Here is a 54574-nt window from a genome sequence, read left to right as displayed (position 1 = left end):
GCTCCAGCTGGGCCTCGGTCAGCGCCGTGCCAAGCGGCGCGACAGCCTCGCCGATCCCCGCTTGGGCCAGGGCGACGACGTCCATATACCCTTCGACTACGATCGCGCGGGCCGACTTCCGTGACGCCGGCGCCGCGCGATCCAGATTGTAGAGGGTGCGCCCCTTGTCGAACAACGGCGTGTCGGGGGAATTCAGGTATTTGGGCTCGCCGTCCCCGATGATGCGGCCGCCAAAGGCGATCACCCGCCCGCGTGGATCGCGGATCGGTATCATCAGCCGGCCGCGAAACCGATCGTAAGGCTCCTTGCCCTCGACCTGGATCAGCAGGCCCGCCTCCACCAGCATCGCGTCGCCATAGCTCTTCAGCGCCGTGCGCAGCCTGTTGCGCGCGTCGGGCGCAAAACCGAAGCCGAATGTTCGCGCCGTTTCCGCAGAGATGCCCCGCTTTTCCAGCACCGCCCGTGCATCCGCCCCGGCGATCCCATGAAGCTGCTCGGTGAAAAAGGCGGCGGCGTCTTCCATCGCCTCATGCAGCCCCTTTTGCCGCTCCGCCTTTTTAGCAGCGCGTGGGTCGGTGGCCGGCATCTCCAGACCAGCGGACTGGGCGAGTTCCTTGACCGCGTCGATGAAGGGCAGCCCGCGCTGATCGGTCATCCAGCGGATGGCATCACCATGCGCGGAGCAGCCGAAACAGTGGTAAAAGCCCTTGTCGTCGTTGACGTAGAACGAGGGCGTCTTCTCGTTGTGAAACGGACAGCAACCGCGAAACTCGCGCCCGGCCTTTTGCAGCTTGGTCGTCTTGCCGATCAGCGCCGACAGCGACGTGCGCGCACGCAGTTCGTCGAGAAAGGCGGGGGAGAGACTCACCCGCGCATTATAACGCCCTTTGCCGGATGACGGCAGCCGCTGGCAAGCGCCAGTTCGTGGCCGCCGTCTCGATCGTCGTCAGTTGGACAGCGCGGCCTTCACCAGACCCGACGCCTTTGACATGTCCAGGCTGGCCGCGTGACGTGCCTTCAACTCGGCCATGACGCGGCCCATGTCCTTCATGCCGGTTGCGCCCAGTTCGGCCTTGATCGACTCGATCGCCGTGCGCGTGTCGTCCTCGCTCATCTGGGCAGGGAGGAAGCGTTCGATTACCGCGACCTCCGCTTCTTCGGCCGCAGCCAGTTCCTCGCGGTCGCCCTGGCGATACATGGCGATCGATTCGCGGCGCTGCTTGACCATTTTCTGCAGGACTTCGACCACCAGCGCGTCGTCGTCGTCCGGCGCGCCGCCGGTACGCGCCTCGATGTCGCGGTTCTTGATTGCGGCCTGGATCAAGGAGATGGCGGCGCGGCTTTCCTTGTCGCCGGCCTTCATGGCGGCGATCTGGGCGGACTTGATGTCGTCTCGAATCATGCGCGTCTTATTGACGAGGGGCGGGGCGGGGTCTAGCGGCCACGGCTTAGCAAACATCGCCAAAACTTTTACCGGAGTGCCTGCCCGACCATGGCCGACGCCACGACCACCCGCGCGCCTGATGGAGCCACCGGCGTTCTCGTTCTCGCGAATGGCGAGGTGGTGTGGGGGCGCGGCTTCGGCAGCGAAGGACAGGCGGTGGGAGAGGTGTGCTTCCACACCGCCATGACCGGCTATCAGGAGATCATGACCGATCCGTCCTTTGCCGGGCAGATCATCACCTTCACCTTTCCCCATATCGGTAACGTCGGCGCCAACCCGGACGATGTGGAGGCCGACGGCCCACACGCGCTGGGCATGATCGTGCGAGAGGACGTGACGCAGCCGTCGAACTTCCGCGCGGTGGAGAATCTCGACGGCTGGATGCGTCGGCACAAGCGCGTCGGCCTGGCCGGCATCGACACGCGCGCGCTCACCCGGCGCATCCGCATCGGCGGCGCGCCCACCGGCGTAATCGCGCACGCGGCGGACGGTCTGTTCAACATCGACTCTCTGCTCGCCATGGCGCGCCGCTGGCCTGGGCTGGAGGGCATGGACCTGGCGCGGGAGGTGTCGACCGAGACGCATTACGGCTGGGAGGGCGGCATCTGGCGGCTCGGCTTCGGCTATGACGCGCATGACGGTGACCAGGATCGGCCACATGTCGTCGCGATCGATTATGGCAGCAAGCGCAACATCTTCCGCAATCTCGCTCTCGCGGGTGCGAAGGTTTCGGTGGTGCCAGCGACCGCCACGTTCGACCAGATCATGGCACTGCAGCCGGACGGCTTTTTCCTGTCCAATGGCCCGGGTGATCCGGCGGCGACCGGCGACTATGCGGTCCCGGTGATCCGGCAGATGCTCGACACGGGTAAGCCGTTGTTCGGCATCTGCCTCGGCCATCAGCTGCTCGCGCTGGCGGTGGGCGCACGGACGACCAAGATGTTTCAGGGGCACCGCGGCGCGAACCATCCGGTCAAGCGGCTGGAGGACGGCGCGGTGGAGATCACCAGCATGAACCATGGCTTCGCCGTAGAGCGCGACAGCCTGCCGCCGACCGCGCGCGAGACGCACGTATCTTTGTTCGACGGCAGCAATGCCGGACTGGCGCTGGACGATCGACCCGCCTTCAGCGTCCAATATCACCCGGAGGCAAGTCCGGGTCCTCAGGACAGTCTTTACCTGTTCGAACGGTTCGTCGGTCAGCTGAAAAGCGCGGCCTGATGGACATCGCCGGCCAGACCTTTGAACAGGCCGCGGCGGCACCTGCACCGTTTCGTACCGATAATTCCGCGATCGTGAACCCGATCAGCGGCTCGCGCATCGAGAGCTAGACATGCCCAAACGCACCGACATCTCCTCCATCCTCGTGATCGGCGCGGGGCCGATTGTCATCGGCCAGGCGTGCGAGTTCGATTATTCAGGCACGCAGGCGATCAAGGCGTTGCGGGAGGAGGGCTATCGCATCGTGCTCGTCAACTCCAACCCGGCGACGATCATGACGGATCCGGAACTGGCCGACGCGACCTATGTGGAGCCGATTACGCCGGAAGTGGTCGCGCGGATCATCGAGAGGGAGCGACCTGACGCGGTGCTGCCGACTATGGGCGGTCAGACGGCGCTGAATACTGCGCTGGCGCTGTTCCGTGACGGCACGCTGGACAAGTTCGGCGTCCAGATGATCGGCGCCGACGCGGAGGCGATCGACAAGGCGGAGGACCGGCTGAAGTTCCGCGACGCCATGGACAAGATCGGCCTGGAGAGCGCGCGCTCCGCGATCGCACATACCGAGAAGGAGGCGCTGGAAGGGCTTGATAAGGTTGGCCTTCCCGCCATCATCCGCCCGAGTTTCACGTTAGGTGGCACGGGCGGTGGCGTCGCGTACAATCGCGAGGAATTCCTGACGATCGTCCGCGCGGGCCTCGATGCGAGCCCCACGACCGAGGTGCTGATCGAGGAATCGCTGCTCGGCTGGAAGGAATATGAGATGGAGGTGGTCCGCGACCGCGCGGACAATGCCATCATCATCTGTTCGATCGAGAACATCGATCCGATGGGTGTCCACACCGGCGACTCCATCACCGTCGCGCCGGCCTTGACGCTGACCGACAAGGAATATCAGATCATGCGGAACGCGAGCATCGCGGTTCTGCGTGAAATCGGCGTCGAAACAGGCGGTTCCAACGTCCAGTTCGCGGTCAATCCGAAGGATGGCCGCCTGGTCGTCATCGAGATGAATCCTCGCGTGTCCCGCTCATCGGCGCTTGCGTCCAAGGCGACCGGCTTCCCGATCGCCAAGGTCGCGGCGAAACTGGCGGTCGGCTACACGCTGGACGAGATTGAAAACGACATCACCGGCGCGACCCCGGCCAGTTTCGAGCCGACGATCGACTATGTCGTGACCAAGATCCCCCGTTTCGCCTTTGAGAAGTTCAAGGGCGCGGAGCCGATCCTGTCGACTGCGATGAAAAGCGTCGGTGAGGTCATGGCGATTGGCCGCAACATCCACGAGTCCGTGCAAAAGGCGCTGAGAGGCCTTGAAACCGGCCTGTCGGGCTTCAACCAGGTCGATCATCTGGTCGGCGCGCCGCGCGCGGATATCGAGGCTGCGCTTGCGATGGCCACGCCGGACCGGTTGCTGGTAGCGGCGCAGGCGCTGCGTGAGGGCTTCACCGTCGCCGAGGTGCACGCGATCGCCAAGTACGATCCCTGGTTCCTCGAGCGGATCGCGGAGATCGTCGCGGCGGAGGCGGCTGTGCTTGAGGACGGGCTGCCGCGCGAGGCTGCCGATCTGCGGCGGCTGAAGGCGATGGGCTTTTCCGACAAGCGGCTCGGCTTCCTGGCGGCACGCTCGGTTCACCTGCCCAAGGGGATGACCCGCGCCAACGCGAGCGGCCGCGGCATCGTTCACGATGCGATGACCGCGCTGACCGGTGGCGTCACCGAGGACGAGGTACGCGCCCTGCGCCACAAGCTGGGCGTGCGTCCCGTATTCAAGCGGATTGACACCTGCGCGGCGGAGTTCGAGGCGCGCACGCCGTATATGTATTCGACATACGAAGCGCCCAGCTTCGGTGAGCCGGAGAACGAGGCGCAGCCATCCGACCGGCGCAAGGTGGTGATCCTGGGCGGCGGCCCGAACCGGATCGGGCAGGGGATCGAGTTCGACTATTGCTGCTGCCACGCGTGCTTCGCGCTGGAGGAGACCGGTTTCGAGACCATCATGGTCAACTGCAATCCGGAAACCGTGTCGACCGACTATGACACGTCGGATCGCCTGTACTTCGAGCCGCTGACGGCGGAGGACGTGCTCGAGATCCTGCATGTCGAGCAGCAGTCGGGTGAACTGGTCGGTGTGATCGTCCAGTTCGGCGGTCAGACGCCGCTGAACCTCGCGCGCGCACTGGAAAAGGCGGGCATTCCGATCCTCGGCACCAGCCCGGATGCGATCGACCTGGCGGAGGATCGCGAGCGCTTCGCCGCGCTGGTGTCGAAGCTGGGCTTGCGTCAGCCGGCCAATGGCCTGGCCCGCAGCCGTGACGAGGCGATCGCGGCGGCTGAACGTATCGGCTACCCGGTGCTGATGCGCCCCTCCTACGTGCTGGGCGGTCGTGCTATGGAGATCGTAGACGGGCGGCCGCAGCTCGAGGAATATATCCAGACTGCCGTGCAAGTGTCTGGCGATGCGCCGGTTCTGATCGACCAATATCTGCGCGATGCCGTCGAGGTCGATGTCGATGCGCTGGCGGATGGCGACGATGTCGTGGTGGCTGGCGTGTTGCAGCACATTGAGGAGGCCGGGGTCCATTCGGGCGACAGCGCGTGTTCCATCCCGCCCTACAGCCTGTCCGCAGAAACGATTGCGGAGATCGAGCGGCAGACGGATGCCCTGGCGCGGGCGCTGGGCGTGCGCGGCCTGATGAACATCCAGTTCGCGGTCAAGGACGGCCACGTCTACCTGATTGAGGTGAACCCGCGTGCATCGCGGACGGTGCCGTTCGTCGCAAAGGCCATCGGCGCACCGATCGCGAAGATCGCGGCGCGGGTCATGGCCGGGGAGAAGCTGCGCGACCTGCCGCAGATCGATCGACGGATCGACTATGTCGCGGTCAAGGAGGCGGTGTTCCCGTTCAACCGCTTTCCGGGCATCGATCCGGTGTTGTCCCCGGAAATGAAGTCCACCGGCGAAGTCATGGGAATCGCCCGGGACTTCACCGCCGCTTTCGCGAAGGCGCAGCTTGGGGCAGGGACCTTGCTCCCCCCGGCGGGCACGGCTTTCGTCAGCGTGAAGGACAGCGACAAGCCGATCATCGTTCCGGCAGTGCGGATGCTGGTGGAGGCCGGCTTTGCCATCGTGGCGACCGGCGGCACGGCCGATCACCTGCAATCGGCAGGATTGCCGATCGAGCGGGTCAATAAGGTGGCTCAGGGTCGCCCCCATATCGGCGATCGGATCAAGGATGGCGACATCGCATTGATCTTCAACACCACCGAAGGGTGGCAGTCGCTGAAGGATTCGAAGCCGATCCGTCAGGCGGCGCTGGCGGGCAAGGTGCCGTATTTCACCACCGCATCTGCCAGTCTGGAGGCTGCACGCGCGATCGTAGGTGCGAATGCGCCGCATGGCGGTGACGAGAGCGCGGACCCGCGTCTTGAAGTACGTCCGTTGCAATCCTATTATTCGCAGTCGCACAACTAATCCCGGCACGAGACGATGATGTGCGGGCGGTTCTTTCGGGATCGCGCGGGGTGATGCTTTATTGGGATGTGAGACGATGGCCACGGTCGAAAAGATGCCGATGCTCCAGGAGGGCTATGAGAAGCTCAACCGGGACCTGAAGCGTCTGAAAGAAGAGCGTCCGCAGATCGTCGATGCGATCGAGGAGGCCCGTGCGCACGGCGATTTGTCGGAAAACGCCGAGTATCATGCCGCCAAGGAGCGTCAGGGCCAGATCGAGGCCTCGATCGCCGACATCGAGGACAAGCTGTCCCGCGCGCAGATCATCGATCCCACGACCCTGTCCGGTGACAAGGTGGTGTTCGGCGCGACCGTGACCCTGCTGGACGAGGACGACAAGCCGATCACGTACCAGATCGTCGGCCAGACCGAGGCGGACGCCAAGACGGGTCGGATCAGCTATAATTCGCCTCTCGGCCGCGCGCTGATCGGGCGGAAGGCCGACGACGAGGTCGAGGTGACGGTGCCGTCAGGCGACCGCTACTATGTCGTGTCGAAGATCGCGTTCATCTGACGCTATGACCCTGCGCGAGGCGCCCGTCACCTGGGCCGTCGCAATTCTGACGCTGGTCGTGTCGGCCGCCATATTGCTGACCGGCTCTCTGGAGCCGGCAGCGGGTGCTGCGGGCTTCATACCGGCACGATGGTCGGCCACTCCGATTGGCCCTGGCGGCAGCTTTGCCTTGCCGGTGCTGCTGACCCCGCTGAGCGCGACTTTAGTTCATGGCGGCTTAGCGCATGTCGCGCTCAACCTGCTCATGCTGTTATTTTGTGGACAGCAGGTCGAACGGGCATTGGGCGGCGTTGGAACAGTGATCCTGTACGTCGCTGGCGCCTATGCAGCAGCGGTGGGGCAGTGGGCGCTGGGCCCTGACTCAACCGTGCCGACAATCGGCGCAAGTGGCGCCATTTCCGCGATCCTGGCCGCCTATGCGCTGCTTTATGGCGCGCGCGGTGCGCGGTCCGTCGGCCCGATCCCGGCCGGAGTTGTCCACGTCATGTGGCTCGCGGTGGCGTGGCTCGGGATACAGGCCTTGGTCGGACTGGCCGGTATGGACGGCTGGCAGATCGCCATCGGCGCCCATATCGGCGGCTTCGTCGCGGGTCTGGCGCTTGCCCGACCGATCCTGCTTTGGCGTTATCGCAAGGCCTGAGACCGTAAGCTTGGGACTGACCCTTAAGCGGCAAGGTCTGGTTCAAGCAGGCGGTGAAGGTGGACGACCACGAACTTCATCTCGGCGTCGTCAACCGTCCGCTGCGCCGCGCCTCGCCACGCCTTCTCGGCGCTGGGATAATCGGGGAAGATGCCGACTACTTCCAACTTCGACGGATCGGTCCAGTCGAGGGTCTGCGGATCGCGGACCCGGCCGCCGAAGACGAGGTGAAGCTTGCTCATATACGAATGTCCCATCAGGATTCGCGAGCGGCCCTACCGCGTCCCGGCGCCGTATTGAAGAGTGTTAGCCCTGTTTGGAGGCGTTTGCCGCTGCGGTCCCCGCGTTCGACACGGCCGTGGCGACACCGTCGAACAGGCCCTTCGCCTGGTCGCGTATACCGTCCCTGGTCAGACCGCGATTGTTGAGTTCCTCCAGCCCGGCAGCCTTTGCAGCGTCGATCGCGGTCCTGGCGCGCTCACCAAGTTGCTTGCCCAATGGCGCCAGCAGTTCCTTCTCACGTGCAGACCGGGGGATCAACGATCCTGCGATTGCCCCAACAGCGAGCCCGCCAACGACGATAGCGAGAGGGTTGCTGCCGATGCCGGCAAGCGCCTTTTCAGCGGTCTCACGGCCGCTTTCCAGAGCGTCGAGCGTACGGTCGCGGGTCGCCTCATATGCATGCGTCGCGGTTTCGCGCACGTCATGCAGCCGCCCGTGATCGTGATCGTGCTGCGTATCTGTGTGGGTCTTTGTATTGGCCATGTCGGCATTCCTTTGATGGCCCGGTATCGGGCGATATGATCAATCAGGAGAGGTCGGAACCATCGTCGCTTGCAGTGAGCGGAACCTGCGGCTGTACTTTGCCCATCGGCACTTTCCGGCGTCGGCGGAACAGGCGCGCCACCTTGTGCCGCGCCAGGAACAGCACGGCGGCGGCGGCGACGCCCGCCGCTGCGCCAGGATTCCGACGTACGGCTTCGGCACCGGTCATGGCGGCCGCGCCACCACGATCCGCCGCATCGCGCATCGCCTGCTGAGCAAGGCGTCGCGGGTTCAGCTTCACCTGCAACGCCGAGACAGTCTGCCCGAGGCGATGCTTGGCGAGCGCGGCCTGCTGCTCAGCGTCGGCAATGCGCTGCGCTGGATCTGTGCCGCTCATGATGACACCTGGGGCGTTGCAGGCGCCAGCTTGCCCTTGCCAATCATGCCGAGGATGCCGGCCACGACCAAAGTCCCGACGACCACGGCCGCGGTGGCGAAGCCCGGCCCGATCAAGGTGGCAAGTGTCATGATCAGCCCGACCAACAGCGCGATCAACGCGGACAAGGCAAGAACTCCAGCGACGGCGAAGAAGATGGCCGCGTTCTTATACGCGTCGATTCTCTCCGCAGCCTTCGCCTTGTACAAGGCGATCTCCGCCTGCGCGAGCAGTCGCGAATCCGCAACGAGGCGGTGGACCAGCGTTGCGACGCCTTCGTCGGCGTCGCCGGCCGGTCCGACATCCTGGCTCAAGGTATCGAGCACGCGGGGCCCTTATGCGCGGTTGTTGCCGGCGGGTGCGCGCTCGGCCTCGATGCCGGACTGCGCGATGCGTGCGACGACGAAGCCCAGCGCAGCGGCAGCACCGATCGCGATGGCGGGGCTCTTGCTGATCATGGTCCGGACGTCGTTGAACAATTCGTCCACATCCTTGTTGCGGATCGTGTCGGCGAACCCGTTCACCGTGCCGGCGGCCTGACGGGCATAATCGCCGTATTGCGCACCCAGCTTGTCGTCGACCTGACCCGCCGCGTCGTTCAGCATCTGCACGATCTGACCGAGGGCATCACCCGCACGGGCTTGGCCATCGGCCGCATAGGCACGCAGGCGGTCGGTCGCCTGGCTGCCAAGCTTGCCGGCGCCCTCCCTCAGCGTGGTCCCGGCACTTGCGGTTCCGCCGGTCGTGCCCGTCGCATCACCAACCGTGTCGGCGCTGAACTCCACGCCGGCGTTCTTCAGCGGCTCGGCCGGCCGAAAGCTGGTGTCCGCCGGGGGCGTCTCGATGTCCGATCCCGTCATCGGCTTTGCGTCATTGTCGGCCATGGTCGAAAACCCTTTTCGTTGCTTGCTCGCTCAACCAGTCACGACAGGCGCGGTTCCCTTCACGCGCATTGCCCCCGCGGTAGGCGCACGGTAGAGGCGCGCATCCGTGCAGAGCGCTGGGAGTAATTACGTGACCGCAATCATCGACGTCCATGGCCGGCAGATCCTCGACAGCCGGGGCAACCCGACGGTGGAGGTCGATGTGCTGCTGGAGGATGGCAGCTTCGGTCGTGCGGCCGTTCCCTCCGGCGCGTCTACCGGCGCCCATGAAGCGGTGGAAAAGCGCGACGGCGACAAGTCGCGCTGGATGGGCAAGGGCGTGGACGAGGCCGTGGATGCGGTGAACGACGAGCTTGCCGACGCGGTGATCGGCATGGACGCGGAGGATCAGGCCGACTTGGATCGCGCGATGATCGATCTGGACGGGACGGAGAACAAGGGCCGGTTGGGCGCGAACGCCATTCTCGGCGTCAGCCTAGCGGCCGCGAAGGCCGCCGCCGACGCGCGCGGCATGCCCCTGTACAAATATGTGGGTGGCGTCGCCGCGCATTTGCTGCCGGTGCCGATGATGAACATCATCAATGGCGGCGAGCATGCCGACAATCCGATCGACTTCCAGGAATTCATGATCGTGCCGGTGGGCGCGGGTAGCATTCTGGAGGCGGTTCGTTGCGGGTCGGAGATTTTCCACACGCTGAAAAAGGCGCTGAGCGAAAAGGGCCTGGCGACCGGCGTGGGCGATGAGGGCGGTTTCGCCCCTAACATCGCCTCCACCACCGACGCGCTCGACTTCATCATGGGCTCGATCGAAAAGGCCGGGTACAAGCCCGGCGAGGACGTGATGCTGGCGCTCGATTGTGCAGCGACCGAGTTCTTCAAGAACGGCAAGTACGACATCTCCGGCGAGAACCGCATCCTGTCCAGCCATGAGATGGCGGAATATCTGGCCGATCTGACGCGCCGCTACCCGATCATCTCGGTGGAGGACGGCATGGCCGAGGACGATTTCGAGGGCTGGAAGGCGCTAACCGACCTGATCGGCGACAAGGTCCAGCTGGTCGGCGACGATCTGTTCGTGACCAACCCGAAGCGTTTGGGGCAGGGGATCAAGGATGGCCTGGCCAATTCGCTGCTGGTCAAGGTCAACCAGATCGGCACGCTGAGCGAGACGCTGGAGGCGGTGTCGATGGCTCAACGCGCCGGTTACACGGCCGTGATGAGCCACCGTTCCGGTGAAACGGAGGACGCCACCATCGCGGATCTGGCGGTCGCCACCAACTGCGGCCAGATCAAGACGGGAAGCCTGGCGCGTTCCGACCGGTTGGCCAAGTACAACCAGCTGATTCGGATCGAAGAGGAACTGGGTGCCGCCGCACGCTATGCTGGCCTCGACGCGTTCAAGGCGCGATAACAAGCCCTTGAACGCGCGCCCGATGGGGACGAGTATGCAACGCGTGAGCCGATCATCCGCCTTTCGCAAGACGATGCGCCGCGCCGCCTGGCCGGCGCTGGGCCTGACGTTGATGGCGTTCTTCGGCGTTTATGCGATACTCGGCCCCAACGGGATGCTGGCTTATGGCGATTACAAGCGCCAACTGGTCCGGCGGGAGCGGGATTATCAGGCGCTGGACCGCAAGCGCGAGGTGCTGAAGAACCGGGTCGCTTTGCTCAATCCGGATCACGCCAATCCCGACATGGTTGACGAAATGACGCGCAAGGAGCTTAATGTCGTCCACCCGGACGAGGTCATCGTGCCGTTGAAGTGAATGCAGCTGAAGGACAGTGTGATGAAAGTCGCGTTGCTTGCGTCGGTGTTAATGGTGATGGCAGGTCCGTCTGTCGCTCAAGATCTTCCGAGCTCGGCCACAGAGACTCCCTCTCCCTCGGCAAAGCCCGTCAAGCAGAAGAAGATCTGTCGGCGAGAGGTCCAGACCGGCTCGCACATGAAGACCAGTGTATGCCGGACAGCTGAAGAGTGGAAGACGATAGACGACGCAACTACCTTCAGTGCTGATGGCCTGCAAAATCACGACAGATATCAACATCGATAAGGTAGATGGGGAGCGAACCGGTCGCTCCCCAACAAAATATATGACTGTCTAGCGTCCCAGGAACGTCAGCAGGTCACGCGTCAGGCGCTCGCTCTCCGTGACGTTCAGGCCGTGCGGGGCGCCATCATATTCGACCAGTTGGCTCTGGCTGATACCGTTTGCCGCCGCCCGGCCCGCTGCGTCGATCGGGACCGTCTTATCCGACGTGCCATGCACCACCAGCGTGGGTACGCGGAACGCCGCCAGATCGGGCCGGAAATCGGTGTACGCAAACGCGTCAAGGCACGCGAGCGTCGGCTTCAGGCCTGCCATCAGCGCCAGGCTGGTCGACCAATTCAGGACATCATCGCTCACCGGGCTGCTGATATAGCCGACGCCATAGAATTGCGGCGCGAAGGTGTGGCGGAAGAATTTCGCGCGATCTTCCCGGATGCCGGCGCGCATCTGCTGGAACGTGGATTCCGGCACACCATGCGGATTGTCGTCCGTTTGCAGCATGTACGGCACGACGGAGGAGATCAGCCCCGCCGCGACCACGCCCTTGCCGTCATGGCGGCTCATGTAACGGGCGACCTCTCCGCCGCCCATGGAGAAGCCGACGATCGTTGCGTCGTTCTCCGCACCGGCCGCTTGCATGACGTCGGCCAGATCGTCGGCCAGCGTGTCGTAATTGTAGCCGTCCCATGGCTGACCCGAACGACCGAATCCGCGGCGATCATAAGCGATGGCGCGGAACCCTGCCTCGGCCAGTGCCATGGCCTGATCGTCCCAGCTGTCCGCGTCCAACGGCCAGCCGTGGAGCAGGATCACGGGACGGCCGCTGCCCCAATCCTTGACGTACAGGTCGGTGCCGTCGCGCGTCTTGACGTAAGGCATGGGTCTTCCTCGCTTTTGAATGCGCGCGATCAACGCCGGGTGTTGAGCGCCGTTCCCGCTCTCATCCATCGCCGCGCCCAGGTTGATCGCCGGAACCTTGACGGCTTGGAGAACTGGCGGTGCCGCCGATCAACTAGGCGCCGCCCCATCAGCCGAGCCGCGGTGTCTTCAGCGTCGTAACCTCCGCCCGGGTTTCCACCTCAGCCGGGTTGCGGATGGAGGGGCGCAGGCGGGCAAGGCTGCACAGCCCAGCGACCAGCGCCAGACCCGCGGCGACGAGTGCCGGCGTGGAACCGGATCCGACGCCGAGCGCCAGCAGCGCCGCGACCAGCGTTGCGCCCGTCGTCTGCCCGACCAGGCGCACCGTGCCGACCAGCCCTCCCGCCGCTGCCGCGCGCCCGACCGCCGCCGATCCGATGATAAGCCGCGCGTTAGGCGGCAGGAACGTCCCGAACCCTGACCCACACAGCGCCATGCGCCAGGCAATATCGAAATAGCCCGGATCTGCCGGCAGTGCCGCAAGAAGCAGCAGGGCGACGATCGAGATCGCCATGCCGATACCGCCCAACAGCCCCGCAGGTACCCGGTCCGATAGCCAACCCGCGAGCGGCGCGACGAGCATGTTGGTCAACGGCCACGGCGCGATGGCGGCACCCACCTCCGCCGCGGAAAACCCGAACTGATGGGTCAATCGAAAGGGCGTCGACAGCAGCAGCGTCATGGACGCGACGAACGCGGCGAACGCACCCACGGCGGACAATGCGATCACCGGGCGCTCCAACAGGTCGACCGGGAGGATCGGGTTGCTGATGGTCTTTTCGCGGCGGATGTAGATCCATCCGACCGCCACGCCGCACAGCACGATCGCCGCCGACACGACCGGGCTGTCGCCGTGCACCGCGCTCTCCGCGCCGCCGATGACCAGCCCGAACATCGCGGCGCACATCACCGCCGCCAGTGTATCGAACCGCGCCTGACCTGCGGGAACGTCGGGCAGCGCGCGCCCGAGCACCAGCGAAGCAACGGCGAACGGGATCGCGCTTGCGAAGACCCACGGCCACGGCGCGATAGCCAGCACCAGCCCACCGATCGTCGGCGCCGCCGCGGCGGAGCTTGCGACGATGACGGAGTTGATGCCGAGTCCCCGGCCCAGTTGGCTGGTCGGATAGGTCGAGCGGATAAGTGCGGACGCGACCGAAAGCGCCCCGGCCGCACCCACCGCCTGTGCCGTGCGCACCACCAACAGAAACGGCAGGCTCTTGGCGAAAAAGCACAACAGCGTCGCGATCGTGAAGATCAGCTGCCCAACCTGATACATCCGCTTCAGCCCGATGCGTTCCCCCAGACCGGCGAAGGGCAGCAGCAGCATGACCAATGTGAGCTGGTAGATGGTGACGATCGAGACGACGGCGCTGGACTCGACTCCCAGGTCGTGCGCGATCGTCGGCAGCGCGACATTGGCCACGCCGCCATCGATGATGACCAGCGCGGTCCCGAAGCACAGGGCTGCGATGGCGAGATAGCGGCGGGGGAGGGGCAGGCCGTCGGTCATCCGGGTGAAAGTCGGAAGTGGGCGAAAGGATGCATTGTTCTCGCGCGCGGCGGACGGCAGAAGCATCGGCAGATATTCGGGGAGTTCCAGTCCATGCGTTTGCACGACCTGCTTCTTGCCGGCGCGGCCCTTGCCGCTCCGGTTGCCCTTGCGGCTCCGCCTGCCGTCGCGCAAACCGCGCGCATGACGAACACGACCGACGATCCGTATGTGTGGCTTGAGGACAAGGATGGCGCGAAGCCGCTCGCCTGGGTGGAGGCGGAGAATGCGCGCACCCTGCCACGGCTGCAGAACGATTCGCGCTACGCTACCTATTACCGCCAGGCGCTGGACATCGCGTCGGCGAAGGATCGCATCCCGATGCCGAACCAGCTTTATGGGCGTATCTACAATTTCTGGCGCGATCAGGCGCACCCGCACGGCATCTTCCGCTGGACGACGGAGGCGGGGTACGCGGCACCTCAGCCGAACTGGACAACCGCGCTGGACATCGATGCGCTCGGCAAGGCGGAGGGCAAGACATGGGTGTTCAAGGGCATCTCTGCCCTCCAGCCGGATGAGCGGCTGTGCCTGATCGCGCTGTCCGAGGGGGGCGAGGATGCCGTCACCTATCGCGAGTTCGACCTGGAAAACGGGCAGTTCGTGCCGAACGGCTTTGTCCTGCCGACCTCCAAGCAGGATGCGACCTGGATCGACCGCGACACGCTGTTGGTGGCGCGCGACTGGGGGCAGGGTACGCTGACCCAGTCCGGCTATCCCTTCGTGGTGAAGATCGTGAAGCGTGGTCAGCCTTTGGCGCAGGCGGTGGAGGTATTTCGCGGTGCGCCGGGCGATCAGGTCAGCACCGGTGCCAACCTGATCACGGACGCTCAGGGCAACCGGCTTGTCTATATCACGCGCGGACGGACGTTCTTCGGCAGCGACAAGCTGATCTGGACGCCGACCGGCGTGAAGCCGACCACCCTGCCGCAGAGGACGAGCATCGCCGGCCTGATGGATGGACAGGTCGTGTTCCAGACGAGCGAGCCATGGGGGGCCATTCCCGAGGGTGCGGTCGCGGCCATGCCACTGGCCGACTTCGTCGCGGGACGTGGCCAACCCACGCTGGTGTTCGCACCCAACAAGCGCCAGTCGGTCGAGCAGGTGGCGGTGACCCGCAACCGGCTGATCGTCGAGACGCTGGACAATGTGCGCGGCCGTGCGCTGGTGTTCAGTCACGGAGCCGGCGGCTGGACCTCGCGACAGGTGGCGCTGCCGGACAATGCGTCGATCGCGGTGGCGAGCAGCACCGATCGATCCGACAAGGCGTTCCTGACCGTCAACGGCTTTCTCGATCCGACGTCTTTGTGGACGCTGGATGCCGCCGACGCGCGCGTCGAAAAGGTACGCTCGCTGCCCCCCAAGTTCGACGCGTCGAATGCGGTGGTCGAACAGTTCGAGGCCACATCGACCGACGGCACGCGTATCCCGTATTTCATCGTCCACCGCCGCGACGTGAAGCTGGACGGCTCCACGCCGACGATCATGACCGCCTATGGCGGCTTCGAACTGTCGCGCACGCCCACCTATCTGGGGTCCACCGGCAAGATCTGGATCGAGCAGGGCGGCAGCTTCGTGCTCGCGAACATCCGGGGCGGAGGCGAGTTCGGGCCGGCGTGGCACGAGGCCGGTCGCAAGACCAAGCGGCAGATCATCTATGACGATTTCGCCGCCGTGGCGCGCGACCTGTCGGCGCGCAAGCTGACCAGCCCGGCGCGGCTTGGCATCTATGGCGGGTCGAACGGCGGCCTGTTGATGGGGGTGGAGTTCAACCAGCATCCCGACCTGTGGCGCGCGGTGTCCATTGGCGTGCCGTTGCTTGACATGATCCGGTACGAACACATCGCGGCGGGAGCATCGTGGGTCGATGAATATGGCTCGGTCACAGTGCCCGAGGAGAAGGCATTTCTGGAGAAGATCTCGCCATACCAGAACCTGAAGCGGGGCGTTGCCTATCCGGAGCCGTATATCTGGACGACGACCAAGGACGACCGGGTCGGGCCGCAACATGCGCGCAAGTTCGCGGCGCGGATGAAGGAATATGGTCTGCCGTATCTGTTCTACGAGGACACCGCCGGCGGTCATTCGGGCGACGCCGACATCGCACAGGGAGCGAAACTCGCCGCGTTGCAGATGACCTATTTCAGCCAGAAATTGATCGACCAGCCGGTCGGCGGAGCGGTGCAGGCAGCGAAGTAGTCCGGGATCAGGAGTGGGCGAGGGCGACGATCAGCCCCCGCCCATCCTGAAGCGGTCCGGATATTGCGCGGACGTTGCTGAGCGCCTCCTGAGAACGGCATCCCGTTCGCCCCTCCAGCGAACGGCGGCGCTGGCGTGAGTTTCGCTTCCGGAACGGAACGGCGTCGGTGCGGGTTGTGCCGCCATCGATAACCGCTGCAAGGGAGCGAAAAGATGGGCAAGGGTATTCTGTTCTGGCTGCTGGGTATTCCGCTGCCGGTCATCATCCTGCTGCTGATCTTCTGGCACTGAGCACTTCGCACTAACCACGGGGGCGGGTCATGCGACCTTGCTGCGTCGCAGCATTGCGGGCTAGGAGGCGCACATGAGTGACGACCAGAGCGCCCGCCCAGCGCCCGCCCCCGAGACCACGCCGATCGTTTTCGAAGCGATCGTGAAGCAGCTTGCCATCGCCGCCACGTACAACCGCGGTGAGGTCACGCTGGCCCCTCACATCCTCTACACCCGGCACGGCGAGCTGTACCTGGACGCCGTGACCCTGGAACGGGACGGCAAGCCGCCGCGCGAGGTCAAGATGGGTACATTCAAGCTCGCCGGCCTTCAGCCGCTACGCCTGACGGCCCGGCGCTTCATACCCAGCGAACTGTTTCAGTCCGCCGACGAGAAATATGTCGGCGTGACGCTGATGGCGATCTGAAGCGCGTTGGGCGCGCGGAGCACCGCTCCGCACGCCCCCTCGAAATCAGCGACAGCGGATTTCCGACTGGTTCTGGTCGATCGACTTGCCGGCCAGCGCGCCGACCGCCCCGCCCAGCAGCGTGCCGACGGTACGGCTGTGCCCGCCATCGATCACATTGCCCAAGATACCGCCCGCCGCGCCGCCGACGATCAGGCCGGTGGTACCGTCGGAGCGGCGGCAGTAATAGCGGCCGTCCTGACCGGCATAGACGCGATCGTTGGTCGCCAGCGCCCGCTCACGATAATTCGGGCCGACCCGGTAGTAGCGCGAGGGATCGTAGTTCGGATCGTACTGGTCGTCGCCGGCATAGGTGTCGGGCGCCTGGCGATAGCCGCCGCGATCGTCATACGCGCCGGGGCGATAGCCGGATGAGCGCGCCGCGCGGTACCGATCCACTTCCTGGCGGTAGAGATCGTATTCGCGGTCGAACCGCGCCTGCGCGTCGTCGAAGCGGCGCTGGTCGGCGGTGGTCTGCGCGGTGACGGGAGCCGTGAGCGCGATCGCGGAGGCGGCAAGTACGCCGGCGGTGATGAGACGGGTCAGCATCGAAAGAGTCCCTCATGTCGGGTCCCGCATGGACCCGCGTGGTTTGCGATACGGCCGGTCGGGAATATGGTTCCTGAACGGGCCTATCGCCCCCCCCCCAGTGCACCGGCGAAGTTGTCGAAGTTGTCGGCAACGCATGATCTTGGAAGCCATCGTCAGCGGGGCAGGGGTGGGGTCGGCGCCGACAGCGCGGCCATCAACAAGCGGTTGTCGTAATGATGCCGGGTACCGATCTGACGACCCTTGAAGAAGATGGGGGTCGTGACGCCGTTCATCGCCCGATCGACCGCGATCACATAAGCCCGGTCACGACCGCGATCGATCGCCATGTCCCAGGCGATCGCGAAATCCTCCGCATCCTCCCGCGCGCGCAGCCGGTATGCGGCCGCCGCACTCATCCCGACTGCCTTCGCCGCCCGTGCGACCACACCCATGACCGACAGCGCCGCGATGAAGCGATGCTGTCGCTCTGGAGTCCAGCCATCGCGCCGACCGCTGGTCGCGACGGGGGTAAAGGGAATGGCGGTAAGTGGATCGTCCCCCGGCGATGATGCAGCGGGCGAGTGCGGTGATGGTTCGGACCGGTGGCTCATCGCGAAGCCTATGACGCTCCGCCGGCGTGTAGGACAGGATGATTTCTGCGAAACCTTTCGCCCGTGATGTTTCCATCTAACAGGTATATTTCAGCAACTTGCGCCTTTGGCCGAAGACATAGAGCGGCAGTCGAAGATGATCGGGATCGAAGCCCGGGAACTCAGGGGTCGACGACCGGTGCATCGACGGCGAACCTTTGCAGGAAGCGGGACGGCAGCGGTTGGCGTGAGATAATCGCGTCCGAGGCCAATCGGGCAATGATCCGGTTGTAACGGCGAATGCGATCCGGATTCCTGATCGTGAGGTGTTTCAAACCCCGATTTCGGTAGCGCCGAAGATCAGTCGTGCAGCCGCAGAGGATTACGCGCGGTGTGACGGGGAAAAGCAGTTCCGTGCGCGGCCCTGCCTCTACGGGTATGGCACCACCGGGTCACCATTATCGGCGGGCTCGTAATAGCATGTCGGATTGTCGCTGGTGATCAGTTCCACGTCCGTCGCGTTATGCAGCACCTGATACCCCAGACGCCCGATGACCGCGCCAACCCTGGGCAGCAGTTGCGACATGGCATCGATGGACTGATGGGGGTCGATGGCGAACTGAACTTGCTCCGCCAGGTCGGGAAAGCCGGGTGGCGGTGGCGGCAGACCGCCGACCGCGCGCAGATTCTCGAAATTTCTTCTGACGAACTTTTCCATCGCCTGTTCGATCGCGTCCCGAAACGCTGGTACGCGAGCGCGCTGAAGGCAGATGAAGGTGAACAAGTCGGCGATCACCTGATTGGCAGGCTGCCGCGATCCCAGCAACGCGGCGATGGCCGGCCGCTCAATTTCCAGCGTCGAAAACAGATTTCGAGAGCATCCGTGTCCATCGAGCCGTCTGGCAACGGCTGCGCGTAATAGAACCGGCGAAAGGCGGCTTCTTCAGGTCGAGAGAAGGTGACGGTTTCCGGCGTATCCTTTCGGCTGATCGCCAGCATGCCGCGGGCATCGGCAAAGCGTCGCAGATGGGCGGCGGGAACGAAGTGATGACGCTTCTTTCCCTTCGCCAACCCTCGTCACCCCAGCGTCACGAAGCTGTCCATCACCCGCTTTCGCCCGGCCTGTTCGAAATCGATCTCCAGCTTGTTGCCCTCGATCTGCGCGATGTCGCCATAGCCGAACTTCTGGTGGAACACGCGCATGCCGACGGACAGGTCGTCGCGCCCCTTGTTGCCGATGCTGACGGAGGGGGCGCGGCTTTCGACGATGCGGGTGGGGGCGGCGGAGAAGGTGCGGCTTTTCCAGTCGCCACCCGGCTTGCCCGAATCCAGCGTACCGGCAGCGCGTTGCCAGCCGGGTCCGCGTCCCGTGCCGCGGCCGACATCCGCGAACGGGTCGGCGCGTTCGGACCAGTTCGCCTGCCACAAGCTGGCGCCGCCGGACATGGTCGTCTCACTGTCGATATGCTCGGCCGGCAGTTCGTTGACGAAGCGACTGGGGATGGAGCTGGTCCACTGGCCATAGATGCGGCGGTTCGCGGCGTGCAGGATCACCGCCAGCCGCCGGGCGCGGGTGATCGCGACATAGGCGAGGCGGCGTTCCTCCTCCAGGCTGCGCGTCCCGCCCTCATCCAATGCGCGTTGCGAGGGGAACAGCCCTTCCTCCCACCCGGCCAGGAACACGGTGTCGAATTCCAGACCCTTGGCGGCATGGATGGTCATGATCGTCACCTGTGGGTCCTGCGCGGCGCCCTCCTTGTCCATGACCAGCGACACGTGTTCCAGGAACGCGCCGAGCGACTCATATTCCTCCATCGCGCGGACGAGTTCGGACAGGTTCTCCAGCCGACCCGCGGCCTCAGCCGACTTTTCGGCCTGCCACATCGCGGTGTAGCCGCTTTCGTCGAGCAGCTGGCGGGCAAGTTCGGGGTGGGGCAGCTCGCGCGCCATGTCGCGCCAGCGGGCGATGTCGCCGACCAGATTGCCCAGCGCCCGGCGGGCCTGCGGCGTCAGTTCGTCCGTGTCGAGGATGCGGGCGGCGGCATGTGTCAGCGGCGCGCCTGTGCGGCGGGCGAGCTGGTGCAGCTTCGCCAGCGCCTTGTCGCCCAGTCCGCGCTTCGGCACGTTGACGATGCGTTCGAAGGCGAGGTCGTCCGCGGGTTGATTGACGACCCGCAGATAGGCGAGCGCGTCGCGGATTTCCGCGCGTTCGTAGAAGCGGAAGCCGCCGACGATCTTGTACGGCATGCCGATCGCGATGAAGCGATCCTCGAATTCACGCGTCTGGTGCGAGGCGCGGACAAGGATCGCGACATCGTCCAGCGACTTGCCCGCGCGGCGGCAGGAGTCGATTTCGTCGCCGACACGGCGCGCCTCCTCTGGCCCGTCCCAGACGCCGACGACGCGCACCTTTTCGCCCACGTCGAGTTCGGTCCACAACTGCTTGCCCAACCGGCCGCTGTTGTTGGCGATGACCCCGCCGGCCGCACCAAGGATATGTGGGGTGGAGCGGTAATTCTGTTCCAGCTTGATGACAGCGGCGCCGGGGAAGTCCTTCTCAAAGCGAAGGATATTTTCCACCTGCGCGCCGCGCCACGAGTAGATCGACTGGTCGTCGTCGCCGACGCACGCGATGTTGCGGCGCGCCTGGGCGAGCAGGCGCAGCCACAGATACTGGACCGAGTTGGTGTCCTGATACTCGTCCACCATGATGTATTTGAAGCGGTTCTGATACTGCTCCAGCACGTCGCGATGCGTGCGCAGCACGGTCAGCGTGTGCAGCAGCAGGTCGCCGAAGTCGCAGGCGTTTACCGCCTTCAGCCGCGCCTGATATTGCTCGTACAGCTCGCCGCCACGCCCGTTGGCGTAGCGCTCGCTCTCGCCGGCATCGATGTCGGCCGGGGTCAGCCCCTTGTTCTTCCATTCGTCGATCAGGCCGGCGAGCGCCCGCGCGGGGAACCGCTTCTCATCCAGGTCGGCGGCTACGATCAGCTGTTTCAACAGGCGCAGCTGGTCGTCGGTGTCGAGGATGGTGAAGTTGGATTGCAGCCCGACCAACTCGGCATGGCGGCGCAGCATCTTCGCCCCGATCGCGTGAAAGGTGCCGAGCCAGGGCATGCCCTCCACCGCGTCGCCGACCAGCCGGCCGACACGCTCCTTCATCTCCCGGGCGGCCTTGTTGGTGAAGGTGACGGCCAGGATTTCCGACGGCCAGGCGCGACGGGTGTAGAGCAGGTGGGCGAGGCGGGCGGTCAGCGCCGCCGTCTTTCCGGTGCCGGCCCCGGCCAGCATCAGAACGGGACCCTCCGTGGTCAACACCGCCTCTCGCTGCGGCGGGTTCAGGCCCTTCAGATAGGGGGGCTCTGCAAGCGGAGTGGGGGCGGTGTCGGTCACACACGAACAGGTAGGGAACAGCGGCCGGACGGGCAACCGTCTGTCGGCGAAAAGGCGGGGCGGTCGGATGGACCGCCCCGTAGTTCGGGGAAGCGCTGAAAAAGCGCCGAGCCGCCGTAACAGGGGGGGAGAGCGGCGGCCCCAGCCGTCTCTAGGCGCAAGATGTAACAGGTGTGTGTCAGTGTCGGGTGGCCGCGAAGAAAAAATGTCAGCCCGGCTGTCCCTCCGGTGCGGCGGGGCGCAGCAGGGTCAGGCGCGCCTTGCCGTGGACCCGTTCCGCATCGACGGTGAAGCCGGCCACTTCGACCACCTCGTCCCGCGCGGTTTCGATGCTGACCCAGGTGGCGGGGCCGGTCCAGCCCAGGCGCGACAGCTTGTCCAGCGCCACCATGCCCGCGCCGGTGCCGTAGGGCGGGTCCATCATGATGAGGTCGAGCGGCGCCCGCGCGGGGCCGAGCGCCATGACCGAGCCCGCCCGCACGTCGGCGCGCGTTCCCAGCTTGGCGAGATTACCCTTAAGCGCGTCGAGCGCGTCACGATCCTGTTCGACGAACAGGCACGTCGCCGCGCCACGCGACAGGGCCTCGATCCCCAGCGCGCCGGAGCCTGCGAACAGATCCGCCACGGCCAGTCCGTCCAAGCTGCCCAGCCGGCTGGCGAGCATGGAGAACAGTGCCTCCCGCGTCCGGTCGGCGGTGGGGCGGGTGGCGTCACCCTTTGGCGCGACCAGCGGGCGGCCGCGCCATTGTCCTGCGATGACCCGCATCGGTCAGCGCGTCCGCGGCTTGTTGCCGCGTGGCGGTTTCGGGCCGCCGCGTCCGCCTGCCGGCGATCCGCCCGATGAGGGGCGTGGTGGGCGCGCGTCGGGCGAGCCGTTTCTTGGCGTGGAGCGATTGCGGGTGCCGGGACGGGCGGCGTCGCGAGGGCGATCCGCGCGGGTGTCAGGTCGGGCCGCGGCGCGCGAGCGGTTATCGCTGGAGTGGGCGTCGCGGGTCGGGAAGGGGCGGCGCGCATCGTCGCGGCTGCCTCTCGGCGTGTCTAGGTCAAGGCCAGCGGACCCTCGGCCGGCGGCGCCGCGACCCGTCGTGCCGCGGGTGCGGTTTTGGCGCTCGCCGGCGTCTGCGCGCGTGTCGCGCTCGTCGCCGAAGCGGCCCGGCCGTCGCCCGTTGGGCTGGGTACGGGCGTCCGTTCGGTCATCGCTGCGCGACGATGTGGCGCGTGCCCTGACGCGGTCGCCGCGTGCGGGCGCGGCCTCTCCCTGGTCGAAGCGGCGATCGGGAGCGGCGCTGCTCGGGCGGCCCGACCCGGCGGGGCGCTGTTGAAACGGCCGGGTGGGTGCGTCGGATCGGGCTGTGTGGTCCGGCCGGTTGACGCCAGCGGCGGCGCGCGGCCGGCGGGGCTCGTCGGGGCGCGGGCGTGATGTCGGACGATCGCCGGCAGCGCGCGCGGTGGCGGACGGTTCGTCCGAGGCGTCTTCAGCGTCACGCCGCGATTGACGGATGGGCACCGGCGCGATCGGCTCAGTCTGGCGATGGCGCTTTCCGGCCAGCGCCTGGCGGAAGGAGACCAGGTCGTTCTGCCGCACCTCCCCGATCTCTCCGGGTTGCAGGTCGCCGAGCAGGAACGGGCCGTAGCGGGTGCGGATCAGCCGCCCGACCTGCAGTCCCAGATGTTCCAGAACCCGCCGCACTTCGCGGTTCTTGCCCTCCGCCAAAGTCATCTCGATCCACACGTTGGCGCCGGTGCGGCGTTCCAGATTGGCGTCGATCGATCCGTAGCGGACGCCCTCTATCTCGATCCCGTCGATCAGCTCCTCCAGCTGGGCCTGCGTGACGGGACCATAAGCGCGGGCGCGATAGGTGCGCTCCACCCCGGTCGCGGGCAGTTCCAGCTGACGCTTCAACTCGCCGTCGGTGGTGAGGAGCAGCAGCCCTTCGGTATTGAGGTCGAGGCGACCGACGGGTACCACGCGCGGCAGGTCGGCGGGCAGGCGGTCGTAGATGGTCGGCCGCCCGGCCGGATCACGTTCCGTCACCAGCAGGCTCACGGGCTTGTGGAACAGGAACAGACGCGCCGCCTCCGGCGCGGCGACCGGTTGGCCGTCCACCGTGACCCCGGTCAGCGAGGGCAGCACGGTGTTGGGCGTGTCCACGACAGTGCCGTTCCGGGCGACGCGCCCCTCCGCGATCATGCGCTCCACTTCCCGGCGGGAAGCGACGCCGGCGCGGGCCAGCAGTTTCGCGATCCGCTCCCCCCGGCGATCGTCGGCGGTGGAGTGGTCCTGTTTGCGTCCGGCTGTCATCACCGCGCCATAGCGGGGAACGAAGCGGGGGCGAAGTGATTTGGAACCGCACACACGATTCGCGGGTGCAAGCGACACGGCAAAGCGCCATGCTGGCGCCGGTCAGGGTTCGGGGAGTAGATTCCACCTCATGCTGTTCGGACGCAAGGCCCGCGCGATCGTTCGCCTGCTGCTCGTCGAGGACGAGCCGCTGATCGCGTTCGACAACGAGCATTTCCTGTCGGAGGCGAAGTACGAGGTCGTCGCGACCGTCGACCGGGTCGCGGATGCGCTGAGCGTGATCGAGGCGGGCGCGCCGATCGACCTGGTGCTGGTCGACATCGCGCTGGCGGATGGATCGGGCGTCGATGTGGCGCGCGCGGCGCATGGGCGCGGCATTGGCGTGCTGTTCGTCACCGGCAACTGCCCGGTGGAGGCGAACGACGTGGCGGATGGCTGCCTGAGCAAACCCTATGCCCAACGCGACCTGCTGCAAGCGATCGCCGCGATCGAGGCGCGACGCGAGGGCAAGCCGGTGAAGAAGCAGCCCAGCGGTTTCCGGTTGTTCGACCGCCCCGCCTGACCCGGACCCGGTGGCGCGTCGACGTCCCGCATCGATGGGTGATGCAAATTCCGCCCGCCCATGCTCTAGGGTGATCGGATGACGGACGACGACATGCATACGGGCACGGATCGGGGCTGGATCGCCGGGGTGCGCCCCTATGTGGAACGCGAGCCGCTCGCCGCCTTCGCGCTCGGCGTCTCGTCGGGTTTTCCCTATGCGATGATAGGCGCGACGCTGACGACGCGACTGGCGCAGGACGGCATCGACAAGAAGACGGTGACGGCGTTCACGCTCGGTTTCCTGGTGTACAACCTGAAGCCGCTGTGGGCGTGGATGGTGGATGGCGTGCGCCTTCCCCTGCTGGGTGGTATGGGGCAGCGGGTGTCGTGGCTGTTGCTGGCCGGGGTGCTGGTGATAGCGGCGGTGTTGAACCTGGCCTTTGTCGATCCGCGCGCCAGCCTGTCCGCGACCGTCGTCGCCGCGCTGCTGGTGGGGTTTGCAGGCGCGACCTACGACATCGTCATCGACGCGTATCGGATCGAGACGCTGAAGCCGTACCAGCTGGGCGTCGGGTCCGGCATGACGCAATATGGCTGGCGCATCGGGTCGGTGCTGGCCGGCAGCCTGGCGCTGGTCGTCGCGGCACGGTCCGGCTGGGCGGCGGGCTATGCGGCGTGCGTGGTGTTCGCGCTGCCGGCGATGCTGACTGGCCTGTTGCTGGGCGAGCCGGAGCGGCATCGGGAGCCGAGTGCCAGGCGCGGCGTGGGCGAGCTGGTCGCCTCCATCGTCGGGCCTTTCGTGGAGTTCTTCCGCCGCGAGGGGGCACTGGTGGTACTGCTCTTCATCCTGATCCACAAGATTGGCGACACGCTGGGTCAGATCGTGCTGCGGCTGCTGCTGAACGACCTGGGTTTCTCCAATGACGAGATCGCGCTCTATGACGTCGGCGTCGGCTTCTGGGCGTATCTGATCGGCATCTTCATCGGTGGCGTGATGTATGCGCGCATGGGATTGAAGCGGTCGGTGCTGCTCAGCCTGGTCCTCATGGCGGTGTCCAACGCGAGCTTCGCACTGCTCGCGGCGTCGGGGCACAGCAATGCGGGGCTGGCCGGCGCGATCGGGTTCGAGAACATCGCGAGCGGCATCGGCGGCGTCACGGTGATCGCCTATTTCGCGGCGCTGTGCGATCTGCGCTTCACCGCCGCGCAATATGCGCTGATCTCCGCCGGGTCGAGCGTGGTGGGGCGCCTGCTGACCGCGACCACCGCCGGCGCGCTGGTGGAGCGGTTCGGATATGTCGACTTCTATTGGCTGACCACGATCGCCGCGCTGCCGGGCGTCGCACTGTTCTGGTGGATGGGGCGCACCGGCCTGGTCGACCGCTCGATCGGCAGCGCCGGGCGCGACGATGGCGTATCCGTAGGCGACGCGGTCAGCTGATCGGGCGTCCCCCATCGGCGAAGCTGGCCGCGACTGCGGCGGCCGTCGCGAGCAAGCCGTCCGCCTGTCGCACCGCCAACAGGTCCTCCAGCAGCAGACGCGCCTGATCGGGCCGCGTCTCGGCGGCGGCGAGGACGTCGAGCAAGGTCGATTCGGCCGCGGTCATGCGCGGGCAGCAGCAGGGCGCGATGGACACAGTGCTGACCGCGTTGCCCGCGATCTCCGCCATCAGCGCGCGCATCAGCACCAGCGGTCGGCGGAAGTGTAGCCCGAACGCGGCAAACATGGCGTGCGCGGCATTGGCATCCGCCAGCCCATGGGCGCCCATGCGGCGGATCGCGAACAGCGCGATCCGTGCATTCGCGCACATCGGCAGCAGGTGCGGCAGCATCGCGGCATGTGCCTGCAAAGCGGGCGGCAACGCCGGTTGAGGCATTGATGGTTCGCCGGAGGGCAGCCGGGACGAGGAGGGCGGCAGGTCGAATTTGGGCGTGCTGGACATGGTGGCGACTCCGTTCGCCATGATCCTCTCTCACCCGCTATTGATAGTCAATCGCAATTGGACGTGTCAGTCGGGCGCTTCACCATTCGCGTCCAGCACGGTGCCAGCGAGGTACAGCGAGCCCGCGATCAGCACGACCTGTGGCGCCGATCCGGCAGCCGAGATGCGGCCCAGCGCGCCCGCGACATCCGGCGCCGTGTCGGCCGGAATACCAAAGGACTGGGCCAGCTTCGCCAAGGCGGCCGGCGCGTGATGATCGTGACCCGGCACCGGCACCGCGAGCAGGCGGGTGGCGGTGGGGGCGAGCAGGCGCAGCACCTCGCCCGCATCCTTGTTGGCGAGCATGCCGATCACCAGCGTCACGGGCCGCCCATGTGCGATCGAGCGGAGCGCACGCGCCACGGGCGCGGCGGCGGAAGGGTTATGCGCGCCGTCCAGCCACGCCTCGCTGCCGGCCGGCAACAGCGCGGTGAGAGGGCCATCGCCCAGCCGCTGCATCCGCGCGGGCCAGGTCGCCCAATCGGCGGCGGCGCGGATCGCCGCCTCCGGCACGTTGACGGCGCCCTGATGCCGCAACATTGCGATCGCGAGCGCCAGATTGCGCGATTGGTGCGTCCCTACCAGCCGGGGCCGGTGCGTGACGATGCTGAAGCCGGAATCGACGTAGCGGATGCTGCCGCGCAGGCTTTCGCTCGACCATGCGGTGCCGCGTGCAAAGACGGGAGCGCCCGCCGCGTCCGCAACCGCCGCGATGCGGGCGCGAACGGGTGCCGGATAGTCCATGGTGACTAGAGGCACGCCGGCCTTGGCGATGCCCGCCTTTTCACCCGCGATGTCGACCAGCCGATCACCCAGGAACTGCTGGTGGTCGTAACCGAGCGCGGCGATGCCGCACACGGCGGGGCGAACCAGGTTGGTCGCGTCGAGCCGGCCGCCCAGCCCGACCTCCACGATCGTCGCGGCGGCGGGGGTGCGGGCGAAGGCGAGAAAGGCGGCGGCGGTCGTCGCTTCGAAAAAGCTCGGCTCTATGCCATCCGCGACGTCCAGCACCTCCGCAAGCAAAGACGCCAGCGCGGCGTCGTCGATCAGGCTGCCGGCCAGTCGAATACGCTCGTTGAAGCGCACCAGATGCGGGCTGGAATAAACGTGCACCGACCGCCCGGTCGCCTCGATCGCGGCGCGCAGGAACGCGCAGGTCGACCCCTTTCCATTAGTGCCGGCGACATGGAACACCGGCGGCATGGCGAGGTGCGGGTCGCCCAGCCGCGACAACAGCCGCGCGATACGGTCCAGGCCCAACACGTCGGCGCCGGGCGACAGGCTGGCGAGGCGGTCTAGCTGCGTCTGGACGGCCGGGTCCGACGAACGGGCATGGTCGGGCATGATCCCTGTCTCCGCGTTCGTCGCCCTGGCGTCAGGCAGCCGCCTTGGACTGGGTCAGATAGCCGATGACGCTCGCAAGCCGTTCGCGCAGGTCGCGGCGATGGACCACCATGTCGAGCATGCCGTGGTCGAGCAGATATTCGGACCGCTGGAACCCCTCGGGCAGCTTTTCGCGAATGGTCTGTTCGATGACGCGCTGGCCTGCGAAGCCGATCAGGGCGTTGGGCTCCGCGATCTGGACATCGCCCAGCATCGCATAGCTGGCGGTGACGCCGCCGGTAGTCGGGTCCGTCATCACGACGATATAGGGCAGGCCGGCATCGTGCAGCATCTCGATCGCGACAGTGGTGCGCGGCATCTGCATCAGGCTGAGAATGCCCTCCTGCATACGCGCGCCGCCGGCGGCGGTGAAGATGACATAGGGCACGCCGTCTGCGATCGCCGCCTCCACGCCGCGCACGAACGCCTCGCCCACGGCCAAGCCCATCGAGCCGCCCATGAAGGCGAAATCCTGCACGCCCATGACGACGCGGTTGCCCAGAATCGATCCGCGGGCATTCGCCAGCGCGTCGCGGTCGGCATGATCCGCACGCGCGCTTTTCAGCCGGTCGGCATAGCGCTTGGAGTCGCGGAACTTGAGCGGGTCCTCGGGCACCTTTGGCGAGGGCAGCTCGTTGCACGATCCCTCGTCCAGCAGCTGCGCGAAGCGCACGCGTGGCCCGATGCGCTCATGATGGTCGCACTTGGGGCAAACGTAGAGGTTCTCCTCCAATTCCTTGGTAAAGACCATCTGTCCGCAGCCCTTGCACTTGTGCCACAGATTCTCCTCGCTCGCCGGCTTCTTGGAGACGAAGGACAGGGCGTTGCGGACGCTGTTGAGCCAGCTCATGCGGGTTCCTTTCGGGCGGACGCGATCGCATCCGCTAGGCTGGTGACATAGGTGCGGACGGCGGCCGGCGCATCGGGGCCGTGCCCTGCGACCAGCTCGACAATGGCGGAGCCGACGACCACGCCATCGGCCACACGCGCGATCGCGGCGGCCTGGTCAGGCGTGCGCACGCCGAAGCCGACCGCGACCGGAATGTCGGTCGCTGCCTTCAGCCGCGCCACCGCGTCCTCGATCGAGGACTGCGCCGCCTGTTGCAGGCCGGTGATGCCCGCGACGGAGACATAATAGATGAACCCCGACGCGCCATTCAGGACCTGGGGCAGACGGGCGGCATCGGTGGTCGGCGTCGCGAGGCGGATGGGATCGATTCCGGCGCTACGCAGCGCGGGGCCGAGCTGATCGTCCTCCTCCGGCGGAATGTCGACGCAGATCACGCCGTCGACTCCGGCGGCTGCGGCCTGTTCGGCGAACCAGCCGCCTCCCCGCCTCAACATGGGATTGGCATAGCCCATCAGTACCAGCGGCACCTGGGGGTGCCGGTCGCGAAAGCCCTTCGCGATCAACAGGATATCGGCGGTTGTTGTGCCGGCGGCGAGGCTGCGGATATTGGCGGCCTGGATCGCCGGGCCGTCCGCCATCGGGTCGGTGAACGGCATGCCCAGTTCGATCACGTCGGCGCCGCCGGCGACCAGTGCGTCGAGGATCGCGGGCGTGTCGCCATCGCCAGCCGTGACGAACGCGACCAGCGCGGCGCGGTCGTTGCCGAAAGCAGCAGACAGCCGGCTCATGCGCGCTTCGCCTGGTTGGAGGCGCCGAGAAAGGCGGCGATCAGCGTGGAGATCCGGAATTCGGTGTGGAAGGTCGGCCAGCGTAGCGATCGGCGTGCGAGACCTCCTCCGGCCAACGACACCGATAGATAGGCGATGGCCCTCAATCCGATGAACTCGGCCGTGCGAAGCAGAACCACCATCAGATCGCCACGCCTAGGGCATGAGCGACCGTGAAGATGTCCTTATCCCCGCGACCGCACAAATTCGCGAGGATCACCTGATCCTGCCGCATTTCCCGTGCCTTGCGGGCCACTGCCGCGATGGCGTGAGAGGGCTCCAGCGCTGGGATGATACCCTCCGTTCGGCAGAGCAACTGGAACGCGTCCAGTGCCTCCGTGTCGGTGACGGCGGTGTATTCGACACGGCCGATGTCGCGCAGCCATGCGTGTTCCGGGCCGATGCCGGGATAATCCAGACCGGCCGAGATCGAATGCGCCTCCGCGATCTGACCGTCCTCGTCCTGGAGCAGATAGGTCTTGTTACCGTGCAGGACGCCCGGAAAGCCACCCGCCAGGCTGGCGGCATGCTTCGCGTCCAGGCCCTCGCCCGCCGCTTCCACGCCGAGCATCGCCACATCGGCGTCGTCGAGGAAGGGGTGGAACAGGCCGATCGCGTTGGACCCGCCGCCGATCGCGGCGACCAGCACGTCGGGCAGGCGCCCCGTGCGCTCCAGCATCTGGGCCCGCGCCTCTCGTCCGATCACGCTTTGAAAATCGCGCACCAGTTCCGGATAGGGGTGCGGGCCGGCGGCGGTGCCGATGATGTAGAAGGTGTCGTGGACGTTCGCGACCCAGTCGCGCAGGCCCTCGTTCATCGCATCCTTCAGCGTCGCGGCGCCTGAAGATACGGCGCGAACTTCGGCACCCAACAGCTTCATGCGAAACACATTCGGCTGCTGCCGCTCAATATCGCGCGCGCCCATGTAGATGACGCAGGGCAGCCCGAACCGGGCGCACACGGTTGCGGTGGCGACACCATGCTGGCCGGCACCGGTTTCCGCGATGATCCGCGTCTTGCCCATGCGGCGGGCGAGCAGGATCTGGCCGATGCAGTTGTTGATCTTGTGCGCGCCGGTGTGGTTCAGCTCGTCCCGCTTGAACCAGACCTGCGGGCCCATGCCCGGCTCCGCCGACGCACGCAGCGCCTCCGTCAAGCGCTCGGCATAATAAAGCGGGCTGGGCCGGCCGACATAATGTTCGAGCAGGTCGTCGAATTCGGCCTGGAAAGCCGGATCGGCCTGTGCGGCCCGATACTCGCGTTCCAGGTCGAGGATCAGCGGCATCAGCGTTTCGGCAACGAAGCGTCCGCCGAACTGACCGAAATGGCCGCGCGCGTCGGGTTGCTGGCGCAGGGTGTTGGGCCGCGCCGTGGGCTGTGCGGGGGAGGTGTCGAGGGAGTTCATGATCGCCGAACCGCCTGAAGGAAGGCGGCGATCTTGTCCACATCCTTGACGCCGGGCGCGCTTTCGACACCGGATGATACGTCGACGATCGGCGCACCGGTGCGGCGGATCGCCTCGCCCACATTGTTCGGGTCGAGGCCACCGGACAGAACCCATGGCAGGGGATGCGAAGAGCCGTCGAGCAGGGCCCAGTCAAAGCGCATGCCCATGCCACCCGGCAGCGCCGCGCCATCCGGCGTCTTGGCATCGTACAGGATGCGATCGGCCGCGCCGACATAGTGCCCCGCGGCGTGCAGGTCGGCGCGCGCCTTCACTGCCACCGCAGCCCAGGTCTCTCGCGCGGAGAGGCGGCGGATATGGGCGGTGCGGTCGGGGGATGTTCGGTGGAGCTGGACCGCGTCGAGACGCCCGGTCGTCACCGCCTGTCCGATCGTGTCGTCATCGGGATCGACGAACACTCCCACCGCGCGCACATGGCTGGGCAACAGCGATGCCAGCGCGGCGGCGCGGTCGAAGGATAGGTGGCGGGGCGAAGGCGGAAAAAAGACGAAACCGACATGGCTGGCACCCCCCGCGATCGCGGCGCCCAGCGCCTCTGGGGTGGAAAGGCCGCAGATCTTGGTTGAGACAGGCATGGCGGGTGCGGTGCCGATGCCGTCGGTCCGGGTCAAGCGCCGAGCCGGTGAGGGAGGCGCGCCGGAGGGTTCAGGACAGCGCCAGACTGCTCAGTTCGCGTGCGCTGATCCCGTATACTTCACATATATGATCGCGCAGCGCCGCCTTCGCCCGGGTCATCGCGGCATAGGCCTGTTCCTCATCCGCCTCGGCCGCCAGGTTGATGGTGAAGGGATCGGGGACCAGCGCCTCCCACGTCTGGTTGTGCGTTGCCGCGGCGGCCCGAACCGCCTCCACCAATTGCCTGCCCGTTTCGATCATCGCAGCGCACAACGATCGGGATGCCGGCTGGTGCCGTGCCGCTCAGCCCAGCGTGGCGGCGATCGCCCGTGCCGCGTCGGCCGGGTCGGAAGCGTCGGTGATCGGCCGCCCGACCACCAGCACCGACGCGCCCGCATCCAGCGCGGCCCGCGGCGTCACCGCGCGTTTCTGGTCGCCCAACGCGGCGTCCGCGGGACGCAGACCGGGTACGACGAAATAGCCATCCGGCCACGCGGCACGGGCGGCGGCGACCTCCGCGCCGGAGCATACGATGCCGTCCACGCCCGCCTGACGCGAGAGCTCGGCCAGGCGCCCGACCTGTCCGGCCGCATCGCCCGCGACCCCGATGGTCGGCAGGTCGTCCGCGTCCAGGCTGGTGAGCAACGTGACGGCGACGATGCGGGTGGAAGCGGGTGCCGCTGCCCGCGCGGCCGCAAGCATCGCGCGGCCACCGGCGGCGTGCACGGTCAGGATCGCGGGGGACAGCGGCGCCAGCGCGGCCACCGCCTTGCCCACGGTGTTGGGAATGTCATGCAGCTTCAGGTCGAGAAATATGGGCAGACCGACATCCGCCATCGCCCTGATGCCGGGCGCGCCGTGTGCGGAGAAGAATTCCAGCCCCAGCTTCAATCCGCCGACATGAGGCGCCACCGCATCGGCAAGCGCGCGCGCGCGGTCGAGGTCGGGCGTGTCGACGGCGACGAAGAGGGGCGATGTCATGCGGGCTCCGGCGGAACGTCGAGATCGGGTGTCAGCGGCGTCCGGTCGGAATGATCCGCGGGCGCGGCCGGTGCAAGCGGCACGGCTGGCACGTGTCTCGCCACCGTAGGAGCCGGCATCGCCAGGGTCAGGCGCACCTGGGCCAATTCCTGCTCCGTCAGGGACAGCCTCTGGCCAAGGCGCCACCGCCGCCACCGGCCAAAGGCGAGCGCCGGCAGCAATCCGCACAGGAACGTCACCAGCAACAGCAGCGGCAGGTTCACGTCTGCGATCAGGCCGGCCCAGAGGTGCACGGGAACCGTGTTCCAGTTGCCGTAGGTGAACAGTGCCGCGGCAAACGCGAGCAGGCACCAGAACAGGATCTTCAGGAACTGCATGCGCCCACCTTCAACCGATTGTCCGCCGGGTTAGCGGCCCGGTGGCTGCTTGAACAGGGGCGGCAGGGCGGTCGCGGTGTGCGTCCAGACGTGGTCGGTTAGCCGATTTCCCGGCGCAGGTCCTCGAACAAGGCGGGGATCGCGGTCAGTCGGTCCCGCTCCTCGTCCAGAATGGCGAGGAACGCCGCACGCTTGATGGCGGACACGCGACCAAGCTTCATCCGGATCGTGTCCGGCAGGGTGGATACGGCGATGTCGATCAACCGGTCGGCGCCGTGCAGCCGCCCCCACAGATAGTCGTTTTCGCGGTAGGCGCGGCTGAAGAACGCGCCGAAGCTGTTGAAGCGGATTCCCTTCAACGTCGCCTCCGCCCCGCCGGTGCGGATCGCGGTCGCGTCGTCGGGCGCGATCCGGTCGACGCGAACGGGGTCGAACTCGTCCAGCCCCTCGCCCTGGAGCAGCGGAAGCGTGGCGATGTCGAAGAACGGGAAGCCCAGATAGGTCATCAGCAGCGAACGGCGTGGGACGCGGTCGATCGCCGCGAGCGCTTCGCTCAGGCGCATATCGGTCTCCGCATCCAGCCGCGACAGGTCGAGCAGTTCGCCCAGCCTGTCGATCCGCTGGCCCACGTCCTTGCCCGCTTGCCCGCGGAGACGATGGGGTGCCGGCTCCCGCGTGTTCTGACGATCGATATAGTCGGCAAGCGCGGCGTAGACGGCGGCGTGCATGGGGCCCAGCGCGTCGGCAGCACCGCCGTCCCCCTCCAGATCGGATATGCGCCGGGCGAGCAGGCGCAGGCGGCGGATGCGGTAGCCCAGGTCGTATCGTCGCAGGAAGTCGACCGTCGCAGCGCCTGCCTTTCGGCCGGTGCCGACATCCAGCCATCCACGCTCCGCCGCGATCCGATCCACCTCCGCGCGCAATTCGCCGGCGCGCGATCCGCCGCCGCGATCACCCGGGGCCCGCAACAGGCGCGCGATCCCCTCGAGCACATGGACGAGCTTGAGCTGGCCATAGGCGGCATGGCCGAAGCCCGATTGGGCGACGGCGCGGTCATGCGCGCGGCGCCGCCATGCGGGCAGGCGGCGGGGGGTGGGCCGATCGAGGAACAGCGTGCGCCCGAACAGCTGTTCGATTTCCACCTCCACATCCGGCCGGATCGCGGCGACGATGCCCCGCATCCGCGCGACCCGGGCGGAGCGGACGCCGATCGCCTCCAGATTGTCGCGTATCGGTTGCTGGCGCGGCAGTTCGCTGATCGCGCCCAGGATGGTCTGGAAGAAGCCGGGTGTCGCGCCGCTGCCGCCCAGGCGGAACTTCATACCCGGTGAGGGGTCGATGAAGACGAAGCGGCGGTCGACCGGCCGGCGGGCGGGGCGATCCTTCAGGGCGTCGATGGCGGGGCCGAACGGCGCGTTCGCCAGCACCGACCCGTCGATCATCGCCGCCTCCTCCGCCTTGCCGACGGCGGTCTGGCGGGGCAGCACCCGGCGGAGGAAGGCACGGCGGCCGGGCCAGCCGACCCCTCGCGCCTGCAGCACCGCATCCAGTTCGCCGACTCGGAACGGTGGGAACGCGCCGGGAAAGCTGGAGGTCGCGCGCGCGGCGAATGCCAGCTCCGCCGGGTGCGCAAGCGTGGTCGCGCTGTGCCCGCCATCGGTGAAGTCGATCACGATGCGATGCTCGGTCTCCACCACCTCGGCCGGGGAGTTCAGCAAAAGCCGTTCGGGATGGCCGGTGAAATCGGTGACGGTCACGAACAGGTCGAGCGGCTGGCTGGGCGGCAAGAGGCGCGGCCCACGCGGGCCCGACGCCATGACGTCAAATGCGTCGAGCAGCAGGGTCAGAAGAGCTTCTCCACTAAAGGGCGGCTCGAACCAGCGGGATCGCACGAAATGCGACAGCTTCGCCCGCACCTCCGCTTGCGTGGCCTCGTCCAGTCCGGACAGGTCGCCACCGCGTCCGGCCGCCATCCAGGCGAGCGGCATCGCCCATGCCTTGGAGAAGCGCGAAGCAGGTGCTGCCTCCGCGGCCACCAGCGCCTCGATATCGGCGGACGCCAGCCACAGGTCGGTCAAGGGGTCGAGCGACTGGCCGGTCGCGATCGCCTGGCCCAGGAAGATGCCGTTGATGCCGCCCGCACTGGCGCCCGCGATGATGTCGGGCAGCACGCGCAGGCGCGCGCCTGAGCGATCCTCCATTTCTTCCAGGAGGTTGCGATACACCGCTTCGGTTGCGCCCTCTGCCGCCTCCCCGGCGTTGAAGGCGCGGCTGGCGCGGGCGAGGTGCCAGACCTCTCGCGTGATGCCGTGCATGTACACGGCCAGGCTGATGCCGCCATAGCAGACCAGCGCCAGCCGCAATTCCGTGTCGCGCATCAGTCGGCGCGGCCCATTCGCGGGTCGCGGATCATCTGGGCGCGATCGTCGCCCAGACCGGCAGGTGATCCGACGCCTTGCGCGCCGCCGCGCTGGCATGGACGCCGCAATCCACGATCCGGAGGTCCTGCGACACCATGATCCGGTCGAGACGTCCGATCGGACGGCGGGCGTGGAAGCTGGGTCCCGTTTCCGCGAAGCGATAGTCCCGCCCGAAATCGCGCAGGCAGCCGGATGCGGCGGTCCAGTCGTTCAGGTCGCCCATCATCACCGTCGGGCGCGTGTCGGCACGTGCCGCGACATGCGCCATCACCGCCGCCGCCTGACGCCGGCGCCACAGGCCCGACAGGTCCAGGTGCATGCCGACGATCCGCATCGCCAGCCCGGCGGCGTCCACATCGGCCATCACCGCACCGCGCGGTTCCAGCGCAGGCAGGTGGATGGGGCAGCAGTCCACTACGCTGGCCGACTTGCGGATCAGGATGGCGTTGCCGTGCCACCCCATGCTGTCCGGACGCATCCGAAAGCCGACCGGCTTCCAGTCGCTGTGATCCTCCAGCAGCCGCAGCGGCAGCACGCCTGCCCGCGCGCCGAAACGGCGATCCGCCTCCTGCAAGGCGATGATATCGGCGTCGATTTCCGCCAGCACGTCCAGGATACGTTCGGGATTGCGCCGGCGATCGGCACCGATCCCCTTGCGCATGTTGTAACTGGCGACCTTTATCATCGAACCGGGGAACGCCCGGACCCGCGCCCTGGTTTCGCGCCAGGACGCTGGGACATCTGGGGAAGGGGAGCATGGTGCCGGTTGCAGGAATCGAACCCGCGACCTTCGGTTTACAAAACCGCTGCTCTACCAGCTGAGCTAAACCGGCACGTTCGCCCCCATGCGTCAGCGGGCGCCGAAGGTCCAGCCCTCCGTTTCGCGAACCGAAGCGAGTCCCTCCGGCTGCCACAAGGCCGTATCCGTCGCGGCGCGGCGCAGCCAGGCCGCGGTCAGCAGTGCGTCGCTTGCATGGTCGGCGATGGCGCCGTGACCGGGGACGGGTGCGCTGCCCAACTGTGCCAAGGCGGCGTTCAGGGCGGCATGATCGCGCATCTTCGACGCGCCGGGAGAGCGGCCGGCAGCCATGGCGGCGATGGTGGTATAGATTTCCAGCACCACCGAACCCGTGGCGGGCAGCGGGTCGAAGGGCCAGACGGACAGGTGCCGCCCCAGCCGATGCAGCACCCGCATGCCGGTCAGGCTGGATTTCCCCACCTGTGCCGCGCCGACCAGATTGAAGTTGCTGTACGGCCGGCATCCGTGTCGCGCCTGGGCAAGTTCCGTCAGCCTGAAGCGGCCCCGCGGTGCCGTGCCGAAACGATCGCCCAGCCGTCCGCCATGGCGGCGGAAGTAGCGGCTGACCACCGGATGATCGACGACGCTGCCGACCGACAGATGCGCGTCGTCCGCGGCCAGCGCGTCGATCATCGCCCACAACGCGCGCGCGTCTGGCGGGCTGTCCGGCCAGCCGGGGAAGAACGCACCCACGTCCGCAAAAGGCAGCGACATGCCAAGGTCCATGCCGACGATCGTGTCGGGCGGCAGGTCATCGGACAGCCAATGCAACAACTCCTGACGCGACCAGCGATGGCCCGGGCGCACCAGCCGGGGCGCGGAGGTGCCGTTGGAACACAGGGCGACCGCGATGCCCGCATGCCGCTCGCCGGCCGCACCCGACCAATCGATCGCTGCGAAATGCGCAAAGCGATCGGCGTCGGGCGGCCGGCTCATCGGGCTGTGTGCAGGCGACGCAATGCTAGGCATGGGAGATGTTCGGCCGACACAGCGTCAGCTCTGCCGGGTTGTGCGGCGCTCATCCCACCAGGCCAGCCGTTCGGCGATGCGCTTCTCGAACCCACGTCCGCTTGGCTCGTAGAAGCGTTGTGGCGGCAGTGCGTCCGGCCAGTAGTCCGCACCGGAAAACGCGTCCTCCGCATCGTGGTCGTAGGCGTAGCCCGCGCCATAGCCCATGTCGCGCATCAACCGGGTCGGGGCACCCAGGATGTGCTTGGGCGGGCTGAGCGATCCGCTTTCCTTGGCCACCGCCCAGGCCGCCTTTTGCGCGGTGTAGACGGCGTTCGATTTGGGTGCGGTGGCGAGGTATACGCACGCCTGCGCGATGGCGAGTTCCCCTTCCGGAGAGCCGAGGAAGTCGTAGGCATCCTTTGCGGCCATGCAGATCTGCAGCGCCTGCGGATCGGCCAGTCCGATATCCTCCACCGCAGCGCGGGCCAGCCTACGCAAGACATAGAGCGGTTCCTCCCCGGCGGTCAGCATGCGGGCGAGGTAATAAAGCGCGGCCTGCGGGTCGGAGCCGCGGATCGACTTGTGCAGCGCGGAAATAACGCCGTAATGCCCCTCCCGGTCCTTGTCATAGACCGCCACCCGGCGTTGCAGCAGCGCGGACAGGCCCGCCGGGTCCAGTGGTTCGGACAGGTTCACCGCGAACAGCGTCTCCGCCTGATTGAGCAGGAAGCGCCCGTCGCCATCGGCCGCCGCGACCAGCGCGTCGCGCGCTTCGGTCGTCAGGGGCAGGGGCCGTTCCTCGATCGCCTCTGCGCGGGTCAGCAACTCGTCCAGTGCGGCGGCGCTGAGACGCTCCAGCACCAGCACCTGAGCACGGCTGAGCAGCGCGGCGTTGAGTTCGAAGGACGGGTTTTCCGTGGTCGCGCCGACCAGCACAACCGTGCCGTTCTCGACGAACGGGAGGAAGCCGTCCTGTTGCGCGCGATTGAAGCGGTGGATCTCGTCCACGAACAACAGGGTGCGGCGGCCGGCGCGGGCATGCGCCTCGGCTTCGGCGAAGACCTTCTTCAGGTCCGCCACGCCGGAGAAGACGGCGGAGATGGCGGCAAACCGCAGCCCGACCGCGTCGGCGAGCAGGCGTGCGATGGTCGTCTTTCCTGTGCCGGGCGGTCCCCACAGGATCAGCGAGGAAAGGCGACCCGCGGCCACCATCCGTCCTATCGCGCCGCTCTGTCCGGTCAGATGCTCCTGGCCGATCACCTGGTCGAGCGCGGCGGGACGCAGCCGGTCGGCCAGCGGTGCTGCGTCGGTCCCGCGGGTTGGCGGCGGAGAGGCGGGGGGAGCATCCGTGTCGGAGAACAGGTCGGCCATGCGCGCCATGTAGGTGGTCGCCGGAACGTCGTCATCTGACGATCGCTAAGATATATCTCAGAAGGTCTTGACGCTATGTCACTGCGATATATCTTGAGCCATCATCAGATATGAGGATTGACGAGATGCGCTTTCATTTTCACGGCATGGGGTCCGATCAGGGCGGCCATCGTCGCTGCGGCCCGCGCGGGCATCGTTTCTCGTTCGGGCCGTTCGGGTTCGACTGGGCGACGGAGGGACATCATCGCGACGGCGGCCGGCGTCGCCGGTTCGAAGGGGGCGAGCTGCGGCTGATCCTGTTGCGGCTGATCGCCGACGACACGCGCCACGGTTACGAGCTGATCCGAGCGATCGGCGAGCTGACCGGCGGCGCCTATGCACCCAGCCCCGGCGTGGTCTATCCGACGTTGACCCTGCTCGACGAGATGGGCCTGATCGCGCAGCAACAGTCGGACGACGCCAAGAAGCGCTTCGCGATCACGGACGCGGGGCAGGAGCATCTGGCGGAGCGGCAGGAAGAGGTCGATGCGCTGATGCGGCGGCTGGGTGAACTGGGCGCGCGCGAAGGGCACGGCGGCGGATCGCCCGTGTGGCGCGCGATGCGGAACCTGGGGCTGGTGATCCGGTCGGCAAAGGCGGCGGGAGACCTGTCCGAAGAGCGGATGCACGAGATTGTCGACATGATCGATGACGTCGCGCGCCGGATCGAGCGGCTGAAATGACGACGATCCACGCGCATGTGCCGACGCAATCGGCCAGCCGGTATCTTCAGCAACTGGCGAAGCATTGGTCGCACAAGATGCCGGTGACGTTCGACGCAGAGCATGCGGATTTCGCGTTTCCGAACGGCACCCGCCTGGTGCTGGACGCGGAGGCGGATCGGCTGCGCTGTTCGCTCGAGGTGCCGGAGGGGGAGGATGCGGAGCGGATGGTCGGCGTGCTGACCAGCCATCTGGACCGGTTTGCCTTTCGCGAGGCGCCGCTGGCGTTCGTCCGCGATTGATGGCTCAGGCGGGTCGGGGGCGCAGCGGATCGTCCGGACCCTGCGCGCCTCGGCGCACCTCGACGATGATGTCGCCAGGCTCCAGCATCGCCGCCTCCGCGTCCCAATAACCGTGCGGCGTCGACCCGCGATAGATGCGCAGGCCCAGGCCCGTGGTGATGGCGGACAGCGGCTTGCCCACTTCGTCGGGGCTCACCTGACGCTCCGTCAGGGCGACGCGCCCATCCGCGTTGGCGAGGTCGGCCAGATAGTCCGCGATGTGCGGCCCGTGGCATGATCCGGCGAGCAGCAGTCCGGCAAAGCTGGCCGGGTTGATGACGGTGTCGGCGCCGGCCTGTCGCGCCAGCGCCTCATTGTCCTCAGACCGGATCACGACGCTGATCGGCACGGTCGGCGCGACCCGGCGCGCGGTGAGCACGATCAGGATCGACGTGTCGTCCCGGCCGGCCGACACCAGGATGGCGCGTGCCTGATCTGCCCGGACCGCCGAGAGTGTCGCGTTGCGGGTGGCGTCATCCTCCATCACCACGGCGCCGGTCGCCTCTGCCGCAGCGACGGCGGCGGCTCTGGGATCGATCACGACCACGGTCTGGGGATCGGCGCCACGGCGCACCAGCTCGCGCAACGCCTCCTCGCCGCTGGTGCCGTATCCCGCGACGATCGTGTGCCGGCACAGCTTGCCCTGGATCACCCGCATCCTCCACCTCTCCCAAACGCCGCGCAACAGGAACTGGTAGGCCGATCCCAGGAAGATCAGCCAGACGAACAACCGGATCGGCGTCACCACGAAGGTGTCGAACAGGCGCGCGCCATCCGTCACCGGCACGATGTCGCCATATCCGACCGTGGTGATGGTGATCATTGTGAAATAGATCACGTCCACCAGGCTGATCTGCCCGTCGACATTGTCGCGCAGCCCGTCGCGTTCGATCCAGTGACCCGCCAGCGCGATGCCGATCAGTCCCACCATCAGCACCACCCGCAGCGCGAGTGCCAGCCACCCCGGTGCGCCGCCGCGCCGCAGGCGGGGCGTCTCCGTCACCCGATGTCGTCTGGGGCCGATCATCGTCAGTCGGCGCGAGGCGCGTTCGCGATATTCTGTTCGGCGGTCGGCATGGAATCCGGAGTGTTCGTCGAGCCGGATGGACCTGCCTCCGGCGTCGGGGCGGGCGGTCGTGCGATCTCCACGTCGACGCGGCGATTGCGGGCGCGGCCGGCGGGGTCGTCGCTGCCGTCGAGTTGTACGTTGGGGGCGGCCGGGCGGCCATCGCCCAGCGCGATCACCGTGATGCGATCGGCGGCGATCCCTTTTTCCACCAGATAGTCGCGCACGGCATTTGCCCGCTTGCGAGAGGTGGTGAGATTGGCAGCCTTGGACCCGTCATTGTCGCTGCTGCCGCGCAGCACGTAGCGCGTGTCCGCAGTCCGGCCCGGTGCCGCGAGCAGCGTGTCGAGCGCGGTGCGGCCCGCATCGTCCAGCGCCGAACCCTTTGCGAACAGCACGGTGGCGCGCTCCGGCGGCGGTGGCGAGGCGGGTTCCGCTGTCGCTTCGGGCGGGCTCTCGGCGATGACCTTGGGCTGCATGATCGACCGCGGTGCTGCGGCATTGTCGAAGCCCGCGTCCGTCGCGGCGGCGTCCGGCTTGGCCGGCACCGGCTTCGGCCGGTCGCAGCCGGCGAGCAGCAGCATGGCGACGATCGGAAGCGTGATGCGGGTCATGCGGGAACATCCTGAAGGAGGCGGGATGGCTCGGATTGGTCCAGTACCGTCCATCCGGTACCGTCCAGCATTTGTCTCGGCGCATAGGCCAGCACCGTTTCGCCGGGCGCGGGCGTCGGGTTGGAGGCGTGGGAGAAAAAGCGCAGGCCACCGTTACGGCGCAGCAGCAGCAGCGGCCCACCATCCTGGGGCAACGCCTCCGCCGCGGCGGCATAGCTGGCCTGATCGTCCACCGTCAGCGCGGCGAACCGCCAGTCCGCTTCCTCACGGGCGGCCACCTCCTCCACGCCCAGCCCGGACCGGAACATCGCCCGCCCGCGCAGCGCGTCGGGCAAACGGCGCGGATCGTCGCCCGCTGCGTCGCCCAGCTGGTACACATTGTCGCGGCCGAGTTCCGGCGCGAACTCGCTGCATACCAGCGCATTGTACGCTTCATTGTCGCTCGCCGCCGCCAGCGCGGCGAATTGCTGCAGGTCCAGCCCTTCCTCCGTCGCCTCTGCCAGGATCTCGCCATGGTAGCTGGGAATGTGGGCCGCGCGCGCGGGGGCGAGCCGTTGCCAGCTGGTGTCCGCCACCGTCACATGCACGTCCAGGCTGCGCAGCGCGCGCGCCAGCGCCAGGCTCCACCGGGTCGCGCCGACGACCAGCAGGCCCTTGCCCCCTGGCGCGGTCAGGCCCAGCCAGCGGGCGACGGGTGCGATCGAAAAGCCATGCGCGATGATCGTCGCCACCACCACAGCGAACGACAGGGCGACAAGCGTCCCGCCATCGCCATAACCGAGATTATCCAGGCGCAGTGCGAACAGCCCGGAAATGGCGACCGCGACGATGCCGCGTGGCGCGATCCAGCCGATGAACAGCCGTTCGCGCCACGGAATCCGGCTAAACGCCAGGCTGAGGAACACAGTGGCGGGACGCACCACGAAGAGCAGGGCGACCAGGAACAATCCGAAGCGCCATTCGAACTGGCGCAGGACCGCGAAATCCAGCGACGCCGACAGCAGCACGAACACGCCCGACACCAGGATGATGGTCATGTTCTCCTTGAACGCGATGAAGTCGCGCAAGGAGGCGAGCCGCATGTTCGCCAGCGCGATCCCCATCACGGTGACCGCGAGCAGCCCCGTTTCCTGCTGGATCGCGTTCGAGCCGACGAACGTGCCGATCACCGTCACCAGCAGCACCGGGGCTTTCAGATATTCGGGAACATGGCCGCGCGGTAGGGCCCAGCCGAGCAGGCGCGCCATGCCGAAGCCGATCAGGCCGGCCACGAGCGCGGCGACGAGCAGGCTGGCCGCGCTCTGCCAGACCGTGGCGCCGGTGCCGGCCTGTCGCAGGACCTCGTACGTCACGACCGCGCAAAGTGCCCCGATCGGATCGTTGACGATCGCCTCCCACTTCAGGATCGCGCGCGGGCGGGCGGCAATGCTGGATTGGCGCAGCAGCGGCAGCACGACGGTCGGGCCGGTGACGACCAGGATTCCCGCGAACAGGATCGCCACCGGCAGCACCAATCCCGCGACGTAATAGCATGCCAGCGTGCCGAGCACCCAGCCGACCGGCACGCCGATCAGCACCAGCCGATGTACCGCGCCCTCCGCGTGGCGCAACTCGCGCAGGTTCAGGCTGAGCCCGCCCTCGAACAGGATCACGGCGACGGCCAGCGACACGGCGGGTTCGAGAAGGTGTCCGAAATCCTCCTCCGGCCGCATCAGCCCGGTGAGCGGTCCGGCGACGAAGCCGGCCGCCAGCATCAGCGCGATGGCGGGAAGGCCCGTTCGCCACGCGATCCATTGTGCTCCGATGCCGATCAGCCCGACCAGGGCGAAGACGATCGCGAGATGGTTCATGCACTTCCCTGGCTACGCCCCTCCGCGCCGAGGGAGTGACAAGAAAGCGCCGCAGGGTGCGATTGTTCCGGTAGCGGCTCGATTTGAGGGACGTGGCGGCACACAAGGGCGCGAGGTAAGGCCAGTTTAGCCGATTGCCCCCGGTACCGTCTCGACATCTAAAGTAGCTTGAAGCCCAGAACTTCGCAAACGTCCGCCGACGTTCTTTGTCCAACCGGATTACTTACGGGGAGCGTGGAGCGGGTGAAGGGAATCGAACCCTCGTCGTGAGCTTGGGAAGCTCCTGCTCTACCATTGAGCTACACCCGCGCAGATGGTTATTGTCGCCATGCCGCTCCAGCGACGTGTCGGATGACAGTGTCGCGGGAACGGGTGGGGCAATGCCATGGTGCGGCGCGTTTCGTCAACCGGGATCAGGCGGCGATCGCCTGTTTCGCTTCCTGAACCTTGTCGGCAACTTCCTTCACGGCTTCCACACCGCAATTGGCCTCAAGATAGGCGATCAACCCGCGTTCCTCGCGGCTGAGATGCCGGGTCGCGCGAGGCAGGCGCAGGGTCTGGCGGAACGTGCCTTGTCCTTCCTTGACCAGGTCGATCAGGGAGGGGTGGACATAGGATTTCCGCGCGATGGCGGGCGTGTTGCCGAGACGTTCGACGACCGGCTCCAGCAGGCGTTTCAGGCTCAGGTCGTTCTGTGCCTGGGCCAGCACGGTGAAGGCGGCGACGCTGGCGGCCCAGGTGCGGAAATGCTTGGCGGTGAAGTCGCCACCCGACGCCTGCTTGATATAGTCGTTGACGTCGGACGAGGTGACGGGATGCGCCTCGCCGTCCGCATCGACCCAGGCGAACAGATGCTGCTCGTCCAGATCCTGGCATTTCTTGACGAAGCTGGCGAGCGAACGGTCGGTGATGCGCAGCGTCCGCTCCTTGCCCGATTTCCCCTTGTAGCGGAGTTTCAGCGTCGATCCGCGCACCTCGCCGTGACGCTTGCGCAGCGTAGTGGCGCCGAAGCTTTCGTTCGCGGTCGCGTATGCTTCGTTGCCGACGCGGATGTGGCCGCCGTCCAGCAGGCGCACCACCGCGGCGACCGCGCGGGCCTTGCTCAGGGATCGCTTCTTCAGATCCTCTTCCACCTGCTTGCGGATGCGGGGCAGGGCGTGGCCGAAATCGGCGCACCGTTCATACTTCGCCGCCTCCTGCTGCTCGCGAAAGCCGGTGTGGTAGCGATATTGCTTGCGACCCTTTTCGTCCCAGCCGACCGCCTGGATGTGGCCGTTCGGTTTCGGGCAGTACCATGCGTCCGAATAGGCGGGTGGCAGGCCGATGGCGTTCAGCCGATCGATCTCTTCGCGATCGGTGATTCGGTCGCCCTTTGCGGTCCAATAACCCCAGCCGCCGCGCACCTTTTTGCGGGTGATGCCGGGTTTGCTGTCGTCGGAATATACGATCCTAGTCGCCATTACGCGGCAATGCGCGGATGGCGTTCTTCGTTCCCGGTAGGGCGCGTGGCGTGGCGGGAATGTTAACCGGGGTTGCTTATCGCACGGCCATGGCCCTGTTCCTTGTCGCCACAGCCGATCCGGCGTTTTCCGGTCCCGCCGAGGCGCAGGCGCTGGCGCAGTTCGCGCGGCATGGTTTCCGGCAGGTCACCACGCACGAGCTGGCCGGTTGGCGATTACTTCATGCCGAGCCGATCGCGGGCGGGCCGGCGACCCTGCTGACGCGCGGCGACGATCTGGTCGCGGTCGCGGGTACGCCGATGATCGACGGGCTGATCGGCACGGAGGCGCTGGAACGCCTGCTGACGATGGACCTGCTGCCGCAGCCCGATTGGCGGCGCATCGGCGGGCAGTTCTTCGCGCTGGTGCGAAAGCGCGGCCGCACCATTCTGTTCGGCGACTTTCTGGGCGCGTACCAGCTTTTCCATGACCGGGCCGAGCGGGTGTTCTCCACCTCGCAACTCGCCACGATCGGTGCCTTGCCGCGTGTCAGCTTCGATCCGCAGGGCGTCTATGAATGGGCGTTCGGGGTGGCCACGATCGGGAACGCCACGGTGTGGAACGAGATTGCCATGCTCGGGCCGGAGCGGTTGGTCGAATTGACGCCGGGCGGAGCCGTGTCGCACCCGTTGGCGAAGCCGCTCGACTGGACGCCGGAGGCGATGCCGCTGGCGGAGCGCGTGAGGCGGTTGCAGGCGCCGCTGATGCGGGTGGCGGAGGCGCAGGTGCGGCATTTCGGAGAGGCGATCAACTGCCCGCTGTCGGGCGGGTTCGATTCGCGCCTGATGCTGGCGACCCTGCGTGCGGCGGGGGGCAGGCCGCAGGTCTATGTCTATGGCTCGCCAAGCCGTCCCGATGTCGCCGTGGCAAAGGCGATCGGCGCGGCCGAGGGGTTCGCGGTCGAATGGATCGACAAACAGGCCGCGCCGGTCACGCCCGACGCCTTTGCGGAGCAGGTCGAACGCGACTTCGACGATCTGGACGGTTTGCCGAACTTCGGCGTGCTGTTCGACAATGGCGGCAACCGGGCGGCGCGGGACAAGCGCCATGCCGGCGGCGCGCTCGCCGTGTCGGGCGGGGCTGGGGAGATCTTTCGCGACTTCTTCATGCTGCCCGATCGCCCAGCCTCCGCCTGGACACTGACGCGCGCTTTCAACAGCCGCTTTCTGACGGCGGACGCGACCGAGCTGTTCGATCCCGTCGCGTACCGCCGTCGCATCGCGGACAAGGTTGCCGCCGCGCTTGGCGTGGGATCACGCGACGTGCCCATGCCGCGGACGTTGATCGAACAGGCCTATCCCCGCGTCCGGATGCGCGCGCTGTTCCGATGGGAGATCAACGGCGAAACGCGGCATGGGCCCTATTCGCTGAATTTCGTGCAGCCCGATATCGTCTCGGAGGCGATGCGCCTGCCGGTTGCCTGCAAGCGGGAAGGGCGATTCCAGGCGATGCTGATCCAGGCGATCGACCCCGCGCTGGCCCGGCACAAGTCGGAATATGGCCATGCCTTCGACGAGGCACCGAAGCTTCGCTGGCGTTTCGATGAGGCGAACAGCCGCTCCCGGCCCCTGTGGCTGCGCGAGCGGGCCTATGCACTGAAGCGGCTGCGCGGGCCGATGAGCGACGAGCATGGCGGGCTGCTGACGCCCGAATATATGGGCCGCGTGATCGACATGGAATTTCCGATCATGAGCCGCTTCTTCAACGTCGCGCATATCCGCGATGCCGGGCTTTGGCGGCGGGTCGCCTGCCTGGAATATATGGCGCAGCGGCTGGGCAGCCGATTGGCGACGTGATCCACGCCCGCTTGCGGTGACAAGCGGGCGTGGCAGGCCTTACGCGACGGTCAGGCCGACATCGACATTGTTGCGGGTCGCGTTGGAGTAGGGGCAGATCTGGTGAGCGGTCTCAACCAGCTTTTCCGCGTCCGCACGATCCACGCCGGGCAGGCTGACCCGAAGGTCGGCGGTGATGCCGAAACCCCCCTCCGAACGCGGGCCGATGCCGACGGTCGCGGTCACCGACGTGTCGTTCGGCACCTTCAGCTTCAGCTGCTGTCCGGCGACCTTCAGTGCGCCGATGAAGCAGGCCGAATAACCGGCGGCGAACAGCTGTTCGGGGTTGGTGCCCTCTCCACCGGCTCCGCCCAGCTCCCTCGGCGTGGAAAGCTGATGGTCGATGCGACCGTCTTCGGAGCGCGACGTGCCGTCGCGACCGCCGGTCGAGGTGGCGGAGGTGGTGTATTTGACGTCGACGGCCATGATGCTGCCTTTCAGTTGAGTTGGCGATAAAAGATATCGCGATAAGCAATAGATAGGTGGTAATGATGGGACTGTCCACCTATTTATTTATCGCGATATACGATTACGGTGATCTGCCGCCGATCCATCGACCTGGAGTGATTATGTCCGCGCCCGCTTCCTCTCCCGTTCGGCCTCTGGACGATCAGCTGTGTTTTTCGCTGTATGCGGCGTCGATGGCGGTGTCCCGCGTTTACAAGCCGATGCTCGATCGGCTCGGCATCACCTATCCGCAATATCTCGTTCTGCACGCCTTATGGGAAGAAGACGGCCGCACCGTGGGCGCCATCGCGGCCCGCCTGTCGCTGGAGCCGAGTACGGTTACGCCGCTGGTCAAGCGGCTGGAGGCCGCGGGGCTGGCGACGCGGCATCGGAACCCCGCCGACGAGCGCCAGGTGCAGGTGCGGCTGACCGCGCGCGGGCTTTCGCTGCGGGAGGAGTGCGGATGCCTGGCGGAGGCGCTGATGGCGCGATCCGGGATGGGGCCGGGTGCGCTCGGCGACCTGAACGTCCGGGTCAAGGCGTTGCGGGACGCGATCGGCGGCGGCGCAACCGCGCCGGACTAGGCCAGCGTGGGTCGGGTTCGGCGTGCGATGCTTCTGGCGGCAGGAACCGTCCCGGACTTGCTGGCCAAATAGGTATCCAGGCCGATCTGGACGGAGATCAGCATCAACACAAAGGGTTGCAGCGCGATGCCGACGAACGCCGCGCCCAGCAGGTAGATCAGGTGCGCCATCTGCAACGCGTTCGCCAGCGATCCGGCCCAAGCGTCCTCTGTCGTCGGATCGCGGAACCGTCGGCGCAGCACCTCCATCCGCACCAGCCCGGTTATGTTCAGGACCAGCCACATCAGCAGGCCGGGATAGCCCTGTTCGCCCAGCATCTGGAAATAGGCGCTGTGCCAGGCGCGCGCCGCGTCGAACGCCACCCGCGTTCCTTGTCCGGTGGCCGGGTCCGCCTTCAGCACCATGGTCAGCCTGTTCTGCTTGAAGGCGTTGAAGCCGCCGCCGAGCGGATGGCTGCGCGAATAGTCGATCGTCCACGCCCAGACCGCGAGCCGGGTGGAGGCCGACTGATCGGAGTCGTAGGTCTTGATGGTGTTCATGCGCTCCGTGTAGGCGGCCGGCAGGAACGGGACCGCGGTCACGGCCAGCCCGACCGCCAGCCCGGCGTACAGCAGCTTGTGCCGCGCGGTCCGCCACATCAGCACCGCCAGCAGGCCGATGCACAGCAGGCCGGTGCGCGCGGACGTGCCGACCGGGATCAGCAGGCAGGCGAAACACAGTGCATAGCTGAACAGCCGGACGCGCCAGTCGGGCGGGAACACGGTGCCGTAATGGGTGAACCACAGGATCACCGGCACGATCGCGATCGCCACCGCGGAAATCGTGCTGCCCTCGTACAGGCCGCTGTTGTTGGTGACCATCAGGTTGAGTTCGCCATAGCCGCCGCCGCTGACCAGGGTCTTGATCCCGCCGACGATGATGATCGTCGCCGCGGACAGGATCATGAACAGCAACAGCGTCTCGATACGCAACCGGGTGCGCAGGGTTAGTGGCAGAAAGGCGGCGAACAGCAGCGCCTTCCAGATATAGTCCCAGATTTCCATCGCATCGATGGGAAAGTCGGCGTTGTAGGTAGTGAACCCACAATAGGCGGCGAGCATCAGCAGCAACCACTGGCGCGGCGCGATGCGCAGGTCGGTCTTGTCATCGAACAACGCCCAAGTCGCGAAAGCGCCCGCGCCCGCGATCATCGAAATGGGGATGCTGTTCAGCAGCCAATAGGTCAGCCTCTGCGGCGACACCTCGTCGATATAAACATAGGCGCAGACCAGCAGGAACGGCCGCGCCGTCGAGAGCGCGAACAGGGCGACCAGAAAGCCGACAAGGAACAGGTCATGCATCGGGCGGCGTCCGCCGGAACCCGCGCCGGATGGCCGGCCCCTCCCGGTCCAGATCCGGCCGGCGCAGCACGCGCCACGCCGCGATCAGCATCAGCCCGTGGGTGAGCAGGATCGTCAGATTGTCGATCATCGCGGAACCGGCCGGGCCATGTCCGACGCCATAGGGCGGCGCGGTTGACGCGGCGTTAAGCCGGGCGTGGCATGGCGAGGGCATGCGGATCCTTCATGTCCTGGACCATGGCCTGCCGCTGCAAAGCGGTTACACCTTTCGCACCCGCGCGATCCTGAAGGCGCAGCAGTCTCTGGGCTGGACGGTGGCGGCGGTCACCGGGCCGAGGCAGCGCGACGGGGTCGGCGGGGAAGTGGAGGTCGATGGCCTGCGCTTCTTCCGGACGCCCATGGCCGAACCGCAAGGGTTGGCGGGGGAGGCGACGGGCCTGTTCGCCTTCGCACGCCGCATCGACGCCGCGGTGCAGGCGTTCCGGCCCGACATCCTGCACGCCCACTCGCCAGTGCTCGACGCGCTGGCCGCGCTCGCCGTGGCGCGTCGTCGCCGCCTGCCGCTGGTCTATGAAATCCGCGCGTTCTGGGAGGATGCGGCGGTCGGCAACGGCACCGGGCGCGAGGGTTCGCTGCGATACCGCGCCACGCGCGCGCTGGAGACCTGGGCCGCGCGGCGCGCGGACGGCGTGGCGGTGATCTGCGACGGGCTGCGGCGCGATCTGGTGGAGCGCGGGCTGGACGATGACAAGATCCTGGTGTCGCCCAACGGGGTGGACATGACCCTGTTCGGGGAGCCGGCCGCGCGCGACGAGGCGCTGACGGCAGAATGGGGCTTGCTGGACGCGGAAGTGGTCGGCTTCATCGGCAGCTTCTACGATTATGAGGGGCTAGACGACCTGATCGCCGCGATGCCGGCCCTGGTGGCAGCACGGCCGCGTGCCCGGTTGTTGCTGGTGGGTGGCGGGCCGATGGATGCGGCCCTGCGCGCGCAGGCCGCCGCATCGCCCGTCGCCGACCGCATCCTCTTCGTCGGGCGCGTGCCCCATCAGGAGGTGGAGCGGTTCTATGGGATGGTCGACGTCCTGGCTTATCCGCGCAAGGCGATGCGCCTGACCGATCTCGTCACGCCACTGAAACCGTTGGAGGCCATGGCGCAGCGGCGGCTGGTCGCGGCGTCCGACGTGGGCGGGCACCGCGAGCTGATCCGTGACGGCGATACCGGCACGCTGTTCCCGGCCGGAGACCCTGCCGGCATGGCGCGGGCGCTGGCCGACCTGTTCGCCGATCGATCTGGATGGGACGATCGCCGGTCGCGGGGCTGGGCCTTTGTCGAGCGGGAGCGTAACTGGTCGTCAAATGTTTCTCGCTACGCAGGCCTTTACCAAAGGCTCATCAGGGCCGAATCGACGGAAACCACATGGTCGCGTATTCCCGCATCCAGGGCCTGACCGGCTCCCTTCCCATCATCGGCGGTGCCATTGCCGGGGCACTGACCGTCGCAACATTCGTGCTGATGCCGACCGACATGCTGGAGTCGGTGGTGTGGAACAGCGGCATCACAGCGCTTGTTCCCGCGGCGGAGCCCCCGCTGGGGCTGACGGCGCGGGCCGTGATGGCGCTGGGCGGTGCGGTACTGGCGGCGGCGGTGACGTGGGCGGCTCTGTACCTGCTGTTCGGCGAGGGAGGTTATCTCGATCGACCGGCCCAGCGGACTGACGGGGCGCACAGCGTGCGCCGTGCCGATGCGCATCCCGACGCGCCACCGCGCCGGCCGCTGTCGGCGGCCGATCTCGGCACGCCGCTGATGGAAGTGGGTGCGACGCCGGAGCCGCCCTCGACCGTGGTCGAATTCGTCTTGCCGGTGGAGCGCACCGTTCCTGCCGATCTGGAGGAGCGACTGGCGGCGTTCGATCCGGCCGCCATTCCCGAACAGGGTCCTCTTCCGATCCACAACGCGTCGGAGGAAGCGGTCGCCGGAGCGGCTCGCGCGATGCCTGCGCCGCCGGCCCTCGGGCCGGGTGAGCGGCTGGAGACGTTCGACCTCACGCCCGTGATCCGTTTCGGCGAAACGGCCGCGAGCGAGCCGCGCGTTGCGCCCAGCCTGGCCGAACTACTTGCGCGGCTGGAACAGGGGGCGGAGCGCCGCGCGATCAGGAACTGACCGCGCCACGCCCCGCTGCCGGTTCAAAGCTCAGGCGGGCTGGATGACCCCGCACGCAATACGCTCGCCGCTGTTGCCGGCCGGGTCGGTCATCAGATCGTCGGGGCCGGCGTGGATCACCAGCGCGGCACCGTCCGCGTCGAGCAATCCTGCCATCGTCTGACCCGGAACGGTCGCCGCCAGCGTCCCGCGACCATCGTTGCCGACCGTCAGGTTGGGCAGGTCGCCCTGATGCGGGCCGGCCGGGTTCATGCTGCCGTGCTTCATGGACGTGGGGTTCCAGTGTCCGCCGGCCGTGGTGAAGTCGGGGGCGTCGCAGCGACCGGTGGTGTGGACATGGGCGCCGTGCGTACCGGGCGGCAGGCCCTGCACGTCAAGCGTATAGCGCAGCCCGCCCGCAACCTCCGTCACGGTGGCCTTGCCGGCCGGCGTACCGGCGGCGGTCATCAGCATCGCGGTCGCATGTGCGCCGTCGGCGACGGGCGTGCCGGTCGCGGGCTTGTCCTGTCCGCACGCGGAGATCGAGCCGGCCAGCCCGATGAGCGCCAATGCCGTCAATGTGCGTGTCATCTTCGTGTCTCCCTTCAATCCGTCAGCGGCCAACGGGCGATCGCCTCGTATCGCGCACCGTCCCGGCCCAGAACGCTTTGATACAGGATCAGGTGCATCATGGGAAAGCTTGGCCCCGATAAGCCCGCGCGCTCGGCCAGCCATCGCTCGATCGCAGGATCGCCGCCGGCGGACCGTGAGAAGCGCGCCAGCGTGATGTGGGGCAGATAGCTGCGCCGCTCACGCTCCAACCCAGCACGGGCACAGGCCTGATCGACCTTTGCATGAAGGGCGCGCAGCGGGTCGGCCGGCTGCACCCCGGCCCAGATCGCCTCTGTCCGGTCGCGGTGGCGGAACGCTCCGACGCCGAACAGGCGGGCGGTCGGCGCGGAGGCATGAACACTGCCCAGCGCGGCGGCGACATCGTCGGCGACCGGTCCCTCCACATCCCCGATGAAGCGGACGGTCAGGTGCAGTTGCTCCTCGTCCTGCCACCGCGCGCCGGGCACGCCGCCTTGCAGCGAGAGCAGATCCTCGCGAATGGCGGGCGGGGGCCGGAGGGCGACGAACAGGCGGGGCATGGGATTGTAACGTTCTGTTTCCGTAACCGGTGCCAGTTGCGTGTTTCGCTTGAAAGCAGGCCGAAGCGGGCCGATATTCGCCGTAACCGGCACTTTGCCGGAAAAGGAGCTTTGTTCAACATGGCAAACTGGTCCGACCCCCGGCCCGCTGCGTCGCCGTTCGGTGGCCAGACGGTGCGCGCGCAGGGCGCGGCATATGACGCGGGTCTGCGTTCCTACATGCTGTCCGTGTACAACTACATGACCTCCGCGGTCCTGCTGACGGGTGTCGTCGCGTTGGGCTTTGCGATGAGCGGCTATGTCTCGGTGCTGTTCAATCCGCAGACGGGATCGCCCAATTTGTTAGGGTGGGTCGTGATGCTCGCGCCCGTCGGCATCGTGTTCGCGATGAGCTTTGGCCAGGCGCGCATGCAGACCGGCACGCTGAAGGCGCTGTTCTGGGGCTATGCCTTGTTGATGGGCCTGTCCCTGTCGACGGTGTTCCTGCGCTACACTGGGGAGTCGGTGGCCGGTGCATTCTTCGCGACCGCCGCGGGCTTTGCGGGCCTCAGCCTGTACGGCTACACGACGAAGCGCGACCTGTCGCCGTTCGCCACCTTCCTGCTGGTGGGCGTGATCGGCATCTTGGTTGCCAGCATCATCGCGATCTGGCTGCCCGGGTTGAACCCGGTGATCTCCATCGTCGGCGTGCTGCTGTTCGCGGGTCTGACCGCCTATGACACGCAGCGGACCAAGAGCATGTATGCATATGTCCGCGGCACTGAGGACGAGCAGCGAGTCGTGGTGATGTCGGCGCTCAGCCTGTACCTCGACTTCATCAACATGTTCCTGTTCGTACTTCGCCTGTTCGGCAGCAGCCGCAACTAAGCAGTCATACGACGGAATGAGCAAGGGGCTCGGCGGGATGACCGCCGGGCCCTTTTTCATGACGGAACGCGGCGACGCGCCGGCCGTTTTCTCCCTCGGCATCAGAACAGGAGGGCATCATGGCCGACATCGACGAACGCGCACTCGACAGTATGTCCGTCGCCCCCGCCGGGGGCAATCAGGAACGCGATCCGCGACAGGATGCGGGTCAGGACAAGTCGATCGCCAAGCGGCTGGAGAAGAACCCGGAAAGCTCCGACGCACGGCTCGACAATGCGCTGGACGAATCCATGGACGCCAGCGATCCGCCTGCATCGACACAGCCCGTGCATAGCAACGAACCGCCGGCCTCTTCCGGCTACGACGCGGAAGCGGAACGGCTTCGGTCGGGCGTAACCGAGTAAGGGCGCTGGCGGGTTCGTCCCGCCTCTCAAGTTGCGGAAATGTCCCGGTCGGCGGCGTTTAACGGTCGTCGGCCGGGCTTCGTTTATTCCATTGTTGCAACGCGGCAAGAAAAATGATCGTCTGACCCGCGTCGGCGACGTTTGGGAAGGCTCGCGTTAACCATCCCGGCGGTATGTCGGCCCAGAGATCAACGAGATGGGGGTCACCGCGATGGGTTCCAGGAGCAGGCCGGCAGAGGGGGTCATGACCCTGGCGGAGATCAAGGAGTTCGCGAGCTTCCCCGCGGCGACGCAGCGTTACGTTCGCCGCTCTCTGGACATCGGCCTTGATCGTGACGACGCCATGCAGCTTTGGTCGCGCGACGTAGTCGAAGCCGCGAGCATCCGGGCACAGGCGCGCCTGTACCGCATCCTGCCCGAGCTGCGCGACCATGTGCCGGAGGACAGCGGACTGGCGGCGGTGGAGCCGTTCCTGGCGCCGCTGATCACGCTGGTCGCGTTCGATCTGGGGCAGGGGCGGCTGTCCAGCTTTTCGGCCGTTCGCTTCCTTTATGAGCGCTTGATCGGAGCACAGGTGCGGCCGTGGCTTCCCGCCGCATTCTGCGCCGCCGCTGCTTTGCCGCACCTTCATCCCGACCTGCGGCGCGACCTGCTCCAGTCGATTAGCGAGGGCGCGGCCACAGCGGCCGGATGGTCGAACCGTCAGCCGGCCTTCTTCCCGCGCTGGGTCGAGAAGGTGGATACGGGGGCGGCACTGCCCAACTGACAGGCCGATGGGCCGGCGCTAGCGACAGGCGCGCCAGCCCATCGCCCCGCGTGACGCCTGATCCAGGTGCAGGTGATCGCGATGAGCGGCGTTGTAGTCGGGGGACAGCACCGTCGCGAAAAGCCGGCATGCGCCATCACGTACCGTGCGCAGGAACTCGGCGTCCTTGCCGGTCCCGCGCCAGTCGTGCACGACACTGATCCGGCGGCCGTTCGCCAGCCGGAATCCAGCCACGTCGAGCGCGTTGGCGGTGGCATGTTCGCTCCATGAGCCATTGTCGCGACCATAGATTCGTCGGCAGTTATACGTGCCGAAATGCTCCAGCGACGTGACCGGCTGGCCGAAATAGCGTTGTGCCGCGGGCTGCACCACCTCCCACTCCCATACCGACAGCGCAGCGGCGACGGCGCACGACATGCCCGGCCCGCTCGGTGACAGCGCCATGCTGCGCGATCCGCCCGGCGGTAGTCGTACCGCATCGTCATAGCCGCATTGGCCAGCGCGTAGAGGCGGCAACAGGCGGTAGCGAACGCCCGCCGCATCTATGGCGGCGCGGCAGGCAGGCAGGTCCTGTTTCAACCCGGTGAGCTTTCGGCCGGTGAACATTCCGACCGGCGCGGAAAGGTCGACCGGGGTCCATGGCAGATCCTCCGCGTGACCACGCAGCAGCGCGAACAGCGTCAGGCCGGCGACCGCCGCCAGCATGATCGTGACG

The 54574-nt window shown here is 67.0% G+C and carries 59 protein-coding genes and 2 tRNA genes (2 of these 61 running past the window's edge); 19 read left to right on the top strand and 42 right to left on the bottom strand.

All coding sequences use genetic code 11. The annotated features are described in order from the left end of the window. Together dnaG and BMX37_RS10885 are read right to left on the bottom strand one after the other, a co-directional pair. Positions 1–868: the start of a DNA primase gene (gene dnaG / locus BMX37_RS10890; RefSeq protein WP_093665780.1), read on the bottom strand. Its footprint begins 1013 nt before the window's first position; the window shows 868 of its 1881 coding nt (coding positions 1–868); it begins with the start codon at positions 866–868; its stop codon lies beyond the left edge, outside the window. Positions 869–946: 78 nt separating this feature from the next. Further along, positions 947–1402 carry a GatB/YqeY domain-containing protein gene (locus BMX37_RS10885; protein WP_093665779.1) on the bottom strand — a complete coding sequence of 152 codons (456 nt, stop codon included), beginning with the start codon at positions 1400–1402 and terminating at the stop codon, positions 947–949. A gap of 90 nt (positions 1403–1492) precedes the next feature. On the opposite strand from BMX37_RS10885, the gene carA reads away from it, so the two are divergent. From carA to BMX37_RS10865, 4 genes are all read left to right on the top strand, one after another. Continuing rightward, positions 1493–2665 carry a glutamine-hydrolyzing carbamoyl-phosphate synthase small subunit gene (carA, locus tag BMX37_RS10880; RefSeq protein ID WP_093665778.1) on the top strand — a complete coding sequence of 391 codons (1173 nt, stop codon included), beginning with the start codon at positions 1493–1495 and terminating at the stop codon, positions 2663–2665. Between the two features lie 112 nt (positions 2666–2777). Beyond that, positions 2778–6140 (top strand): carbamoyl-phosphate synthase large subunit, encoded by a 3363-nt coding sequence (carB, locus tag BMX37_RS10875; protein ID WP_093665777.1) that lies wholly within the window; start codon positions 2778–2780, stop codon positions 6138–6140. Between the two features lie 76 nt (positions 6141–6216). Next, positions 6217–6693, top strand: coding sequence for a transcription elongation factor GreA (gene greA / locus BMX37_RS10870; RefSeq protein WP_093665776.1), 477 nt, complete (start codon positions 6217–6219; stop codon positions 6691–6693). A 4-nt stretch (positions 6694–6697) separates the two neighbouring features. Then, a complete protein-coding gene (locus BMX37_RS10865) occupies positions 6698–7333 on the top strand; it encodes a rhomboid family intramembrane serine protease (protein ID WP_093665775.1) in 636 nt (211 codons plus the stop codon). A gap of 23 nt (positions 7334–7356) precedes the next feature. On the opposite strand, the gene BMX37_RS10860 is transcribed toward BMX37_RS10865, so the two are convergent. The 5 genes from BMX37_RS10860 to BMX37_RS10840 all read right to left on the bottom strand — a co-directional run bounded on the left by BMX37_RS10860 (position 7357) and on the right by BMX37_RS10840 (position 9418). Next, a complete protein-coding gene (locus BMX37_RS10860; RefSeq protein WP_093665774.1) occupies positions 7357–7575 on the bottom strand; it encodes a DUF4170 domain-containing protein in 219 nt (72 codons plus the stop codon). 64 nt (positions 7576–7639) lie between these two features. Next, entirely contained in the window at positions 7640–8098 is a 459-nt protein-coding gene (locus tag BMX37_RS10855) for a hypothetical protein (RefSeq protein ID WP_093665773.1), read from the bottom strand. 43 nt (positions 8099–8141) lie between these two features. Then, positions 8142–8495, bottom strand: coding sequence for a DUF3618 domain-containing protein (locus BMX37_RS10850; protein ID WP_093665772.1), 354 nt, complete (start codon positions 8493–8495; stop codon positions 8142–8144). Continuing rightward, positions 8492–8860 carry a phage holin family protein gene (locus BMX37_RS10845; protein WP_093665771.1) on the bottom strand — a complete coding sequence of 123 codons (369 nt, stop codon included), beginning with the start codon at positions 8858–8860 and terminating at the stop codon, positions 8492–8494. Before BMX37_RS10845 ends, BMX37_RS10850 begins: the two co-directional genes overlap by 4 nt. Before the next feature lie 9 nt (positions 8861–8869). Continuing rightward, positions 8870–9418 carry a hypothetical protein gene (locus BMX37_RS10840; protein WP_093665770.1) on the bottom strand — a complete coding sequence of 183 codons (549 nt, stop codon included), beginning with the start codon at positions 9416–9418 and terminating at the stop codon, positions 8870–8872. A 130-nt stretch (positions 9419–9548) separates the two neighbouring features. Here BMX37_RS10840 and eno point away from each other — a divergent pair, with 130 nt between their 5' ends. Next, positions 9549–10829: a phosphopyruvate hydratase gene (eno, locus tag BMX37_RS10835; protein ID WP_093665769.1), complete on the top strand. Its 1281-nt coding sequence runs from the start codon at positions 9549–9551 to the stop codon at positions 10827–10829. 34 nt (positions 10830–10863) lie between these two features. After that, on the top strand, positions 10864–11184 hold the full coding sequence (locus tag BMX37_RS10830; RefSeq protein ID WP_244501534.1) for an FtsB family cell division protein: 321 nt from the start codon (positions 10864–10866) through the stop codon (positions 11182–11184). 333 nt (positions 11185–11517) lie between these two features. On the opposite strand, the gene BMX37_RS10825 is transcribed toward BMX37_RS10830, so the two are convergent. Both BMX37_RS10825 and BMX37_RS10820 read right to left on the bottom strand, forming a co-directional pair. Continuing rightward, positions 11518–12345, bottom strand: coding sequence for an alpha/beta fold hydrolase (locus BMX37_RS10825; protein WP_093665767.1), 828 nt, complete (start codon positions 12343–12345; stop codon positions 11518–11520). Between the two features lie 148 nt (positions 12346–12493). Further along, positions 12494–13897, bottom strand: coding sequence for an MFS transporter (locus BMX37_RS10820; RefSeq protein ID WP_093665990.1), 1404 nt, complete (start codon positions 13895–13897; stop codon positions 12494–12496). Positions 13898–13990: 93 nt separating this feature from the next. Between BMX37_RS10820 and BMX37_RS10815 the strand changes: the two genes are divergently transcribed. Both BMX37_RS10815 and BMX37_RS10810 read left to right on the top strand, forming a co-directional pair. Further along, the gene (locus BMX37_RS10815; RefSeq protein ID WP_093665766.1) at positions 13991–16135 is read left to right on the top strand and encodes a prolyl oligopeptidase family serine peptidase; all 2145 of its coding nucleotides are present in this window, start codon (positions 13991–13993) and stop codon (positions 16133–16135) included. Positions 16136–16499: 364 nt separating this feature from the next. Next, on the top strand, positions 16500–16832 hold the full coding sequence (locus BMX37_RS10810) for a hypothetical protein (protein WP_093665765.1): 333 nt from the start codon (positions 16500–16502) through the stop codon (positions 16830–16832). Positions 16833–16877: 45 nt separating this feature from the next. On the opposite strand, the gene BMX37_RS10805 is transcribed toward BMX37_RS10810, so the two are convergent. From BMX37_RS10805 to BMX37_RS10780, 7 genes are all read right to left on the bottom strand, one after another. Beyond that, positions 16878–17420, bottom strand: coding sequence for a glycine zipper 2TM domain-containing protein (locus BMX37_RS10805; RefSeq protein WP_093665764.1), 543 nt, complete (start codon positions 17418–17420; stop codon positions 16878–16880). Positions 17421–17575: 155 nt separating this feature from the next. After that, complete coding sequence (locus tag BMX37_RS18535; RefSeq protein WP_139198076.1) at positions 17576–18013, bottom strand: hypothetical protein; 438 nt, start codon at positions 18011–18013, stop codon at positions 17576–17578. 409 nt (positions 18014–18422) lie between these two features. Then, the gene (locus BMX37_RS10795) at positions 18423–18788 is read right to left on the bottom strand and encodes a DUF4238 domain-containing protein (protein WP_170841938.1); all 366 of its coding nucleotides are present in this window, start codon (positions 18786–18788) and stop codon (positions 18423–18425) included. Next, complete coding sequence (locus BMX37_RS18530) at positions 18785–19063, bottom strand: DUF4238 domain-containing protein (RefSeq protein WP_139198075.1); 279 nt, start codon at positions 19061–19063, stop codon at positions 18785–18787. Before BMX37_RS18530 ends, BMX37_RS10795 begins: the two co-directional genes overlap by 4 nt. Before the next feature lie 6 nt (positions 19064–19069). Further along, entirely contained in the window at positions 19070–21385 is a 2316-nt protein-coding gene (locus BMX37_RS10790) for an ATP-dependent helicase (RefSeq protein ID WP_093665761.1), read from the bottom strand. A 208-nt stretch (positions 21386–21593) separates the two neighbouring features. Beyond that, entirely contained in the window at positions 21594–22151 is a 558-nt protein-coding gene (gene rsmD, locus BMX37_RS10785) for a 16S rRNA (guanine(966)-N(2))-methyltransferase RsmD (RefSeq protein ID WP_093665760.1), read from the bottom strand. 3 nt (positions 22152–22154) lie between these two features. Then, positions 22155–23687: a pseudouridine synthase gene (locus tag BMX37_RS10780; RefSeq protein WP_093665759.1), complete on the bottom strand. Its 1533-nt coding sequence runs from the start codon at positions 23685–23687 to the stop codon at positions 22155–22157. Between the two features lie 130 nt (positions 23688–23817). Here BMX37_RS10780 and BMX37_RS10775 point away from each other — a divergent pair, with 130 nt between their 5' ends. Together BMX37_RS10775 and BMX37_RS10770 are read left to right on the top strand one after the other, a co-directional pair. Next, a complete protein-coding gene (locus tag BMX37_RS10775) occupies positions 23818–24249 on the top strand; it encodes a response regulator (RefSeq protein WP_093665758.1) in 432 nt (143 codons plus the stop codon). A gap of 78 nt (positions 24250–24327) precedes the next feature. Then, the gene (locus tag BMX37_RS10770) at positions 24328–25671 is read left to right on the top strand and encodes an AmpG family muropeptide MFS transporter (RefSeq protein ID WP_093665757.1); all 1344 of its coding nucleotides are present in this window, start codon (positions 24328–24330) and stop codon (positions 25669–25671) included. Here the strand turns inward: BMX37_RS10770 and BMX37_RS10765 are convergent. From BMX37_RS10765 to BMX37_RS10695, 15 genes are all read right to left on the bottom strand, one after another. Continuing rightward, a complete protein-coding gene (locus BMX37_RS10765; protein ID WP_342027858.1) occupies positions 25664–26194 on the bottom strand; it encodes a DUF6628 family protein in 531 nt (176 codons plus the stop codon). The genes BMX37_RS10770 and BMX37_RS10765 overlap by 8 nt on opposite strands. A gap of 45 nt (positions 26195–26239) precedes the next feature. After that, positions 26240–27556 carry a bifunctional folylpolyglutamate synthase/dihydrofolate synthase gene (locus BMX37_RS10760; RefSeq protein WP_093665756.1) on the bottom strand — a complete coding sequence of 439 codons (1317 nt, stop codon included), beginning with the start codon at positions 27554–27556 and terminating at the stop codon, positions 26240–26242. A 31-nt stretch (positions 27557–27587) separates the two neighbouring features. Continuing rightward, positions 27588–28445, bottom strand: coding sequence for an acetyl-CoA carboxylase, carboxyltransferase subunit beta (accD, locus tag BMX37_RS10755; protein WP_093665755.1), 858 nt, complete (start codon positions 28443–28445; stop codon positions 27588–27590). Beyond that, on the bottom strand, positions 28442–29233 hold the full coding sequence (gene trpA, locus BMX37_RS10750) for a tryptophan synthase subunit alpha (protein ID WP_093665754.1): 792 nt from the start codon (positions 29231–29233) through the stop codon (positions 28442–28444). Before trpA ends, accD begins: the two co-directional genes overlap by 4 nt. Next, positions 29230–29415, bottom strand: a complete 186-nt coding sequence (locus tag BMX37_RS10745) for a hypothetical protein (protein ID WP_093665753.1) — start codon at positions 29413–29415, stop codon at positions 29230–29232. The genes trpA and BMX37_RS10745 overlap by 4 nt, the downstream gene beginning before the upstream one ends. After that, a complete protein-coding gene (trpB, locus tag BMX37_RS10740; protein WP_093665752.1) occupies positions 29415–30677 on the bottom strand; it encodes a tryptophan synthase subunit beta in 1263 nt (420 codons plus the stop codon). Before trpB ends, BMX37_RS10745 begins: the two co-directional genes overlap by 1 nt. Further along, a complete protein-coding gene (locus BMX37_RS10735; RefSeq protein WP_093665751.1) occupies positions 30674–31312 on the bottom strand; it encodes a phosphoribosylanthranilate isomerase in 639 nt (212 codons plus the stop codon). Before BMX37_RS10735 ends, trpB begins: the two co-directional genes overlap by 4 nt. Before the next feature lie 70 nt (positions 31313–31382). Continuing rightward, positions 31383–31613 carry a hypothetical protein gene (locus BMX37_RS10730; RefSeq protein WP_093665750.1) on the bottom strand — a complete coding sequence of 77 codons (231 nt, stop codon included), beginning with the start codon at positions 31611–31613 and terminating at the stop codon, positions 31383–31385. 42 nt (positions 31614–31655) lie between these two features. Further along, positions 31656–32333 carry an orotidine-5'-phosphate decarboxylase gene (gene pyrF / locus BMX37_RS10725; protein ID WP_093665749.1) on the bottom strand — a complete coding sequence of 226 codons (678 nt, stop codon included), beginning with the start codon at positions 32331–32333 and terminating at the stop codon, positions 31656–31658. Next, the gene (locus BMX37_RS10720) at positions 32330–32710 is read right to left on the bottom strand and encodes a lipopolysaccharide assembly protein LapA domain-containing protein (RefSeq protein ID WP_093665748.1); all 381 of its coding nucleotides are present in this window, start codon (positions 32708–32710) and stop codon (positions 32330–32332) included. The genes pyrF and BMX37_RS10720 overlap by 4 nt, the downstream gene beginning before the upstream one ends. A 98-nt stretch (positions 32711–32808) precedes the next feature. Continuing rightward, a complete protein-coding gene (locus tag BMX37_RS10715; RefSeq protein ID WP_093665747.1) occupies positions 32809–35088 on the bottom strand; it encodes a patatin-like protein in 2280 nt (759 codons plus the stop codon). Positions 35089–35119: 31 nt separating this feature from the next. Then, the gene (locus BMX37_RS10710; RefSeq protein WP_093665746.1) at positions 35120–35815 is read right to left on the bottom strand and encodes an endonuclease/exonuclease/phosphatase family protein; all 696 of its coding nucleotides are present in this window, start codon (positions 35813–35815) and stop codon (positions 35120–35122) included. Between the two features lie 72 nt (positions 35816–35887). Then, a tRNA-Thr gene (locus tag BMX37_RS10705) sits at positions 35888–35963 on the bottom strand. A gap of 17 nt (positions 35964–35980) precedes the next feature. Beyond that, complete coding sequence (locus BMX37_RS10700; RefSeq protein WP_093665745.1) at positions 35981–36865, bottom strand: hypothetical protein; 885 nt, start codon at positions 36863–36865, stop codon at positions 35981–35983. Between the two features lie 57 nt (positions 36866–36922). Continuing rightward, positions 36923–38251, bottom strand: coding sequence for a replication-associated recombination protein A (locus BMX37_RS10695; RefSeq protein ID WP_093665988.1), 1329 nt, complete (start codon positions 38249–38251; stop codon positions 36923–36925). A 125-nt stretch (positions 38252–38376) separates the two neighbouring features. Between BMX37_RS10695 and BMX37_RS10690 the strand changes: the two genes are divergently transcribed. Together BMX37_RS10690 and BMX37_RS10685 are read left to right on the top strand one after the other, a co-directional pair. Further along, positions 38377–38973 (top strand): PadR family transcriptional regulator, encoded by a 597-nt coding sequence (locus BMX37_RS10690; protein ID WP_093665744.1) that lies wholly within the window; start codon positions 38377–38379, stop codon positions 38971–38973. After that, the gene (locus tag BMX37_RS10685; RefSeq protein ID WP_093665743.1) at positions 38970–39254 is read left to right on the top strand and encodes a DUF2218 domain-containing protein; all 285 of its coding nucleotides are present in this window, start codon (positions 38970–38972) and stop codon (positions 39252–39254) included. The genes BMX37_RS10690 and BMX37_RS10685 overlap by 4 nt, the downstream gene beginning before the upstream one ends. A 4-nt stretch (positions 39255–39258) precedes the next feature. Here the strand turns inward: BMX37_RS10685 and BMX37_RS10680 are convergent, their stop codons facing one another. The 5 genes from BMX37_RS10680 to BMX37_RS10660 all read right to left on the bottom strand — a co-directional run bounded on the left by BMX37_RS10680 (position 39259) and on the right by BMX37_RS10660 (position 44283). Further along, complete coding sequence (locus tag BMX37_RS10680) at positions 39259–40320, bottom strand: potassium channel family protein (protein ID WP_093665742.1); 1062 nt, start codon at positions 40318–40320, stop codon at positions 39259–39261. Positions 40321–40322: 2 nt separating this feature from the next. Then, entirely contained in the window at positions 40323–40973 is a 651-nt protein-coding gene (locus tag BMX37_RS10675; protein WP_093665741.1) for an OmpA family protein, read from the bottom strand. Beyond that, complete coding sequence (locus BMX37_RS10670; RefSeq protein ID WP_093665740.1) at positions 40970–42823, bottom strand: cation:proton antiporter; 1854 nt, start codon at positions 42821–42823, stop codon at positions 40970–40972. Before BMX37_RS10670 ends, BMX37_RS10675 begins: the two co-directional genes overlap by 4 nt. 235 nt (positions 42824–43058) lie before the next feature. Further along, positions 43059–43132: transfer RNA gene (locus BMX37_RS10665), tRNA-Gly, on the bottom strand. 104 nt (positions 43133–43236) lie between these two features. Then, the gene (locus tag BMX37_RS10660) at positions 43237–44283 is read right to left on the bottom strand and encodes a DNA topoisomerase IB (protein WP_093665739.1); all 1047 of its coding nucleotides are present in this window, start codon (positions 44281–44283) and stop codon (positions 43237–43239) included. 89 nt (positions 44284–44372) lie between these two features. Between BMX37_RS10660 and BMX37_RS10655 the strand changes: the two genes are divergently transcribed. Continuing rightward, positions 44373–46118: a hypothetical protein gene (locus tag BMX37_RS10655; RefSeq protein WP_093665738.1), complete on the top strand. Its 1746-nt coding sequence runs from the start codon at positions 44373–44375 to the stop codon at positions 46116–46118. Between the two features lie 39 nt (positions 46119–46157). On the opposite strand, the gene BMX37_RS10650 is transcribed toward BMX37_RS10655, so the two are convergent. Next, positions 46158–46583: an organic hydroperoxide resistance protein gene (locus BMX37_RS10650; RefSeq protein WP_093665737.1), complete on the bottom strand. Its 426-nt coding sequence runs from the start codon at positions 46581–46583 to the stop codon at positions 46158–46160. 143 nt (positions 46584–46726) lie between these two features. Here BMX37_RS10650 and BMX37_RS10645 point away from each other — a divergent pair, with 143 nt between their 5' ends. After that, on the top strand, positions 46727–47188 hold the full coding sequence (locus tag BMX37_RS10645; RefSeq protein WP_093665736.1) for a MarR family winged helix-turn-helix transcriptional regulator: 462 nt from the start codon (positions 46727–46729) through the stop codon (positions 47186–47188). On the opposite strand, the gene BMX37_RS10640 is transcribed toward BMX37_RS10645, so the two are convergent. Next, on the bottom strand, positions 47185–48528 hold the full coding sequence (locus BMX37_RS10640) for a DUF5935 domain-containing protein (protein ID WP_093665735.1): 1344 nt from the start codon (positions 48526–48528) through the stop codon (positions 47185–47187). The two genes, BMX37_RS10645 and BMX37_RS10640, sit on opposite strands and share 4 nt — an antisense overlap. Continuing rightward, positions 48521–48742, bottom strand: coding sequence for a hypothetical protein (locus BMX37_RS18525; RefSeq protein WP_139198074.1), 222 nt, complete (start codon positions 48740–48742; stop codon positions 48521–48523). The genes BMX37_RS10640 and BMX37_RS18525 overlap by 8 nt, the downstream gene beginning before the upstream one ends. Between BMX37_RS18525 and BMX37_RS10635 the strand changes: the two genes are divergently transcribed. Beyond that, the gene (locus BMX37_RS10635; protein WP_093665734.1) at positions 48741–49979 is read left to right on the top strand and encodes a TIGR04063 family PEP-CTERM/XrtA system glycosyltransferase; all 1239 of its coding nucleotides are present in this window, start codon (positions 48741–48743) and stop codon (positions 49977–49979) included. The two genes, BMX37_RS18525 and BMX37_RS10635, sit on opposite strands and share 2 nt — an antisense overlap. Then, the gene (locus BMX37_RS10630) at positions 49949–50692 is read left to right on the top strand and encodes a hypothetical protein (RefSeq protein WP_093665733.1); all 744 of its coding nucleotides are present in this window, start codon (positions 49949–49951) and stop codon (positions 50690–50692) included. Before BMX37_RS10635 ends, BMX37_RS10630 begins: the two co-directional genes overlap by 31 nt. A 30-nt stretch (positions 50693–50722) precedes the next feature. On the opposite strand, the gene BMX37_RS10625 is transcribed toward BMX37_RS10630, so the two are convergent. Together BMX37_RS10625 and thpR are read right to left on the bottom strand one after the other, a co-directional pair. After that, positions 50723–51262, bottom strand: a complete 540-nt coding sequence (locus BMX37_RS10625; protein ID WP_093665987.1) for a superoxide dismutase family protein — start codon at positions 51260–51262, stop codon at positions 50723–50725. A gap of 14 nt (positions 51263–51276) precedes the next feature. Further along, the gene (gene thpR / locus BMX37_RS10620; RefSeq protein WP_093665732.1) at positions 51277–51822 is read right to left on the bottom strand and encodes an RNA 2',3'-cyclic phosphodiesterase; all 546 of its coding nucleotides are present in this window, start codon (positions 51820–51822) and stop codon (positions 51277–51279) included. Between the two features lie 120 nt (positions 51823–51942). On the opposite strand from thpR, the gene BMX37_RS10615 reads away from it, so the two are divergent. The 3 genes from BMX37_RS10615 to BMX37_RS10605 all read left to right on the top strand — a co-directional run bounded on the left by BMX37_RS10615 (position 51943) and on the right by BMX37_RS10605 (position 53859). Then, positions 51943–52689 (top strand): Bax inhibitor-1/YccA family protein, encoded by a 747-nt coding sequence (locus BMX37_RS10615; RefSeq protein WP_093665731.1) that lies wholly within the window; start codon positions 51943–51945, stop codon positions 52687–52689. 119 nt (positions 52690–52808) lie between these two features. After that, entirely contained in the window at positions 52809–53093 is a 285-nt protein-coding gene (locus BMX37_RS10610) for a hypothetical protein (RefSeq protein WP_093665730.1), read from the top strand. A gap of 211 nt (positions 53094–53304) precedes the next feature. Beyond that, entirely contained in the window at positions 53305–53859 is a 555-nt protein-coding gene (locus BMX37_RS10605) for a hypothetical protein (RefSeq protein WP_093665986.1), read from the top strand. An 18-nt stretch (positions 53860–53877) separates the two neighbouring features. Here BMX37_RS10605 and BMX37_RS10600 read toward each other — a convergent pair whose 3' ends face one another. After that, positions 53878–54574, bottom strand: the 3' portion of a protein-coding gene (locus tag BMX37_RS10600; protein ID WP_093665729.1) for an extensin-like domain-containing protein. Its footprint extends 32 nt past the window's final position; the window shows 697 of its 729 coding nt (coding positions 33–729); its start codon lies beyond the right edge, outside the window — the gene reads right to left on this strand; its stop codon occupies positions 53878–53880.

The organism is Sphingomonas gellani, assembly GCF_900110035.1.
GTDB classification, from domain to species: domain Bacteria; phylum Pseudomonadota; class Alphaproteobacteria; order Sphingomonadales; family Sphingomonadaceae; genus Sphingomonas; species Sphingomonas gellani.
The sequence above is the reverse complement of the archived record's forward strand: the minus strand, read 5'-3'. Positions and strand labels throughout refer to the sequence as shown.

Bases quoted from the DNA above. Each gene is read 5' to 3' on its own strand.
- BMX37_RS10885 (WP_093665779.1), bottom strand. From the start codon at position 1,402: ATGATTCGAGACGACATCAAGTCCGCCCAGATCGCCGCCATGAAGGCC.
- carA (WP_093665778.1), top strand. From the start codon at position 1,493: ATGGCCGACGCCACGACCACCCGCGCGCCTGATGGAGCCACCGGCGTT.
- carB (WP_093665777.1), top strand. From the start codon at position 2,778: ATGCCCAAACGCACCGACATCTCCTCCATCCTCGTGATCGGCGCGGGG.
- greA (WP_093665776.1), top strand. From the start codon at position 6,217: ATGGCCACGGTCGAAAAGATGCCGATGCTCCAGGAGGGCTATGAGAAG.
- BMX37_RS10865 (WP_093665775.1), top strand. From the start codon at position 6,698: ATGACCCTGCGCGAGGCGCCCGTCACCTGGGCCGTCGCAATTCTGACG.
- BMX37_RS10860 (WP_093665774.1), bottom strand. From the start codon at position 7,575: ATGAGCAAGCTTCACCTCGTCTTCGGCGGCCGGGTCCGCGATCCGCAG.
- BMX37_RS10855 (WP_093665773.1), bottom strand. From the start codon at position 8,098: ATGGCCAATACAAAGACCCACACAGATACGCAGCACGATCACGATCAC.
- BMX37_RS10850 (WP_093665772.1), bottom strand. From the start codon at position 8,495: ATGAGCGGCACAGATCCAGCGCAGCGCATTGCCGACGCTGAGCAGCAG.
- BMX37_RS10840 (WP_093665770.1), bottom strand. From the start codon at position 9,418: ATGGCCGACAATGACGCAAAGCCGATGACGGGATCGGACATCGAGACG.
- BMX37_RS10830 (WP_244501534.1), top strand. From the start codon at position 10,864: ATGCAACGCGTGAGCCGATCATCCGCCTTTCGCAAGACGATGCGCCGC.
- BMX37_RS10825 (WP_093665767.1), bottom strand. From the start codon at position 12,345: ATGCCTTACGTCAAGACGCGCGACGGCACCGACCTGTACGTCAAGGAT.
- BMX37_RS10820 (WP_093665990.1), bottom strand. From the start codon at position 13,897: ATGACCGACGGCCTGCCCCTCCCCCGCCGCTATCTCGCCATCGCAGCC.
- BMX37_RS10815 (WP_093665766.1), top strand. From the start codon at position 13,991: ATGCGTTTGCACGACCTGCTTCTTGCCGGCGCGGCCCTTGCCGCTCCG.
- BMX37_RS10810 (WP_093665765.1), top strand. From the start codon at position 16,500: ATGAGTGACGACCAGAGCGCCCGCCCAGCGCCCGCCCCCGAGACCACG.
- BMX37_RS10805 (WP_093665764.1), bottom strand. From the start codon at position 17,420: ATGCTGACCCGTCTCATCACCGCCGGCGTACTTGCCGCCTCCGCGATC.
- BMX37_RS18535 (WP_139198076.1), bottom strand. From the start codon at position 18,013: ATGAGCCACCGGTCCGAACCATCACCGCACTCGCCCGCTGCATCATCG.
- rsmD (WP_093665760.1), bottom strand. From the start codon at position 22,151: ATGCGGGTCATCGCAGGACAATGGCGCGGCCGCCCGCTGGTCGCGCCA.
- BMX37_RS10780 (WP_093665759.1), bottom strand. From the start codon at position 23,687: ATGACAGCCGGACGCAAACAGGACCACTCCACCGCCGACGATCGCCGG.
- BMX37_RS10775 (WP_093665758.1), top strand. From the start codon at position 23,818: ATGCTGTTCGGACGCAAGGCCCGCGCGATCGTTCGCCTGCTGCTCGTC.
- BMX37_RS10770 (WP_093665757.1), top strand. From the start codon at position 24,328: ATGACGGACGACGACATGCATACGGGCACGGATCGGGGCTGGATCGCC.
- BMX37_RS10765 (WP_342027858.1), bottom strand. From the start codon at position 26,194: ATGGCGAACGGAGTCGCCACCATGTCCAGCACGCCCAAATTCGACCTG.
- BMX37_RS10760 (WP_093665756.1), bottom strand. From the start codon at position 27,556: ATGCCCGACCATGCCCGTTCGTCGGACCCGGCCGTCCAGACGCAGCTA.
- accD (WP_093665755.1), bottom strand. From the start codon at position 28,445: ATGAGCTGGCTCAACAGCGTCCGCAACGCCCTGTCCTTCGTCTCCAAG.
- trpA (WP_093665754.1), bottom strand. From the start codon at position 29,233: ATGAGCCGGCTGTCTGCTGCTTTCGGCAACGACCGCGCCGCGCTGGTC.
- BMX37_RS10745 (WP_093665753.1), bottom strand. From the start codon at position 29,415: ATGGTGGTTCTGCTTCGCACGGCCGAGTTCATCGGATTGAGGGCCATC.
- trpB (WP_093665752.1), bottom strand. From the start codon at position 30,677: ATGAACTCCCTCGACACCTCCCCCGCACAGCCCACGGCGCGGCCCAAC.
- BMX37_RS10735 (WP_093665751.1), bottom strand. From the start codon at position 31,312: ATGCCTGTCTCAACCAAGATCTGCGGCCTTTCCACCCCAGAGGCGCTG.
- BMX37_RS10730 (WP_093665750.1), bottom strand. From the start codon at position 31,613: ATGATCGAAACGGGCAGGCAATTGGTGGAGGCGGTTCGGGCCGCCGCG.
- pyrF (WP_093665749.1), bottom strand. From the start codon at position 32,333: ATGACATCGCCCCTCTTCGTCGCCGTCGACACGCCCGACCTCGACCGC.
- BMX37_RS10720 (WP_093665748.1), bottom strand. From the start codon at position 32,710: ATGCAGTTCCTGAAGATCCTGTTCTGGTGCCTGCTCGCGTTTGCCGCG.
- BMX37_RS10715 (WP_093665747.1), bottom strand. From the start codon at position 35,088: ATGCGCGACACGGAATTGCGGCTGGCGCTGGTCTGCTATGGCGGCATC.
- BMX37_RS10710 (WP_093665746.1), bottom strand. From the start codon at position 35,815: ATGATAAAGGTCGCCAGTTACAACATGCGCAAGGGGATCGGTGCCGAT.
- BMX37_RS10700 (WP_093665745.1), bottom strand. From the start codon at position 36,865: ATGAGCCGGCCGCCCGACGCCGATCGCTTTGCGCATTTCGCAGCGATC.
- BMX37_RS10695 (WP_093665988.1), bottom strand. From the start codon at position 38,251: ATGGCCGACCTGTTCTCCGACACGGATGCTCCCCCCGCCTCTCCGCCG.
- BMX37_RS10690 (WP_093665744.1), top strand. From the start codon at position 38,377: ATGCGCTTTCATTTTCACGGCATGGGGTCCGATCAGGGCGGCCATCGT.
- BMX37_RS10685 (WP_093665743.1), top strand. From the start codon at position 38,970: ATGACGACGATCCACGCGCATGTGCCGACGCAATCGGCCAGCCGGTAT.
- BMX37_RS10680 (WP_093665742.1), bottom strand. From the start codon at position 40,320: ATGATCGGCCCCAGACGACATCGGGTGACGGAGACGCCCCGCCTGCGG.
- BMX37_RS10675 (WP_093665741.1), bottom strand. From the start codon at position 40,973: ATGACCCGCATCACGCTTCCGATCGTCGCCATGCTGCTGCTCGCCGGC.
- BMX37_RS10670 (WP_093665740.1), bottom strand. From the start codon at position 42,823: ATGAACCATCTCGCGATCGTCTTCGCCCTGGTCGGGCTGATCGGCATC.
- BMX37_RS10660 (WP_093665739.1), bottom strand. From the start codon at position 44,283: ATGGCGACTAGGATCGTATATTCCGACGACAGCAAACCCGGCATCACC.
- BMX37_RS10655 (WP_093665738.1), top strand. From the start codon at position 44,373: ATGGCCCTGTTCCTTGTCGCCACAGCCGATCCGGCGTTTTCCGGTCCC.
- BMX37_RS10650 (WP_093665737.1), bottom strand. From the start codon at position 46,583: ATGGCCGTCGACGTCAAATACACCACCTCCGCCACCTCGACCGGCGGT.
- BMX37_RS10645 (WP_093665736.1), top strand. From the start codon at position 46,727: ATGTCCGCGCCCGCTTCCTCTCCCGTTCGGCCTCTGGACGATCAGCTG.
- BMX37_RS10640 (WP_093665735.1), bottom strand. From the start codon at position 48,528: ATGCATGACCTGTTCCTTGTCGGCTTTCTGGTCGCCCTGTTCGCGCTC.
- BMX37_RS10635 (WP_093665734.1), top strand. From the start codon at position 48,741: ATGCGGATCCTTCATGTCCTGGACCATGGCCTGCCGCTGCAAAGCGGT.
- BMX37_RS18525 (WP_139198074.1), bottom strand. From the start codon at position 48,742: ATGCCCTCGCCATGCCACGCCCGGCTTAACGCCGCGTCAACCGCGCCG.
- BMX37_RS10630 (WP_093665733.1), top strand. From the start codon at position 49,949: ATGGTCGCGTATTCCCGCATCCAGGGCCTGACCGGCTCCCTTCCCATC.
- BMX37_RS10625 (WP_093665987.1), bottom strand. From the start codon at position 51,262: ATGACACGCACATTGACGGCATTGGCGCTCATCGGGCTGGCCGGCTCG.
- thpR (WP_093665732.1), bottom strand. From the start codon at position 51,822: ATGCCCCGCCTGTTCGTCGCCCTCCGGCCCCCGCCCGCCATTCGCGAG.
- BMX37_RS10615 (WP_093665731.1), top strand. From the start codon at position 51,943: ATGGCAAACTGGTCCGACCCCCGGCCCGCTGCGTCGCCGTTCGGTGGC.
- BMX37_RS10610 (WP_093665730.1), top strand. From the start codon at position 52,809: ATGGCCGACATCGACGAACGCGCACTCGACAGTATGTCCGTCGCCCCC.
- BMX37_RS10605 (WP_093665986.1), top strand. From the start codon at position 53,305: ATGGGTTCCAGGAGCAGGCCGGCAGAGGGGGTCATGACCCTGGCGGAG.